The sequence below is a fragment of the Pseudomonas sp. genome (assembly GCF_040514055.1).
Classification (GTDB): domain Bacteria; phylum Pseudomonadota; class Gammaproteobacteria; order Pseudomonadales; family Pseudomonadaceae; genus Aquipseudomonas.
In genome coordinates this window covers 113,824-171,494 of record NZ_JBEVDL010000026.1, presented here as the reverse complement: position 1 = coordinate 171,494, position 57,671 = coordinate 113,824, and the positions used below count along the sequence as shown (strand labels likewise).

Annotated in this window: 43 protein-coding genes (2 of these 43 only partly in view); 15 read left to right on the top strand and 28 right to left on the bottom strand. The window is 63.5% G+C overall.

All coding sequences use genetic code 11. The features are described from left to right. The 3 genes in view from ABWY06_RS06815 to ABWY06_RS06805 are tightly spaced (at most 58 nt apart) and all read left to right on the top strand, a layout consistent with a single transcriptional unit that may run on beyond the window. Positions 1-156, top strand: the 3' end of a protein-coding gene (locus tag ABWY06_RS06815; RefSeq protein WP_353924804.1) for an efflux RND transporter permease subunit. Its footprint begins 2,952 nt before the window's first position; 156 of the gene's 3,108 nt are visible here — the last part of the coding sequence; its start codon lies beyond the left edge, outside the window; the stop codon is at positions 154-156. Next, a complete protein-coding gene (locus ABWY06_RS06810; RefSeq protein WP_353924803.1) occupies positions 153-1,619 on the top strand; it encodes an efflux transporter outer membrane subunit in 1,467 nt (488 codons plus the stop codon). The genes ABWY06_RS06815 and ABWY06_RS06810 overlap by 4 nt, the downstream gene beginning before the upstream one ends. Positions 1,620-1,677: 58 nt before the next feature. Beyond that, on the top strand, positions 1,678-2,064 hold the full coding sequence (locus ABWY06_RS06805) for a hypothetical protein (protein ID WP_353924802.1): 387 nt from the start codon (positions 1,678-1,680) through the stop codon (positions 2,062-2,064). Between the two features lie 90 nt (positions 2,065-2,154). Here the strand turns inward: ABWY06_RS06805 and ABWY06_RS06800 are convergent, their stop codons facing one another. The 10 genes from ABWY06_RS06800 to ABWY06_RS06755 all read right to left on the bottom strand — a co-directional run bounded on the left by ABWY06_RS06800 (position 2,155) and on the right by ABWY06_RS06755 (position 17,620). Further along, positions 2,155-3,159: a TRAP transporter substrate-binding protein gene (locus tag ABWY06_RS06800; protein ID WP_353924801.1), complete on the bottom strand. Its 1,005-nt coding sequence runs from the start codon at positions 3,157-3,159 to the stop codon at positions 2,155-2,157. Between the two features lie 70 nt (positions 3,160-3,229). Next, complete coding sequence (locus ABWY06_RS06795; protein WP_353924800.1) at positions 3,230-4,234, bottom strand: DctP family TRAP transporter solute-binding subunit; 1,005 nt, start codon at positions 4,232-4,234, stop codon at positions 3,230-3,232. A 297-nt stretch (positions 4,235-4,531) separates the two neighbouring features. Next, positions 4,532-5,827, bottom strand: coding sequence for a glycosyltransferase (locus ABWY06_RS06790; RefSeq protein WP_353924799.1), 1,296 nt, complete (start codon positions 5,825-5,827; stop codon positions 4,532-4,534). 145 nt (positions 5,828-5,972) lie between these two features. After that, positions 5,973-6,482, bottom strand: a complete 510-nt coding sequence (locus tag ABWY06_RS06785; protein ID WP_353924798.1) for a DUF1993 domain-containing protein — start codon at positions 6,480-6,482, stop codon at positions 5,973-5,975. A gap of 48 nt (positions 6,483-6,530) precedes the next feature. Beyond that, on the bottom strand, positions 6,531-8,570 hold the full coding sequence (locus ABWY06_RS06780) for a hybrid sensor histidine kinase/response regulator (protein ID WP_502948160.1): 2,040 nt from the start codon (positions 8,568-8,570) through the stop codon (positions 6,531-6,533). Further along, positions 8,567-10,054 carry an ATPase domain-containing protein gene (locus ABWY06_RS06775; protein WP_353924797.1) on the bottom strand — a complete coding sequence of 496 codons (1,488 nt, stop codon included), beginning with the start codon at positions 10,052-10,054 and terminating at the stop codon, positions 8,567-8,569. The genes ABWY06_RS06780 and ABWY06_RS06775 overlap by 4 nt, the downstream gene beginning before the upstream one ends. A 405-nt stretch (positions 10,055-10,459) precedes the next feature. Further along, a complete protein-coding gene (locus ABWY06_RS06770) occupies positions 10,460-11,860 on the bottom strand; it encodes an efflux transporter outer membrane subunit (RefSeq protein WP_353924796.1) in 1,401 nt (466 codons plus the stop codon). Continuing rightward, entirely contained in the window at positions 11,857-15,045 is a 3,189-nt protein-coding gene (locus ABWY06_RS06765; RefSeq protein ID WP_353924795.1) for an efflux RND transporter permease subunit, read from the bottom strand. Before ABWY06_RS06765 ends, ABWY06_RS06770 begins: the two co-directional genes overlap by 4 nt. Positions 15,046-15,057: 12 nt before the next feature. Continuing rightward, entirely contained in the window at positions 15,058-16,290 is a 1,233-nt protein-coding gene (mexE, locus tag ABWY06_RS06760; RefSeq protein WP_353924794.1) for a multidrug efflux RND transporter periplasmic adaptor subunit MexE, read from the bottom strand. Positions 16,291-16,702: 412 nt separating this feature from the next. Next, the gene (locus ABWY06_RS06755) at positions 16,703-17,620 is read right to left on the bottom strand and encodes a LysR family transcriptional regulator (RefSeq protein ID WP_353924793.1); all 918 of its coding nucleotides are present in this window, start codon (positions 17,618-17,620) and stop codon (positions 16,703-16,705) included. A gap of 166 nt (positions 17,621-17,786) precedes the next feature. Between ABWY06_RS06755 and ABWY06_RS06750 the strand changes: the two genes are divergently transcribed. Both ABWY06_RS06750 and ABWY06_RS06745 read left to right on the top strand, forming a co-directional pair. Further along, a complete protein-coding gene (locus ABWY06_RS06750; protein ID WP_353924792.1) occupies positions 17,787-18,800 on the top strand; it encodes a zinc-dependent alcohol dehydrogenase family protein in 1,014 nt (337 codons plus the stop codon). Between the two features lie 476 nt (positions 18,801-19,276). Next, entirely contained in the window at positions 19,277-21,178 is a 1,902-nt protein-coding gene (locus ABWY06_RS06745) for a S8 family serine peptidase (protein ID WP_353924791.1), read from the top strand. 106 nt (positions 21,179-21,284) lie between these two features. Here ABWY06_RS06745 and ABWY06_RS06740 read toward each other — a convergent pair whose 3' ends face one another. Continuing rightward, positions 21,285-23,456, bottom strand: a complete 2,172-nt coding sequence (locus tag ABWY06_RS06740) for a M14 family zinc carboxypeptidase (protein ID WP_353924790.1) — start codon at positions 23,454-23,456, stop codon at positions 21,285-21,287. Positions 23,457-23,871: 415 nt separating this feature from the next. On the opposite strand from ABWY06_RS06740, the gene ABWY06_RS06735 reads away from it, so the two are divergent. Continuing rightward, positions 23,872-24,378 carry a hypothetical protein gene (locus tag ABWY06_RS06735; RefSeq protein ID WP_353924789.1) on the top strand — a complete coding sequence of 169 codons (507 nt, stop codon included), beginning with the start codon at positions 23,872-23,874 and terminating at the stop codon, positions 24,376-24,378. 16 nt (positions 24,379-24,394) lie between these two features. On the opposite strand, the gene ABWY06_RS06730 is transcribed toward ABWY06_RS06735, so the two are convergent. Together ABWY06_RS06730 and ABWY06_RS06725 are read right to left on the bottom strand one after the other, a co-directional pair. Beyond that, positions 24,395-25,132 carry an adenine nucleotide alpha hydrolase family protein gene (locus ABWY06_RS06730; protein ID WP_353924788.1) on the bottom strand — a complete coding sequence of 246 codons (738 nt, stop codon included), beginning with the start codon at positions 25,130-25,132 and terminating at the stop codon, positions 24,395-24,397. Between the two features lie 17 nt (positions 25,133-25,149). Further along, positions 25,150-25,374: an argininosuccinate synthase domain-containing protein gene (locus ABWY06_RS06725; RefSeq protein ID WP_353924787.1), complete on the bottom strand. Its 225-nt coding sequence runs from the start codon at positions 25,372-25,374 to the stop codon at positions 25,150-25,152. Between ABWY06_RS06725 and ABWY06_RS06720 the strand changes: the two genes are divergently transcribed. After that, the gene (locus tag ABWY06_RS06720; protein ID WP_353924786.1) at positions 25,373-25,624 is read left to right on the top strand and encodes a hypothetical protein; all 252 of its coding nucleotides are present in this window, start codon (positions 25,373-25,375) and stop codon (positions 25,622-25,624) included. The genes ABWY06_RS06725 and ABWY06_RS06720 overlap by 2 nt on opposite strands. A gap of 23 nt (positions 25,625-25,647) precedes the next feature. Here ABWY06_RS06720 and ABWY06_RS06715 read toward each other — a convergent pair whose 3' ends face one another. From ABWY06_RS06715 to ABWY06_RS06690, 6 genes are all read right to left on the bottom strand, one after another. Continuing rightward, positions 25,648-25,983 (bottom strand): hypothetical protein, encoded by a 336-nt coding sequence (locus ABWY06_RS06715; protein WP_353924785.1) that lies wholly within the window; start codon positions 25,981-25,983, stop codon positions 25,648-25,650. A gap of 153 nt (positions 25,984-26,136) precedes the next feature. Beyond that, positions 26,137-26,997: a DUF3618 domain-containing protein gene (locus tag ABWY06_RS06710; protein ID WP_353924784.1), complete on the bottom strand. Its 861-nt coding sequence runs from the start codon at positions 26,995-26,997 to the stop codon at positions 26,137-26,139. After that, positions 26,994-27,413 carry a phage holin family protein gene (locus tag ABWY06_RS06705; RefSeq protein ID WP_353924783.1) on the bottom strand — a complete coding sequence of 140 codons (420 nt, stop codon included), beginning with the start codon at positions 27,411-27,413 and terminating at the stop codon, positions 26,994-26,996. The genes ABWY06_RS06710 and ABWY06_RS06705 overlap by 4 nt, the downstream gene beginning before the upstream one ends. 26 nt (positions 27,414-27,439) lie before the next feature. Next, positions 27,440-28,093: a hypothetical protein gene (locus ABWY06_RS06700; protein ID WP_353924782.1), complete on the bottom strand. Its 654-nt coding sequence runs from the start codon at positions 28,091-28,093 to the stop codon at positions 27,440-27,442. 398 nt (positions 28,094-28,491) lie between these two features. Next, positions 28,492-30,822 (bottom strand): helicase C-terminal domain-containing protein, encoded by a 2,331-nt coding sequence (locus ABWY06_RS06695; RefSeq protein WP_353924781.1) that lies wholly within the window; start codon positions 30,820-30,822, stop codon positions 28,492-28,494. Then, positions 30,822-32,465 (bottom strand): VRR-NUC domain-containing protein, encoded by a 1,644-nt coding sequence (locus ABWY06_RS06690; protein WP_353924780.1) that lies wholly within the window; start codon positions 32,463-32,465, stop codon positions 30,822-30,824. Before ABWY06_RS06690 ends, ABWY06_RS06695 begins: the two co-directional genes overlap by 1 nt. A 395-nt stretch (positions 32,466-32,860) precedes the next feature. Here ABWY06_RS06690 and ABWY06_RS06685 point away from each other — a divergent pair, with 395 nt between their 5' ends. The 8 genes from ABWY06_RS06685 to glgB all read left to right on the top strand — a co-directional run bounded on the left by ABWY06_RS06685 (position 32,861) and on the right by glgB (position 44,419). Next, complete coding sequence (locus ABWY06_RS06685; protein WP_353924779.1) at positions 32,861-33,313, top strand: PA2169 family four-helix-bundle protein; 453 nt, start codon at positions 32,861-32,863, stop codon at positions 33,311-33,313. Positions 33,314-33,828: 515 nt separating this feature from the next. Continuing rightward, on the top strand, positions 33,829-33,963 hold the full coding sequence (locus ABWY06_RS06680; RefSeq protein ID WP_353924778.1) for a PSPA7_2676 family Cys-rich small protein: 135 nt from the start codon (positions 33,829-33,831) through the stop codon (positions 33,961-33,963). A gap of 120 nt (positions 33,964-34,083) precedes the next feature. Further along, a complete protein-coding gene (locus ABWY06_RS06675) occupies positions 34,084-34,356 on the top strand; it encodes a hypothetical protein (RefSeq protein WP_353924777.1) in 273 nt (90 codons plus the stop codon). A gap of 135 nt (positions 34,357-34,491) precedes the next feature. After that, positions 34,492-35,355 (top strand): SDR family oxidoreductase, encoded by an 864-nt coding sequence (locus ABWY06_RS06670; RefSeq protein ID WP_353924776.1) that lies wholly within the window; start codon positions 34,492-34,494, stop codon positions 35,353-35,355. 12 nt (positions 35,356-35,367) lie between these two features. Then, complete coding sequence (ku, locus tag ABWY06_RS06665; protein ID WP_353924775.1) at positions 35,368-36,192, top strand: non-homologous end joining protein Ku; 825 nt, start codon at positions 35,368-35,370, stop codon at positions 36,190-36,192. Positions 36,193-36,766: 574 nt separating this feature from the next. After that, the gene (locus ABWY06_RS06660; protein WP_353924774.1) at positions 36,767-38,794 is read left to right on the top strand and encodes an alpha-1,4-glucan--maltose-1-phosphate maltosyltransferase; all 2,028 of its coding nucleotides are present in this window, start codon (positions 36,767-36,769) and stop codon (positions 38,792-38,794) included. Positions 38,795-38,834: 40 nt separating this feature from the next. Next, positions 38,835-42,197, top strand: a complete 3,363-nt coding sequence (treS, locus tag ABWY06_RS06655) for a maltose alpha-D-glucosyltransferase (protein ID WP_502948163.1) — start codon at positions 38,835-38,837, stop codon at positions 42,195-42,197. Further along, positions 42,194-44,419, top strand: coding sequence for a 1,4-alpha-glucan branching protein GlgB (gene glgB / locus ABWY06_RS06650; protein WP_353924773.1), 2,226 nt, complete (start codon positions 42,194-42,196; stop codon positions 44,417-44,419). Before treS ends, glgB begins: the two co-directional genes overlap by 4 nt. 301 nt (positions 44,420-44,720) lie before the next feature. Here glgB and ABWY06_RS06645 read toward each other — a convergent pair whose 3' ends face one another. From ABWY06_RS06645 to treZ, 9 genes are all read right to left on the bottom strand, one after another. Further along, positions 44,721-45,752, bottom strand: coding sequence for a lysylphosphatidylglycerol synthase domain-containing protein (locus ABWY06_RS06645; RefSeq protein ID WP_353924772.1), 1,032 nt, complete (start codon positions 45,750-45,752; stop codon positions 44,721-44,723). Then, complete coding sequence (gene clsB, locus ABWY06_RS06640; RefSeq protein ID WP_353924771.1) at positions 45,739-46,989, bottom strand: cardiolipin synthase ClsB; 1,251 nt, start codon at positions 46,987-46,989, stop codon at positions 45,739-45,741. Before clsB ends, ABWY06_RS06645 begins: the two co-directional genes overlap by 14 nt. Next, positions 46,986-47,768 carry an endonuclease/exonuclease/phosphatase family protein gene (locus ABWY06_RS06635; RefSeq protein WP_502948162.1) on the bottom strand — a complete coding sequence of 261 codons (783 nt, stop codon included), beginning with the start codon at positions 47,766-47,768 and terminating at the stop codon, positions 46,986-46,988. The genes clsB and ABWY06_RS06635 overlap by 4 nt, the downstream gene beginning before the upstream one ends. Positions 47,769-48,023: 255 nt before the next feature. Continuing rightward, positions 48,024-48,782: a PIG-L deacetylase family protein gene (locus ABWY06_RS06630; protein ID WP_353924769.1), complete on the bottom strand. Its 759-nt coding sequence runs from the start codon at positions 48,780-48,782 to the stop codon at positions 48,024-48,026. Positions 48,783-48,941: 159 nt separating this feature from the next. Continuing rightward, positions 48,942-51,110 (bottom strand): glycogen debranching protein GlgX, encoded by a 2,169-nt coding sequence (gene glgX / locus ABWY06_RS06625; protein ID WP_502948159.1) that lies wholly within the window; start codon positions 51,108-51,110, stop codon positions 48,942-48,944. A 45-nt stretch (positions 51,111-51,155) separates the two neighbouring features. Then, positions 51,156-51,452, bottom strand: a complete 297-nt coding sequence (locus tag ABWY06_RS06620; RefSeq protein WP_353924768.1) for a DUF2934 domain-containing protein — start codon at positions 51,450-51,452, stop codon at positions 51,156-51,158. Positions 51,453-51,463: 11 nt separating this feature from the next. Further along, on the bottom strand, positions 51,464-54,262 hold the full coding sequence (locus ABWY06_RS06615) for a malto-oligosyltrehalose synthase (protein WP_353924767.1): 2,799 nt from the start codon (positions 54,260-54,262) through the stop codon (positions 51,464-51,466). Next, entirely contained in the window at positions 54,259-56,340 is a 2,082-nt protein-coding gene (gene malQ / locus ABWY06_RS06610) for a 4-alpha-glucanotransferase (protein WP_353924766.1), read from the bottom strand. Before malQ ends, ABWY06_RS06615 begins: the two co-directional genes overlap by 4 nt. Next, on the bottom strand, positions 56,337-57,671 hold the 3' portion of the coding sequence (treZ, locus tag ABWY06_RS06605) for a malto-oligosyltrehalose trehalohydrolase (protein WP_353924765.1). The gene runs 435 nt beyond the window's last position; only the last 1,335 of its 1,770 coding nucleotides appear in the window; its start codon lies beyond the right edge, outside the window; the stop codon is at positions 56,337-56,339. Before treZ ends, malQ begins: the two co-directional genes overlap by 4 nt.

Here is a 57,671-nt window from a genome sequence, read left to right as displayed (position 1 = left end):
CCCTTGGGCCTGACCATAGTCGGCGGCTTGATCCTCAGTCAGTTATTGACGCTTTACACCACCCCGGTGGTCTACCTCTATCTCGACCGCGCCCGCCACCGGGTCAACCGCTGGCGCGGCGTGCGCACCGATGCCGCCCTGGAAACCCCCGTATGACGTCATTCGCCCTTCGTCCGCTGTGCCTGGCCCTGGCCACCCTGGTTCTGGGGGGCTGCGCCATCGGCCCTGATTACCAGCGTCCGGCGTCGGCACCCGCGGCCCAGTTCAAGCAGGCCGCCGGGTGGAAGGCGGCGGCACCGGCCGATACCCGGCTGCGCGGTGACTGGTGGACGCTCTACGACGACGCCGAACTGAACCAGCTGATGGCCCGGCTGGACGCCAATAACCAGAGCCTGGCCAGTGCCGAAGCCCAGTATCGCCAGGCGCGGTCACTGGCACGGGGCGCGCGGGCGGCGTTTTTCCCGCGTGTGGGCCTGGACAGCGGCATGACCCGGGCCCAGGGCGGCAGCGGCAACCTGAGCAGCAGCGAAGAGGCCAGCCTGGGCGAGTCGAGCAACAGCATTTCGAAAAGCTACGACGCCAGCCTGGGCGTGAGCTGGGAGCTGGATATCTGGGGCAAGCTGCGGCGGCAACTGGAGGCCGACAGCGCCAGCATGACCGCCAGCGCGGCCGACCTGGCCGCGGTGCGCCTCAGCCAGCAATCCGAACTGGCCCGGAGTTACCTGCAACTGCGGGTACTGGATGAGCAGAAGCGTTTGCTCGACGCCACGGTGGCGGCGTATCAGCAGGCATTTCGTATCGCGCAAAACCAGTACAAGGCCGGCATCGTGCCGCGCTCCGACGTGACCCAGGCGATGACCCAGCTCAAGGGCGCCGAGGCCGAGGCGATCGATCTGGAGTACCAGCGGGCCCAGCTGGAGCACGCCCTGGCCGTGCTGGTCGGGGTGGCGCCAGCGGCGTTCGAAGTGAGCGTTCGCGATCAGGTGCCGTCACTGCCGGCGGTGCCCTTGAGCCTACCGTCGAGTCTGCTCGAGCGGCGTCCGGATATCGCCGCGGCGGAGCGCCGGGTCATCGCGGCCAATGCCTCGATCGGCGTGGCCGAAGCGGCCTATTACCCGGACCTGACCCTCTCCGCCAGCGGTGGCTACCGCAGCGGCAGCCTGGACGACTGGATCAGCCTGCCCAACCGGTTTTGGTCGATCGGGCCGCAGTTCGCCATGACGTTGTTCGACGGCGGCCTGATCCGCTCCCAGGTCGAACAGTCCGAATTCCGTTATGACCAGACCGTGGCGGACTACCGGCAAACGGTGCTGGTGGGCTTTCGCGAGGTCGAGGATTACCTGGTGCAGCTGGCGGTCTACGAGCGCGAGGCGCTGGTGCAGCAGCAGGCGCTGGACGCGTCCCGTGAGTCGCTCAAGCTGATTCTCAACCAGTACAAGGCCGGTACCGTGGAATTCACCGATGTGGTCAGCGTGCAGGCCAGTGCGCTGTCCAACGAGCGTACCAGCCTGACCCTGCGAGGCAATCGCCTGACCGCCAGCGTGCAGCTGATCGCCGCCCTGGGTGGCGGCTGGGATCCGGCGGTCGAGGTGCCCCTGCAGCCCAAGGCCGAGGAGTGAACCTAGAGCAACGGTGAAAATGCTCTAGACTGCGCGAGCCAGGACTCAGGGAGAGGCTATGGGCAGGAAACGGATGTTTATCGCGCTGCTGGGTGCACAGCTGCTGCTGGGGTGCATGACGGCGCCAGCGGCGCTCGACGGACAGCGCCTCGCCCAATTGCAGCCGGGCGTCAGCACGTTGTCGCAAGTGGAAGCCTTGATTGGCCTGCTGCCGCGGCGAATCCTGGTATTGCCCTCGGGGGCCACCGAGGTGCACTGGCGAAACCAGGCGCCCCTTGGACCAGGAGGTGAACAGGAGGTCCGCGAAGCCGGCCTGCTGTTTGGCGCCAACGGACGCTTCGAACGCATCCTCAACCTGAAGAATATCCAGCTCTCGGATGAACAATGGCAACGCCTGAGCGCGGTCGGCGTCGAGCCTGTTTCCCCGCGACCAGCGTCGCGCTGACCTCGGAAAGTAGGGCGGTCTCGGCGTGTCGTCCAGCGCCAGCCCGCCGCGGATATCCTGCCCAGGGTGAGCAGGGCGGTATTGTCGACCTTACTCCTGCTGCTTGCGGTTGACCGTCTCGGCGGCCTTGAGCAGCTCGGCACCGATGCTGTCTTCAAATTGCTGCCAAACCGGGCGCATGCTGTCGCGCCAGGCACGGCGTTGTTCGGCGCTGAGGGCCACGACCTGGCTGGCGCCGCTGTCGATCACCCGTTTTCGGTCCTGGGCGTTGCGCGCGGCGGCGGCGTGATTCACCGAAAAGGTGACTTCGTCGATGATCGCTTCGAGTTCCGTGCGCACGCCATGGGGCAGGCCGAACCAGAAGCGCGGGTTGGTGACCAGCATGTAGTCGAGCACCCCGTGATGGGTTTCGGTAATCACCGGTTGCACGCTATACAGGTTCTGGCTGTAGATGTTCGACCAGGTGTTTTCCGCGCCCTGGACCCGGCCGTCCTTGAGCGCAGCGTACAGTTCGCTGAACGGCAGTTTCTGGGTGGTGGCGCCGACCTGGTCGAACTGGGCCTTCAGCACGTCCGAAGGCTGAATCCGGAAACTCAGGCCCGCGGCGTCGGCGGGTGCCGTCAGGGCGCGGGTGGCGGAAAGCTGCTTCATGCCATTGTGCCAATAGGCAAGCCCGAGGATGTTGTGTTTTTCCATCGAGCGCAGCAGCTGGCGGCCTTTGGCGCGCTTCTGGAAACGGTCGACGGCGGCCAGGTCGTCGAACAGAAACGGCAGGTCGAAAATCCGCAGCTGTTGGCTGTAGGTATCGAACTTGGCCAGGGACGGCGCGAGCATCTGCACCTTGCCGTCGAGCAGCGCCTGTAGTTCCTGCTCATCGCCGTACAGGCTGGAGTGGCCGTGCACCTCGACCTTGACCAGGCCGTTCAGGCGCTTTTCCACCAGTTCCTTGAACAGCAGCGCGCCCTGGCCCTTGGGCGTATCGTCGGCCACCACATGGGAAAAGTGGATAACGATGGGGGTGACGGGTTCGGCGGCCTGGGCGTGGTTGAGGAACAGCCCACCCAAGGTGATGAGCAGGAGGTGTTTCAATGACATGCAATAATCCGGGATCAGGTAAGTGGCCCAGGTCGCCAGCACCGTCCGTGCCAACTGACGACCCTGAGCGTTATTTATTCTTGCGGTTGACCATCTCCGCGGCCTTGAGCACATCGCTGCCGATCTCCTGCTCGAACTGTTTCCACACCGGTTGCATGGCCGCGCGCCAGGCTTGGCGCTGATCGTCGGTCAGGAGGATGAGTTCGCTGCTGCCGCTGGCGAGGATCTTCGCGCGATCGGCGGTGTTCTGCGCTTCGGCGGCATTATTCACCGAGAAGGTCACCTCGTCGACAATGGCCTCCAGCTCGACGCGGGTCTGGTGGGGGATGCCGTACCAGAAGCGCGCGTTGGTCACCAGCATGTAATCCAGCGCGCCGTGATTGGTCTCGGTGATAAAGGGCTGCACGCTGTTGAGCTTCTGGCTGAGGATATTCGACCAGGGGTTTTCCGCCCCTTGCACGCGGCCTTCCTGCAAGGCTTTGAAGGCTTCGGCGAACGGCATCTTTACCGCCGTGGCGCCGAGCTGCTTGAACTGCGCCTCCAGTACCGAGGAAGCCTGAATGCGGAAGTTCAGCCCGGCGGCGTCGCCCGGCAGGCGCAGGGCACGGGTCGAAGACAGCTGTTTCATGCCGTTATGCCAGTAGGCCAGGCCGACGATGTCCTGCTTTTCCATGGCGCGCAGCAACTGGCGGCCCTTGGCGCGTTTCTGAAAACGGTTGACCGCCTCCAGGTCGTCGAACAGAAAGGGCATGTCGAAGATCTGCAGCTGCTTGGTGTATTTCTCGAACTTGGCCAGGGATGGCGCGAGCATCTGCACCTCGTTATTGCGCAGCGCCTCCAGTTCGTTGGCGTCGCCGAACAGGGTGGAGTTGGGATAGACCTCGACCTTGACCGCGCCTGGCAGCCGTTCGGCGACCAGTTTCTGGAACAACAGGGCACCCTGGCCCTTGGGGGTGTCATCGGCGACCACATGGGACAGCTTGATCAGGATAGGGGCGTTACCCTCAGCGCTGAGCGCGGGGGTGGACAGCAGGGCAACAGCACAGGACGCCACGGCGGCGATCAACTTCAGCATGGAAAAGCCTTTTGTTATGGGGGCGTGAATAAGAGTCTAGCGCCGCTCGCCTGGCCCCTACGGGCGCCGGCAATACCACTCATCGGTGTTGAACAGACGCGCTCTTGCCGGCATCGTAAGCGAACAGGCAAAAAAGCCTTCAGCTAACGCAATGCCTGTGCCAAGCCTCCCGACTCGCGCCGGCCACGTTTTAGACGTAAAAATGGCGTCAGTTTTACATTGAATTGGCGGATTTACGCCATCGACAAGGGTGCTTTAGGCGGAAAGTCGCCGATCGATCACCGTGCGGGGCCTCGCTCAATCGCTGGCGTTCGACGCCTTGGCGGCGATCCACTGCGACAGGTAACGGGTACTTTTGTGCAGGTGATGACGCAGCATGCTGCCGACAAAATTGCTCAGGCGATTCTGCTCGCGCTGCGCCTGGGCTAGCCGCAGGCGCTCGATCAAGTCACTGCGTTGCGGGCCGGCGGCAAAACGCTGGGCGAGGATGTCCCGGCCGTCCAGCTGCGCGTGACGCCAGCGGTGCGGGTCCTGGTAGAGCGCGACTGCCGCGTCGGCGAAGGCCTCGGGTTCCTCGGCCACGGCGCCGCCCCAGCTCAGTTCGCCGCACATGCCTTCGCTGCCAATCCCGGTGGTCACGCTCGGCGTACCGCAGGCCATGGCGTCCGCCAGTTTGCCCTTGATGCCGGCGCCAAAGCGCAGCGGCGCCAGGCAGACGCGGGCGCTGGCCATCACCTGCCGAGCGTCGTCGGCCCAGCCCAGTACATGGAAGCCCTGTTGCGGGTTGTGCAGGGCGGTGGCCTTGGGCGGCGGATAGGCGCCGTAGATAAGCAGCTGTGCCTGGGGCAGGCGTTGACGGATCAGGGGCCAGAGCAGCTGTTTCAGGCAGAGCACCGCATCCCAGTTCGGCGCGTGGCGGAAGTTACCGATGCTGATAAAGCCGCTGCGTTGGGCGAAGGGCGGGCTGTCGGGGAGCGCTTCGATGCCCATCAGCGGGCAGTAATGCAGCAGGTTGGCCGGGAGCCCGAATTGCTGTTGCAGCAACGCCAATTCAACATCGGAAATCACCAGGCTCAGGTCCGAGCGGTAGATGGCGGCAATTTCCCGTTGCGCCATGTCGCTGGCCGCCATGGCGCCGTAGAGCTCGGCGGGCCGGCTTTTGAGGCTCAGTTGCGGGCGCAGGGGAATGACCGGTTCGCGCTGCGCGGCGCTCCATAGCCGCTGGCGCGCCTCGCGCAGGCTGTGCAGGTCGACCGTGTCCAGCACCCGCAGGGCGTCCGGGCAGGCCCGTTCGACTCGCCAGGCAAACTGCTCTTCGGTGAAGTACCGGTCGAACAGCACCAGGTCGGGCTGCAACTGCGTGACAAACTCATCGAAGCTGTCGCAATTGAGTCGGATCGAGCGTTCTTCCACCCCGAGCGCTGGCAGGTCCGTCCGATGCTCGGACAGCGCCGCGGCGCTGGCGAAGGTCACCCGCCACCCCTGGGCGCGGAACAATTCGATCAACTCCAGCATGCGGCTGCCTGCCGCCGAGGAACGGGGTTCGGGCCAGACATAACCGATGATCAGGACGTTGTGCAGGGGAGCGGGCATGGGCAGTACGCAAAGGCAATCGCGGGACGGGCGCACCCTGCGAGTGTAGAGGAGCGGGCGGTGCCCAGCCGCCACTCGGGTCGAGCGGTCACTGGGCCAGCGGACCGCCGGGTTATCAGTCAGCGCAGCGGTCGGGCATCCGGTGTCAGTAAGTGCCCATATAGTCGCGTTTGCCCACGTCCAGGCCGTTATGACGCAGCAGCGCATAGGCGGTGGTGACATGGAAGAAAAACTGCGGCAGGCCGTAGCTCAGCAAATAGGCCTGGCCGGTAAAACGCTTTTCCTTGGGCGTGCCGGGGCGGGTGATGATCTCGCGTTGTTCCTGGCCGTCGATCTGCGCCGAGCTAAGCTCGCCGATAAAGGCCAGGGACTTGGCCAGCAGGGCTTGCAGGTCGGCAAAGGTCTGCTCATTGTCCTCGAACTTGGGGACCTCCACTCCGGCCAGACGGGCACTGACGCCACGGGCGAAGTCGGCGGCGATTTGCACCTGGCGCACCAGCGGGAACATGTCCGGGAACAGGCGGCTGTGCAGCAGTGCATCCGGGGCGATCTGCTTGGCCGTGGCATGGGCTTCGGCCTTGTTCAGCAGGGCGCTCAAGCTGTTGAGCATCTGTTGGAAAACCGGAACGGAGGCGGCGTACAGGGAAATGGTCATGGGCGATCCTGGCTGGGTAAAAAAACAATTATACCGCCGTGCAGGCCATTACTCTTCGATCATTTCCCGAACCTTGCGGGTCAGGCTGTCCAGGGTAAAGGGTTTGCTGACCATCTGCATGCCCGACTCGAGAAAGCCCCCACGCACCGCGGCGTGTTCGGCGTAACCAGTGATAAACAGCACCTTGAGGTGAGGGCGGACCTGCTGGGCGATTTCCGCCAATTGCCGACCGTTCATGCCCGGCAGGCCTACGTCGCTGATCAGCAGGTCGATGCGCTGGCTGGCGTCGTTAAGGATCGGCAGCGCTTCGCTGGCCTCCGCAGCCTCGACGAAGTGGTAGCCCAACTCGCGCAGCACCTCGCTGACCAGCAGCCGCACCGCCTGATCGTCTTCGACCACCAGCACGGTTTCGCCGGACCGCGCATAGAGGGGCGCGACCGTGGGAATGCCAGACTCGCCGAGACGGGTGCCGCGAAAACGCGGCAGGAAGAGGCGCACCTGGGTGCCCTGGCCAACGCTGCTGTGGATGCCGACGTGGCCGTTGGACTGTTTGACAAAGCCATAGATCATCGACAAGCCAAGGCCGGTGCCCTGACCAATGGGCTTGGTGGTGAAAAACGGGTCGAAGGCCCGGGCGATCGTGGCCGGGTCCATGCCGATGCCGTTGTCGCTGACACTCAATACCACGTACTCGCCAGGCGCCAGGTCCTTCGGGGTGTCGGGGGCGTGCTCGTCGAACAGGCGGTTGGCGGTTTCCACCGTCAACAAGCCGCCAAGCGGCATGGCGTCGCGGGCATTGATGACCAGGTTGAGCAGGGCGCTTTCCAGTTGGTTGGGGTCTGCTTCAGCAGTCCACAGGTCGTCGCACAGACAGATCTTCATCACGATGCTTTCGCTGAGGGTACGCCGCAGCAGGTCCTGCATGGAGGTCACCAGCTTGTTCATGTCCACCGGCTTGGCATCCAGTGACTGTCGGCGTGAAAACGCCAGCAGGCGGTGGGTCAGGCCCGCCGCGCGGTTGGCGGACGTCACCCCCAGGTCGATCAGGCTGTCCAGGTCGTTCAGCCGACCACTGGCCACCCGCCGCCTGAGCAATTCCAGGCTGCCGATGATGCCGGTCAACATATTGTTGAAATCGTGGGCGATGCCTCCGGTCAACTGACCGACCGCTTCCATTTTCTGCGACTGGCGCAACGCCTCTTCGTTACGGCGCAGCTCTGTGGTGCGCTGTTCGACCTGGGCTTCCAGCGTTTCGTTGAGTTGACGCAACTCCGCTTCGGCCAGCTTGCGCGCGGTGATATTGGACGACACGCCGACCAGCGAGCTGACCCGGCCCTCGGCATCGCGCAGGGCACGGGCGCAGACATCCAGCCAATGCTCGCTGGCGTCGGGCCAGAGGCTGCGGTACTCGATCAGCAGGTCATCGCCTGACGCCAGGCTGTGCCGCAGCGACGCCTCCAGACGCGTGCGGTCCGCGGGATGGGCGCAATCGAGCAGGGCCTGGTAGCTGAACGGCTGCTCGCTCTGCAAACCGAAATGCGCCTTGCAACTGGCCGAGGTGGTCAGCCGTTGCTCCGGCATGTCCAGCTGCCAGGCCCCCAGTTTTCCGGCCTTGAGCGCATTCTGCAGGCGCTGCTCGCCGTCGCTCAGTTCTTCCAGGTGGGCGCGGGCCTGGTACTGCCGGCGGCGACCGCGAATGGCGGCACGAATGACACTGACCAAGGTGGTGGGATGGAAAGGCCGCTCCAGAAAGGTGACATTGCCCAGCAGCTCACCCAAGCGGGCCGCCACGGGGTTGCGCTCCGGGCCGCCGCCATGGTGGGTGAGCAACACGATGGGCAAATCCGACCACGCCGGTTGCCGCTCCAGCAGGTCGGCCAAGGGCTTGAGGTTGCTGGTCTGCAAGGCTTCGTCGGCGATCACCGCCAGCCCAGCGCCGCGCTCCACTTCCAGGCACAGCGCCGAGAGGTCGGCGGCAATCAGTGCGCTGTAGCCGGCCTCCTGCAGAATCATCAGGGCAATCTGTCCGTCGCGGCCGTTGGGCGCCAGAAGGATGGCGCGCTCGGAGAACGGCGCGCTGCTTTTCAAAAGACCTCATCCGAGAGCAAGGGATGGCCTTCCCCCGAGTAGGTGGGGACGCCCCGCAGCACGCCCTGGAAGGCGCTCAACGGCGCGCCGATACGCAATCCGGTGGGGCCGCCGATACGGTACTCGCGAATGGTCGATTCGTGGCTGCCGGTGCGTTTTTTGATCACCGAGATGGCTCGTCGCACCTCGCCCAGCGCTTCGAAATAACGCAGCAGGATGACCGAGTCGGCCAGGTAGGTGATATCGATGGGGGCCTTCATGTCCCCCACCAGCCCATGCTGGGCCACCGTCATAAAGGTGGTGGCGCCCTGGCGATTGAGGTATTGCAGCAGCTCGTGCATATGCAGGATCAAGGCGTTTTCTTCTGGCATGGCCGCCTGATAGCCATTAAGGCTGTCGATCACCACCGTCTTGATCTGTTGCCCGTCCACGCAGCCGCGCACGCGGTGGGAGAATTCCCCGGGTGAGAGCTCCGCGGCATCCACCTGCTCGATCAGCAAATTGCCGCTGTCGAGCAGTTCCTGCAAGTCGATGCCCAGGGTTTTCATGCGGGCGAACAGCAGGCCCAGCTCTTCGTCAAAGATAAACAGTGCGGCTTTCTCACCGCGGGCGATGGCGGCCACCACAAAAACCATGATCAGCAGCGACTTGCCGGTACCGGCCGGGCCCAGGATCAGTGTGCTGGAACCGCTGTCGATACCGCCACCGAGCAGCGCGTCGAATTCCGGGATATTGCTGGTCAGCGTCCGGCGGGTATAGGGCGTGCGGTGTTCGGCGGCGACCAGGCGCGGGAACACCACGATACCGTGCTGGCTGATGATGAAGTCGTGATAGCCCCCGCGGTACTTCTGCCCGCGAAATTTGACGATGCGCAGGCGGCGACGCTCGGCGCCGTAACCCGGGGTCATTTCCTCCAGGCGAATCACCCCATGGGCGACGCTGTGCACGGTCTTGTCCAGCGCTTCGGTGGTGAGGTCGTCGAGCAGCAGCACTGTGGTGCCGTAGCGGGTGAAGAAATGCTTGATCGCCAGGATCTGGCGCCGGTAACGCAACGAGCTCTGGGCCAACAGGCGAATTTCCGAGAGGCTGTCGAGTACCACCCGTTTCGGTTGAATGCGCTCGATGGCATCGAATATCTGCCGCGTGGTCTCGCCCAACTCCAGGTCGGACGAGTACAACAGGCTCTGCTGCTGATCGGCATTGAGCAGGCTTTCCGGAGGCGTCAGTTCGAAGATGACGATCTCCTCGGGCAGGGTCCAGCCGTGGGACAGGGCGCCCTCGCGCAACTCGCGTTCGGTTTCCGAGAGGGTGATATACAACGAGCGCTCGCCCTGGGCGGCACCCGCCAACAGAAACTGCAACGCGGCGGTGGTTTTCCCGGTCCCGGGTTCGCCTTCCAGCAGAAAGACGTGCTCGCGCGACAGGCCCCCGGACAGGATGTCATCCAATCCGTCGATACCGGTTTGTGCTTTTACTGTCGTCAAATCAGAAGTCTCGTATTGCCAAAAAAGGTGGCAAAGCGCTCGGATCGGTTGCGGCGATAGCGCAACAGGCGGCGTACATTACCGGGCAAGGCATGGGACTGTCGTAGAGGCGGGGATGCATGCAGGCTGATCGCCGACTTCTGCAACAGGATCATCAGGCACTTACCGAATAACTGACCGAATGACTGTTACGGGGTTCCAAAAAAAAAGACCTTGGCCCGGCGCCTTGCGCCTTTCGGACGCTGGCCGCGCCCGGTTCCAGGGGCTGCTGCCACGGCGACGCAGACGGCCTCGGCGCGTGGTTGCGCGGTTTTTTCCAGGCCAAAAAAAGCCCCGTGGTCCAGGAACGGAGGGTCACGGGGCGCAGTGTCGGCAGTGGGCCGACCAGGGGAAAATGGGGGACGGTCAGCCAGGCACTTGCCAGCCACCGCCCAAGGTTTTGTAGATCGCCACGATGCCTCGGTACAGTTGCACCTCGGCCTGTGCCTGGGCGTCCTCGGCGGCCAGGCGCTCGCGCTCGGCGTCGAGTAACACCAGGAAGTCCACCGTGCCTTCGCGGTAGCGGATGGCGGCTTGTTCGGCCGCGGCGCGACTGGCCGCGCTTTGGCGCTGAAGCGCCTGCAGCCGCTGCTGATCCTGAGCATAATCGTTGAAGGCGTTTTCCGATTCCTCCAGGGCCAGTAGCACCTGCTGGTCGTACCCCGCCAACGCCGCATCGGCCTCGGCGCTGGCACCGCGGATGCGCGCACGCACACTGCCCAAGTCCAGCGCCGCCCAGCTCAGGGTCGGGGCCAAGCCCCAGGCCTGGGTGGCAGAGGAACCGATGGCCGAGCCACGCCCGGCGGTGAAACCGAGAAAACCACTGAGGCTGACTCGCGGGAACAGGTCGGCGGTCGCCACGCCGATGTTTGCCGTGGCGGCGGCCAGCTGGCGTTCGGCGCCACGGATATCCGGGCGGCGGCGCAGCAGTTCGCCCGGGTCGCCGATCGGCAGGGCCTTGCTGATGGCCGGCAGGTCACGGGCCCGCAGGTCGATATCCAGCTCCGCTGGACGCTGGCCGAGTAGGGTGGCGATGCGCGTGCGCGCTCGATTTTCCTGGGCCTGCAACTGCGGCAAGGTGGCTTCGGTGGCGGCCAGACGGCCGTCGGCACGCAGTACATCCAGCTCGCTGCCGATGCCGGCGTCCTGCAGCCGCTCGGTCAGGCCACGGGACTCCTGCTGGTTCTTCAGGTTGCTGCGGGCGATGCGCTCGCGCAACTGAGCGCCGCGCAGTTCGCCGTAGGCATCCACCAGCTCGGCGATCAGGCTCACCTGCAACTGGTCGAGCTGGGCCTGGGCGACCTGCTCCTGGGCGTCGCTGGCTTCCAGCTGGCGTTGAATACGCCCGAACAGGTCTACTTCCCAGAGCATGTCCAGGCCCAGGTCGTAGCGCTCCTGACTGACCCGTTGTTCGGTGACGCCGGGCTGCTGGCCCTTGCCGTGCTCACTGGAGAGACGGCTGGTGACTGTCGGCAGGCGATCGTTGGCCAGGTCGTCGCGCACCGCCCGGGCCGCCCGCAGCCGGGCATAGGCCTGGCGCAGTTCACGGTTTTCCTGCAGCGAGCGCTGGACCAGCTGGTTGAGGACCGGGTCCTCGAACTGCTGCCACCAGCTGGTTTCGAAGCGGCTGCGGTCATGGCTCGACGCCTCGGCACTGAGCACCCGGACGGGGGCCGTCGCCGGTGCCTGGTAGTCCGGGCCCACCGCGCAGGCGGTCAAGGCCAGGTACAGCGGCGCCAGCGCGAGGAGGGGAGTTGTCAATTTCATGCGTGCACCTCACCCAGGGACTGACGTTTTTTCGCAGCGTTTATTTCACGCTTCTCGACGAACTTGCGAATCAGGACAAAGAACACCGGGGTCAGCAACAGGCCGAAGAAGGTCACCCCGAGCATGCCGCTGAACACCGCCACGCCCATGGCATGGCGCATCTCGGCACCGGCGCCACTGGAGAACACCAGGGGTAGCACACCCATGATAAAGGCGAAGCTGGTCATCAGGATCGGCCGCAACCGCAGCCGGCAGGCTTCCAGCACCGCACTGACCGGGTCCAGGCCTTCCTCCTGTTTCTCCTTGGCGAATTCGACGATCAGGATGGCGTTCTTGCACGCCAGTCCGACCAGTACGATCAAGCCGATCTGGGTAAAGATATTGTTGTCGCCGCCGGTCAGGATCACCCCGGCGATGGCCGACAACAGCGTCATGGGCACGATCAGGATCACCGCCAGCGGCAGGCTCCAGCTTTCGTACTGGGCGGCCAGCACCAGAAAGGCCAGCAGCACGCAGAGCGGAAAGACGAAGATCGCGCTGTTGCCGGCGAGGATCTGCTGGTAGGTCAGCTCGGTCCACTCGAAGCTCATGCCGTTGGGCAGTTCTTCCTTCAGCAGCTTGGCAATGGCCGCCTCGGCCTGGCCGGAACTGAACCCCGGGGCCGCCGCACCGTTGATTTCCGCGGTGAGAAAGCCGTTGTAATGCATCACCCGGTCCGGACCGGCGCTGGGAGTGACATTAAGGAAGGCCGACAGCGGCACCATTTCCCCGCGATTGTTGCGCACCTTGAGTTGGCCGATCTGTTCCGGTTCCAGGCGGAACTCCTGCTCGGCCTGCACATTGACCTGGTAGGTGCGCCCGAAGCGGTTGAAATCGTTGGCGTACAAGGAGCCCAGGTAGATCTGCATGGTGTCGAAGATGTCGCTGATGGCCACGCCATGGGTCTTGGCCTTGTCACGGTCGATGGCGGCGTCGATCTGCGGCACGTTGACTTGATAGCTGGTGAACACCGACATGGGGTCCAGTTCCGGCAATTGACGGGCCTTGGCCAGGACATTCTGGGTCTGCACGTACAGTTCCTCATACCCCAGGTTGCCACGGTCCTGGACCTGCAGGCGGAAGCCGCCGATGGTCCCCAAGCCCTGCACCGGTGGTGGCGGGAAAATGGCGATAAAGGCGTCCTGGATGGCGCCGAACTGGCCATTGAGCTCGGCGGCGATGGCCGCCGCGGACTGGTCATCCGCGGTACGTTCGTCGAAGGCCTTGAGGGTCACGAAGACGATGCCGCTGTTCGGGCTGTTGGTGAAGCCGTTGATCGACAGCCCGGGAAAGGCCACGGTATTGGCGACGCCCGGGTGCTTGCCGGCAATTTCCGACATGTGCTTGATCACCGCCTCGCTACGGTCGAGGGTCGCGGCATCCGGCAGCTGGGCGAACGCCACCAGGTACTGTTTGTCCTGGGAGGGCACAAAACCGCTGGGTGTGGTGGCGAAGCCCAGGTAGGTCAGCCCCATCAAGCCGGCGTATAGCACCAAGGCAATCGAGCTGCCGCGCAGCACGCGCTTGACGGTGCCGACATAACCCCGACTGGCGCGATCGAAGAAGCGGTTGAAGGGCTTGAACAGCCACCCGCCGAAGAGGCGGTCGAGTACCCGCGAAAAACGGTCCTTGGGGGCATGGTGGTCCTTGAGCAACACCGCGGCCAGGGCCGGGGAGAGGGTCAGGGAGTTGATCGCCGAGATCACCGTGGAAATGGCGATGGTCAGCGCGAACTGCTGGTAGAACTGCCCGGTGAGCCCGGAGATAAAGGCGGTGGGCACGAACACCGCGCACAGCACCAGGGCCGTGGCGACGATCGGCCCGGTCACTTCCTTCATCGCCTGCTTGGTCGCGTCGACCGGCGACTTGCCCAGGCCGATATTACGTTCGACGTTCTCTACCACCACGATGGCGTCGTCCACCACGATGCCGATCGCCAGCACCAGGCCGAACAGCGACAGGGCATTGAGCGAGAAGCCGAACATATGCATCACGGCGAAGGTGCCGATCAGCGAGACCGGGACCGCCGCCAGGGGAATGATCGAGGCGCGCCAGGTCTGCAGGAACAGGATGACCACCAGCACCACCAGCACCAGGGCCTCGAGCAGGGTGTGTACCACCGCCTCGATGGAGCCGCGGACGAAGATGGTCGGGTCATAGACGATTTCGTAGTCCACGCCCTGAGGGAAGCTCTGTTTCAGTTCGGCCATGCGGCCACGCACCGCATCGGAAATTTCGATGGCGTTGGAGCCGGGGCGCTGGAAGATCGGGATGGCCACGGCAGGCTTGTTGTTCAGCAGCGAGCGCAGGGCGTACTGGCTGGAGCCCAACTCGATGCGCGCGATGTCCTTCAGACGGGTGATTTCGCCCTGTTCACCGGCGCGGACGATGATGTTCTCGAACTCTTCCTCGGTAATCAGGCGGCCCTGGGTGTTGATCGACAGCTGGAAACTGTTGCCCCCCTCGCTGGGCGGCGCGCCCAGCGAACCGGCTGCGACCTGGCGGTTCTGCTCGCGGATGGCGGCGACCACGTCGCTGGCGGTCAGGTTGCGCGACGCCACTTTGCTGGGATCCAGCCACACGCGCAGCGAGTAGTTGCCCAGGCCGAACAGCTGCACGTCGCCGATGCCGTCCAGCTTCGCCAGCTCGTCCTTGATATTCAGGGCGGCGTAGTTGGACAGGTAAAGCATGTCGTAACGGTCATCCGGCGAGGTCAGGTGCACCACCATGGTCAGGTCGGGCGAGGCCTTGTCGACGGTCACGCCCAGGCGCTGCACCTCGGTGGGCAGGGTGGGCATGGTGCGGGTCACGCGGTTCTGCACCTGCACCTGGGCATTGTCCAGATCCGTGCCCAGGGCAAAGGTGATGGTCAGGGTCAGCTTGCCGTCGGCAGTGCCCTGGGATGACATGTAGAGCATGCCCTCCACACCGGTGATCGCCTGTTCCAGGGGCGAGGCGACGGTTTCGCCGATCACCTTGGGGTTGGCGCCCGGGAAGGACGCGCGGACCACCACGGTGGGCGGCACCACTTCCGGGTATTCGCTGATCGGCAACTGGAACAGCGAGATGGCGCCGCCGATCAGAATGATCAGCGACAGCACCGCGGCGAAGATCGGCCGCTGAATGAAAAATTGGGAGAAATTCATCGGTTCTGTTCCTTAACCGCGAGGGGCGCTGGTGCGAGTGTCGGCTTTCTGCACCACCCGCGGCGGATTGGCCTGCTCGACTGCCTTGCGTTCCTCGGCCAGGGCGGCCAGGGTCTTCGGGTCGGCCATGGGCACGTCCTCGGCTTTGACCGGCATGCCCGGTCGGACGCGCTGGAGCCCCTTGACCACAATGCGTTCGTTTTCCGCCAGGCCCTTGCGCACGATGCGCAAGCCTTGCAGCTTGGGACCCAGCTCGACGGCGCGGTAATCCACCTGGCCCTCGGCGTCGACCACCAGGACGAATTTTTTGCCCAGGTCGGTACCGACCGCCTCGTCGTTGATCAGTACCGCCGGGTAGGTCGCACTGCCGACCAGCTTCAGGCGTGCGTACAGGCCGGGGGTGAAGCGCCCGTCCTGGTTGTCGAACACCGCGCGGCCGCGGATGGTGCCGGTCTGCGGGTTGACCTGATTGTCGACGAAGTCCATCTGCCCCAGGTGCGGGTGGCCGTTTTCGTTGGACAAGCCGAGGTAGACCGGGCTGCTCTGGCCGCGCTGGCCCTGGCGGCTCAGCTCGCCGTATTTGAGGTAAACGCGCTCATCGGCGTCGAAATAGGCGTAGACCTTGTCGGTCGACACCAGGCGGGTCAGCAGGGTCTGGCCGGCATTGACCAGGTTACCGGCGGTGATTTCCGCGCGGCTGACCTGACCGTCGATGGGGGCGGTGACCCGGGTGAAGCTCAGGTCGAGGCGCGCGGCTTCCAACTGCGCCTGGATCGCTGCCACACCGGCGCGGGCTTCCTGGGCCGCGCTGGCGCGGGCGTCGGCCAGCTCGGCGGAGATGGCATTGCTGGCGCGCAGACGTTCGCCGCGGCGGGCCTCGTTCTCGGCGCGGCCCAAGGCGGCGCGCACCTGCTGCAGCTGCGCCTCCAGGCCACGCACCGTGGCCTCGAAGGGGCGTGGGTCGATCTGGAACAGCAAGTCGCCTTTTTTCACCCGCGAGCCTTCGGTAAAGGCCACCTTGTCGATAAAGCCGGACACCCGCGGCCGTACGTCCACCGCCTCCGGTGCCTCCAGGCGGCCGGTCAGCTCGTCCCATTCATTGATCGGTTGCCGCAGCACCTGGGCCACGCTGACCGGTGCCGCACCCGGCGGAGCACTGGCCTGGGGCTCGGGGCCGCAGCCGCCCAGCACCAGCACGGCGGCCAGGGCCAGGGGAAAACGCAAAGGGAAAAGGGACTGCTCCATGGGGGGACTCCGCAACTCAGCTGTAACGATGGGCGGAGTCTGCTGCGGCGCCTGGGGAACGGGCGAATCGAATGACACGAATATGGCTATCGATGCAACTGATGATAGTAGGGTACGGCATGGGTATCGCTGCGCTCCACCTGCGTGGCCCGCCCCATCCTACCTGTGACCTACCTGTGGCGGGCGCTGGCGAGAATCAGCATCAGCATATCGGGCTCTGTAGGATGGCGTTGAGCGCAGCGATACCCATCGCCGGGGGCGGTTGCGGGCGGGCGCGTCGAAAAAGGCGGCCCATCAATAGATGACGCGGTCACAGGCTGGGTGGATTGGCTGGGGAGCGGCGTGGGTATCGCTTAGCTCCACCTACGCGGCCCGCCCCATCCTATCTGTGACGGGCGCTGGCGCGGAGCCTCTAGGCCAGACTGTCCGGATCGCCGATAAACATCTGGATGCGCGAACGCAGCCAGCGCTCGGCAGGGTCATTGTCCTGGGCGCCGCGCCAGGCCATGGACAATTCGAAGGATTGGGTCTCGATGGGCAGATCTTCGGCACGTAGGCCACCGCCGGCGATCAGCACCTCGGCGGCATAGTCCGGGACCGTGGCGACGATATCGGTGCCGGCGAGCAAGGTCCCCAAGCCATTGAACTGGGGCACGGCCAGCACCACCTTGCGCGTCTTGTCGATCTTCGCCAGTTCGTCATCGATAAAGCCGCCCAGGTCGCCGGCGAACGAGACCAGGGCATGGGGGCGGGCGCAATAGTCGTCGAGGCTCAGGCGCCCGGGCACCGAGTCGGCCCGCAGCAGCCGGGGGCGACTGCGCCTGAGGGTCTTGCGCTTGGCATTGGCCGGCAGTTCCTCGGTATAACTGACCCCCACCGAGATCTCGCCGGAGGCCAACAGGCCATGCATCAGCAAGTAGTTGGCCCGGCGCACCACCAGCACCACGCCGGGCGCCTCGGCGCGGATACGCCGCAGCAAGGGCGGTAGCAGGGCGAACTCGACGTCATCCGACAGCCCGACGCGGAACACCGTTTGGGCGGTGGCCGGGTCGAAGGCCTGGGCCTTGCTGACGGCAGTGGAAATCGAGTCGAGTGCCGGTTGCAGCAGCAGAAAGATTTCCTGGGCGCGGGGCGTCGGCTCCATGCTGCGGCCGGTGCGGACGAACAGCGGGTCGTCGAACAGGCTGCGCAGGCGTGACAACGCCGCGCTGATCGCCGGCTGGCCGAGAAACAGCTTTTCCGCGGCGCGGGTCACGCTGCGCTCGTGGATCAGCGTCTCGAACACGATCAGCAAGTTGAGGTCGACACGGCGCAGGTCGTTACGGTTCATACGGCTTCTCTCGATCACCCTGGCGGCAGAGGCTGAAGGGCGCGCGTCTCGCCGTCAAGTCGGCGCATCACTGGCGTTTATGTCAACTATCGATGCCGGCGGGTGGTTTTGCACCCCGACCCCGGATAAAGTCCACGGCATAGGGATCCACCAGCGAGGTTCAGCGATGTCCCGCATGATTCGGTTTCACCAGTTCGGCCCGGCCGAGGTGCTCAAGTGTGAAGAAGTGCCCGTTGGCCAACCCGGCCCGGGTGAGGTGTTGCTGCAGGTCGAGGCCATCGGCCTTAGCTGGCACGACGTGCTGTGGCGGCAGAACCTGGCGCCCTGCCAGGCGAGCCTGCCGTCCGGGCTCGGCCATGAGATGGCGGGGCAGGTGCTGGCGGTCGGCGAGGGCGTCGACGATCTGGTGGTGGGTGACAAAGTGGCCAGCTTCCCGGCCCACAGTACCAGCCGTTACCCTGGCTACGCCGAGCAAATGCTGCTGCCGCGCACCTCCTTGACCCGCTACCCCGAGGTGCTTAGCCCCGTCGAGGCCAGCGGTTTCTTCACGCCATTGCTGATGGCCTATTTCGCTTATGTGGAACTGGCGCGACTGGTACCGGGACAGACGGTGCTGATCACCGATGGCAGCCGTTGCGCCGGGCCTTCGGCCATCCAACTGGGCAAGGCCCTGGGGGCGCGGGTGATCGCGGCGACCAAGGACGGCGAGGACCGTGAATATCTGATGGCCCTGGGTGCCGACAAGGTCATAGTCACCGAGGAGCAGGACCTGGTGCAGCAGATCGCCAAACTCACCGATGGGCGCGGCGTGGATGTGGTGCTCGATGGCCTCGGTGGGCCACAGATGTGCCTGCTCGGCGATGTACTGGCCACCCGTGGGCGCCTGGTGCTCTATGGTCTGCAGGGCGGCAACCAGACGCCGTTTCCGGCCTGCGCGGCGTTCCAGAAGAACATTCAGTTCTTCGTCCACTGCCTGGGCAACTTCACCGGTAAACCCGAACTGGGCATTCCCCAGGACCGCGCCGCCCTGGAGCGGGCGTTGCTGGCGATCAACCAACTGACCCGGGACGGTCTGCTGCGGCCCCAGGTTGACCGGGTGTTCCCGTTCGAGCAGTTCGTCGAAGCCCATCGCTATCTGGAAAACGGCCCCTGCCGTGGCCAGGTGGCGTTGCAGGTCTGACGGCCTGGTTTATCGAGCAGCAAGGCCCGGTGTTAAATCGGGCCCTGTTGACCATTGGCTGAGGTGGTCGGCGGGACACCAGTGCCGTACCCCTCGTCCCAGACCGCGCTTGATACATCCAGATGCCTCTTCGAGCCTTTCAGTCCGCGATGGCCTGATAAATTGGCGGATTACGGGCTTTTCGCTCGGTTTTGGTTGACTATTCGGCGCATGCTCCGCCGCTTTCGTGCGCGGCGTCAGCTGTGCCAAACAACGCCATCAATACAGATTGAATGTGCTGTTATAGGAGGCGCAAGTCTCTCTGTATCCAGCCGTAAAATCGGTATCGTTCATTCACCTGCATCTAAATAATGATGATCGGCTCAGTATCGCCGCACAAGGAGAGCAGAGCTGGTTCGCTGCCGGGGCGAGCCTGGCAAGTTGTACTCGAAAATATATTGGATCAATTTATCTATGGATGCGACGGAATGTTGGATATGCAAAAGCAAGTGACCTTTATCAGTTTGATGGCTGCGATCAGTATGGCTTGGGCGGCGCCCCAACCCACAGTCGAGGCGGTATTTCCTCAGGAGAAAGCCGCGGAACAAGGAAAGCTTTATACCTTCTTCTTAAAGTCGGAAGCCATGGGGACGGCGGGCCCTGTTACGAAAAAAATGCTCGCCGCCGAAGCGCCGGCGATCGCGGTAGCGGACGTCAAGGACCCGGCGGATATCCGCAGCTGGAATAAACCGGAAGTCCGCGCGCTGGTAAAATATATCGAAGGTCAGTTTGGCGTTAGTGCCGTGGGCATGTCGTCCTGGACGGTGCCGACGTTTACCGCGCGGGTCAGCAACACCCAATTGGCCGCACTCGAGAAAGCCCCGTTTTTTTCCGAAATCCGTGCAGTGGATCCAAAGGACTTAGGTGAGTTGAGTGGGCAGCAGTGGTTCGACACCAAGGCCGATAATTACATCGAAGATATATCATGGGGGAAGTCGGCCATCGGCGCTAACGATGGTTTGACAACCAGTAATCCGGTCTACGTGTTGGATACTTGGATGCTGCCGCACCCGGATCTGAATTTTACCAGTTTGGGGCCGGTTTCACAAACCGATAGAAATTCATTGGGTAAAGTTGGGGATAACTATCAACCCTATCATGCGACGCATATCGCCGGTATCTTGGCGGCAAAGAAAAATGGTATTTTAACCCAGGGTGTCAATCCCGGGGCGCCTGTAGTCAATATCCAAAAAAATATAAATGATAATTACACGGCTAGCGATATGATTCTTAAGGATGCCGAGGATAAAAATCTTTTTGCGGTTCTTAATTTCTCCACGAATAGCTATTCGGATAGTACTGAGTTCGGGAATTTCAATACATTTAATAAGACACAATACCAGACGGGTAGTGTTCAACATAAAATGCTCAAGCGGCTCAGTACCCGTTTTCTGGTTGCGCAATCTGCTGGAAATAATGGGGGGGATGCTTGCGCTAGCGCCTATTCAACCCCAGACAGTGCCACCTCTTATCCGAATTTCAATAGCGCCAATCCTGTTGATGGCATCATCGTGGTTGGAGGTATCGATTCAGATGGGCAAATGGCGAAGGCATTTGTTAATAGTTCCGTGCGGGTGCCGACCCCCGACGTGCCTTTAGGCGTGCCTATGGATGACTTTGTTGAGGGGCCAAACAGTCCTACCAAAACACCTTTGAGTAGCGCTAGTGGGACGTGTGTCGAGGCCTGGGCGCCGTCCACCCGCATTATTTCATCTTGGCTCGGCACCAAGACTACCGAATATCTTTCGGGTACTTCGATGGCCGCACCGCACGTTTCCGCCTTGGCTGCGCGTTATGGAAATGCCAGCACGACTCCAGTGGAACGAGAGTGGTGGATAAAAAGTAAATTGCGTGAGACCGGATATTACGATCGCAAGGGTTTTAAGATCAAAGTGCCGAATTTTACCCAGCCTCCTTTGGCTGCTCCGCTGAAAAAACTTGCTGTCGTGAAAATTTACAGTAGTGGCACAGGCAATCCGGCCAGCTTGACCGATGGCAAATACCTGAGTGGTGACTTTTGGCGAGCGGGTGGTCCTACCGGGTTTGTCATCTTTGATCTTGGTTCGACCAAACACGTCAGGGCGGTGCGGATGACACCGCTTAGTAGTGGTTGGCAGCCTGGGACTAGTGCCACCCACAGCATTGAAATGATGAGGACACGCCTGCAGGCTCCCATCAACGTGGCAACCTATACTGGCATGGTGGATGACCTGGAACCCATTTCACTCATCATTGACGGCGAGAAAGAGGCAAGTCACGGCCGTTTCGTGAAAATCAATACCACCTTTAACAGTGTCTCTTGGACCGCCTGGCGCGAAATCGAGATCTACGGCTACTGATCCACCGCTGATATAGAAAAACCCCAGTGCGGCATGGCCGACCTGGGGTTTTTTATGGACCTTGGCAAAGCGACCGGCGCGCGGTGGGCGCGCCGGCTTGCCTTTATCAGTTGATATTGACCGAGTAGTCCTCCACCTCGCCGTAGTTGAAAGTGCCGCAGGCGGTGGGTGCCGCGTTATAGCGCATGGCCACGCGCATGCGGGTTTTACCGGCCGCCACGCTGCTGGGGATATTCAGCGAGCCGGTCACCACCGAGCTGACAGCGCTGCCGGAGCTGAACACTTCCTCGCCGGCATCGCTGAAATCGCCGTCCTTGTTCAGGTCGATCCAGACTTTCCAGTATTCCTTGTAGGCACTGCCGGAAAAGGCCGGGGTCAGGCTCAGGCTATTGGCGCCACGAATCAGTGGGATCGTGTCGGCGCTGAAGTCCGAGTACTTGCTCGAGCCGGAGGTCTTGCTGAACGCGCCCACGCCGACCCGACCGATCCACTCGTCATTGGCGTTGCCGCTGGCCACCGCGCAGTAGTTCGCCGGGGTGCCACCGCCATCGCCGATCACCAGGAATGAGGCCGAGACCGCGCCCCAGGCACCCGAGGCGTCACGGCTGCGCACATAGACCAGGTGTTTGCCGGTGGCCAGGTCGGCGGTGTAGATACTGCCGCTCAGGCTTTCGGTCTTGGCGTTGAACGCGCCATCCTGGGCCAGCAGCGCCACAGGCACGGCACCGGCTTCCCACGGTGCCTTGTCGATGTAGTACTCGGCCGCGTCGATGTTCTGCGTTGCTTCGGTGCCGTTGCTGGCGTTGAAGCGAATGTCGGTGGCGCTGGCGCTCAGGCTGACCACGGTGCCGGCGGGAACGCCGGTGGTGGAGGCGGTGCCGCTCAGTGCCAGGCCGCTGACGTCCGGACCGGCCGGGGTGATATAAGGCGTACGCACCACCTTGGCGGCGTAGATTAGCGCCGGCAGGTTGTTTGGCCGGATGGTGTTCTGGTAAGTGCTGCAGCTCTGGAAGAACTGCGTGCCCAGCTCGAAGGTGTAGGCGGCCACCCCCAATTCGCCGTAGCTGACGCCGTCGCTGGTACCGTCGGTGGGGTAGAGGCCGAACGAACGTTGCGGGGTGTAGTTGTTGAAGAAGGCGAATTTGCGACCCAGGGTCTGCAGCGCCGTGCCGTTCGGCGCCGGCGTGTTGACGTCGCCCCAGGGCCAGAGCACCAGCTGGCTGTAACTGTGGATGTCGAGGTGGATACCGCTGGTGTCGGCGGGCGCCGCGTCGTTACGACCAGTGCCACGACGATCGGGCCACAGGCCGCGCACATAAGCTTCCAGGGCCTTGATCTCCGGCTCGGAGGCGGCGCTGGGGCCACGGTAGGTTTCGTCGCACTGCACGCCGCTGGAGCCTTCGCCGTTGGTACTGTTCCAGCCGAAGCTGAAGTTGCGGTTAAGGTCGGCGCCGCGGGTGTTGCTGTTGGCACCGCAGTAATTCTGGTTGGCGTTCTTGCGCCAGGACAAGCCGGTTTCCGCTTTCTTGCGGCCATCCGGGTTGGTCTGCAGCATGATATGCACTTCGTGGTGGTCGAGGATCCAGGTCGCATCGGCGACCGTGCCGTAACCGTCCACCAGGTAACGGGCGAAGTCCAGGGCCAGGGCCGCGGTGGTGTATTCACGGGCATGGATGGCGCTGTTGATAAACAGCTTGGGCTTGGCGCCACCGACGGTCTTGTTGGTCAGCTTGAGCACGCGGATATCGTGGCCGCCCAGGCCCTGGGTTTTTTCCCAGGAGTTGCCCACGTCTAGCCATTCGGCGATGTTCGGCTTGCTGGCGGCCATGCCGGCGGCCACGGCGAAGCTCTCCTCGACCGTTTCGTAGCAGGCATACCCGGGGATGCTGGCGATGCCCGCATCGGCGGCCAGTGCCTTGGTCTGCAGCTTGTTCTGGATACCGCTGAGAATGGCGTTGCGTTTTTCGATAAAGGCGGTGGCGGGGGCGAAGGTGAAACCGAAGGGTTCAAGCCGCTGCTTGTCCGCGTCGTTGAGCTCCACCACCAGGTAGCCGTCCTCGTAATGCGACTCGAGCAGCTGGCCGTGCAGGCTGATGGCGGCCTTGCGACCCACGTCAAGCGATGGGAAGTAGGCGTTGTACACGTCGGTCGAGGCTTTTTCCTGCTCCAGCAGGGTAAAGTTTTCTTCGGCGCTGCTGGTATTCGCGTACAGCGGTGCATGGGCAACCGCCAAGGCCAGCAAGGCCGCGACCGGTAATATTTTATGAGTAGCTTTCATTTATAATCCTTTATAACGGAAGTTATGCCTGGCGCTGCGCCCGAATAGGGCACAGTCGATTAAAGGCGAGCCCTTGTGGGGATACGCTGGGTAGTGCCGCAAATGAATGCCCCTCACTGCTAATTACTGGGCGATACCCAATAGTTCGAGGATGCTTATTGGCTATTGTCCACGAAGAGCAGAAAGAGATTGTTGAAAGTAGAGCTCGCTGTAAGGTCTGTCAAACAGCGGCTAGACTCAGGTCTATTGGCTGTTCGCGGGCCTGGGACGCGCAGCACGGTTGACCGCCTGATGTCCTGGTTCCCCCTTGGGGTGAGCTCCACTCGCCTGATTTAATTAACTTTTTATCGTGAATACGGCAAGCCAAACTTTAGTTTAGTCGCCATCGGGCGGCACCTTTCAGGAGTTCATTGCTATGTTGGTTGGTATAAAACAGTGCCAGGCGTTAACCCGCAGAGCGCCATTTTGGTGCGTTTTGGGCTTGGCCGTGGTGGGCGGATTAAGTGCCTGTCAGCCCTTGGCCTTGAAGGCCGACGGAACCGCGGCGGCCACTGAAGAAACTGCCACAGCTGAGCAGTTTCAAGCGCTTAGGGCGGTCAAGGGACACTTTAATGGCGGTACTTGGAATGACCGGGTAGACACCTGGAACGGGGAAAAACACCAAGTCATGCAGAAGTTGCAGGCACAGATTTTGCGCGGTGAAAAACAGGCGGCCGATGTCAGGGACTTATTCGGTGAACCCGAGCAGATTTGGCCGGAATCTGCCGATCAGTACGCACAACTGGTGCAACGGGCGCAGTGGCAGGGACGGCCGTCCGGAGAAATTTGGGCCTACTACTGGCGGGGGCAGCATGACCAACTGTTGGTCGCGCTCAAGGATGGCAAAGTCACGGCCGCCGGCTGGTTGCTGGCCTGGGAATAGGCTTACGCCAGACCCTTCACTGCAGCGGGCCGAGCACCTTGGCGCGAATCCGTTGGGGGAGTGACCAGATATAGGCAAACCCCAGCCCCGACGGGTGATGGAAACGGTCGGCGCTGTCGAGGGCGGTCAGGCCGTAGTCGAACAGGGCGCAGTACAGGTCGCGCCGTTCGATGCTCAAGCTGCCCTTGTACAGGCGCAAGCCGATGCTGCCGGTGACATGGCTTTGGGTGCTTTCGACAAAGGCATCCAGTGCCACCCGCAGCGGCGACCACCAGAGGCCGCCGTAGACCAGGTCGGCATAACGCAGGGCCAGTTCGGCCTTGCAATGCAGGCTGTTGCGATCGATGGTCAGGTCCTCCAGCTCGCGGTGCGCCAGGTGCAACTGGGCCCCCGCGGGGCTTTCGTAAAGGGCGCGGTTCTTGATGCCCGGCAGGCTGTTCTCCACCATGTCGACCCGACCGATGCCATGCCGGCCACCCACTGCGGTGAGGCGCTGCACCAGGTCGATAGGAGAAAGCGGCACACCACCCAGGCTGACCGGCACCCCGGCCCCAAACCCTATGGTCACGAACCCGGCCACATCCGGCGCGGCGCTGGGCGCGACGGTCAACTGGTAGGCGCTTTCCGGCAGCGGCTGGCGGAAGTCATCGATGCTGCCGCATTCGGTGCTGGTGCCCCAGAGGCTGCCATCCTTGCTGAAGGGGCTGTCTGGCGTGGCGCTGACCGGGATGCCAAACCGCCGGGCGTAGGCCAACTCGTCCTCCCGTGATTTCAGCTCCCATTCCCGCAGGGTGCCAGCACTTGCAACTCCGGGTCATGGGCCACCACGCCGGCATAAAAGCGCACCTGATCGTTGCCCTTGCCGGTGGAACCGTGGGCGACGGCGTGCGCACCCTGGGCGTGGGCGATGCGCACCAGGTGCTTGGCGATCAACGGGCGGCCGGGCTGGGCGGCGGCGGGGGATGCCGCGGCGGCTTTCGCTCCCTTTTCATCCATGGGCATCGGCTATGCGCTGAGCAGTGGCATTCAGGCGGCGCGCCTGGCCGCCACGGAGCTGACGGCGGATAAGTGCTCCGCTGACAGCCAACGCATGGCCTATTGCGCCGATGTGGAACGGCATGTCGCCGAGTTCCTGGCGCTGAAACAGGGGTATTACCGGGCGGAGACGCGTTTCGCCGGCAGTCCCTTCTGGTCACGCCGACAGGTACAGCTGGCACCGCAACCCCAGGTGCTGGAGCAGAGTTGAATGAGGACCTAAAAGCGCGGATGTTAAGGCCTGCCGCTTCCTTGCATCAGGAAGCGTTCGGAGCTGGCTTCTGAGGAGGAATAACCCTGGGGTTTTAGCATGCCCTTGAACCGGCGCCCCAGGCCGAACTCGTTCAACAAGCGATCCACCTCGGCTTCGGCCAAGACGGCGAGGCGGACAAAGGCCCGCAGGGTAGGTGCGTCGAGCAGCAACAGGGCCTCGCTGGCGTTCAAACGCGCCAGCAGGCGCTCGACCAGGTCGGGGTACTCGGGATGGGGGCCTTTGATCGCGATCACATAGGGACCGTAACAAAGGATCTGAATCTCGGTGTCGGACTTTTTCGATGAGGTGTATCGCATACTGCTGGCTCAGCGATGTCATTCTCGAAAGCTTAGTGCCCACCACTCCAGGCTGCAATGACGCAATTCGTAGACTGCGGCCCAGTGCCATTTGCCTGTCGCGATGCCGTTCGCCTGGCCCCTGTCAAGCGGCCAGGCGGGTTATCGGCGTTATCAGCTGGAGCTGGAGCTGGAGCCGGTTGCGCCGCCGGTGGAGGCGCTGTATTGCCCTGGCGCGTTGGCGGCGACGCCCGAACCGGTCGCGGATGTGGCGGTGGCTGAGGCTGTGCTGCCGTCACCGGTCATGACGTTTTTCACCAGCCCCTGGGCTTTTTCATACCCCTGTTCGGCCAGGTGTTTGGCCTTGCTGGCCAGGCGATCGCTGGTCGCGCCCAACAGCCGATCCTCCTGGGAAGTGCGCGGCAGCGCGGCACCGAGCAGGGCACCCACGGCAATCCCGACGGCACCCAGTGCCAAAGGTTGATCGTGGAGCAGATGATCGAAGCCCGTACGCGCCCGTTCGGCCTGATGACGGATGCTTTGCGCCGCGTGGCTGGCGGTGTCGCTCAGCCGCTCACGGGTGCTGCCCAGGGTATCGGTGACCTTGTGCACAACCCGCTGGCCCTTGGCCTTGAGCTCGGCGCTTTGCTGCTTCAAGTCATGGGCCCGTTGCGACAGGCCGCTGGACACGTCGGAGGCCAGGCTGCCGATCCGCTCCGAGGTATCGCTCAAGCTGTACGAGCTGTCGGGGTCGGAACGGCGATTCTGACCGGCGATCAGCCAGAGCACCCCCACTGAGGTTAACAGGGTCGGTACGGGGTTGGCCTTGATGGTGTGGCCCAGATTGCCGAGAAATTCGCCGCCGTTACCGCGGGCGAAACTCAGGGCGGTATCGACGATTTCGCCGGGCGACAGCTTGTTTTCCAAGGCGCTCATGATGTTGTTGATATTGGAGCGCTTCTGTTCGATTTCGCGTTCCAGGGTCTCGGGGCTTTTATGGGATTGGCTGGAAAAATCGGTATCTGATGTGCTCATGGCACTCTCCTGGTAATCATGTCTTTATCTTTGTTCAACGAGTGGAGGGTTCTTTCCGGGGTAAAGGACGAACGCTCCATGGTTTTCTCGCCGGCTTGAACCATGACGAAGCCAATGATCATCACCACTGCTCCCACGATAAAAGCGGCCAGCCAGGGCTGCATGTACAGGCTCAAGCCGTAGACGGCCGACAACAGCAGTACCAGGAACCCGGCCAACATCACCGCACCGCCCATGGCCATTTTCTCCACGCCGGCCTTGGTGGCGTTCAGCGCGTCGCTGATCTCGGATTTGGCCAGCGCCAGTTCCTGGGTGAACAGCGCCGGTACTTCACGGGTCAACTGGCGCAACAAACCGACCAGCGACGGCTCGGGTTCCTGATACAGCTGCTCGTCGGGTAAACCTTGGTTATTCATCGTCGACACTCCTGTGCAACGGCCTGCTAGAAGTCCTGGCGAAAACCGCTGGCGCTGCGCTGCTGGTCCGTGGCGGACGGAATGGCGGTTCTGCCACCGCCGGGCTGCTCGGCGGGGCTCGCCGCGGCCGTATGGGCTTGCCGTGCGGCATTGCTGGCTTTGACAAAACGGGTCAGGCCGAAGCCAATGGCGATGCTGCCGGCGATAAACAAGGTCGGGTTGTTACGGGCCAAGTCGCTGGCGTCGTGGATCAATTCGTCGACACTCTTGCCCCTTAGCTTGCCGGCGAAGTCCAACATGCCGTCGGCAACATCCGACACATAGTGGGACAGGCCCAGAGTATCGTTGGTCTTCAGGGCATCGGCCGCGGCGCGTGCGCTTTCCGCCAGCGTCTCGACCTGGCCCACCGCCGACTGGCGATATTGATCGAGTCCCGCCTGGCCCTGGGATGTTGCCTCCTTGGCCAAAGCAGTGGCTTTGTCCTGCAATTCGTTGAGGGTGGCGTTGGACGAAGGGCTGCTGTTCGAGCTGCTGCCCAGACCCGCCGAATTGGCAGCGCCGGCGCCGGGTTGGCCACTGGTATTCGCCGCCGTTTGGCCCGTGTTCCCGGATACGCCTGGGGTGGTGCTGCCAAGGTTGGCGCCCGATGGATTCGAGCTGCTCTGGTTGGGTGTATTCATCTGTCTTCACCTTCTGGATAGCGAATGTTGGGACTCGAAGCGCAACGGTGTTTTGCTCGGAACAGCCACACATCGAACAGCGCCTACTGAAAAAATGACGGGCGTGAAAAACAACAGTTCAAAAAAACTCGGTCAGCGGAAAAGGCGTTTTCGCGATGTGGTCAACGCAAAAAAACCTCTGCCGAGGGCTACGGTGACGACGCCAGGACAGGTGCATCGCGATGAGTTCGCCGACCGTTTGGCGCGATGCCTACCCGTCGGGCGATGACTCGAAACCGCCCTTGCAGACATGGCGGCGCCGGTGAGGGAGGGCGGCCGAGCGAGGGCGATGGACAGGGAGGGGCGTGGCTGCACAGCCGGCTCCAGGGCGTCGGCCGCCGGGGCCAAAAAAACAGCAACTAGAGCAGGCGCTGGGCCGACGGAAGGCAGTCTGGCGTGGGCGGCTGTGGTGACATTTCGACCGTGGGGCGCCACCAGCCGGGCAACAACTGACGCACCTCGTGGTGAGTGAAACGGTCGTCGATCAGATACACCACGCCCCGATCCGACTCCCCCCGAATGACCCGCCCGGCGGCCTGCACCACTTTCTGCAGGCCCGGGTAGAGGTAGGTGTAGGCATAACCGCGGCCAAAGCGTCTTTGGATCCGTTGCTGGATCTGTTCGTTGACCGGGTTGAGCTGCGGCAGGCCCAGGGTGGCGATAAATGCACCGATCAGCCGCCTGCCGGGCAAGTCGATACCCTCGGCGAATGCACCACCCAGAACGGCCAGGCCCAGGCCCTGGCCATCGGCGCGAAAACGTCGCAGAAACCCCTCGCGCTCGCCTTCACCCATGCCACGCTCCTGGGCCCACAGCGGCACTTGTGGATGCTGCGCCTGCAGCTGCTGCTGCACCTGTTGCAGGTACTCGAAGCTGCTGAAAAAGGCCAGGTAGTTGCCCGGCTGCTGCTGATACTGTCGGGCGATCAGCGCCGCGATGGGCGCCACCGAACGCGGCCGATCCCGGTAGCGGGTGGAAATATGGCCGACCAGGCGCACCGCCAACTGCTGGGCCTGGAAGGGCGATTGCACCTCGATCCAGGCGGTGCGTGCGGGCAGGCCGAGGAGGTCGCGGTAGAGCCGCTGCGGATTGAGGGTGGCGGAGAACAACAGGGTCGAGCGGGTCGCGGCGAAGCGCGGCTCGAGAAAGGGCGCCGGGACGATGTTGCGCACGCACAGCGATGAGCTCCGGGCGGTCCTGGAGGCTGTCGACGGGGTGCTCGTCGGCAGGCTGATGTCGAAGAGCGAATGATCGCCGAACGACTCGACCAGTCGGCAAAAGTGCAGGGCGTCGAAATAGAATCGCTGCAGCACAGGCTCCAGGTGCAGCGCCAGTTCATTGAGCTGCTCGCCAACGGCCGCGATCAGCAGCTGCAATGCCGAGACAAACCGCGCCGGCGGTTGCGGCAGTGCCTGGTAGGCCGCCACCTGCTCGCGGAGCAGTTCATTCCAGGCGCGGTTGAGGCGGTCCAGGGCTTTTTTCAGGGTGGCTGGGGCGACTCGCCGCACCTGACGCAAGGTCGCCTGGTCGAGCTCGGCGGTGTACATGCCGCGGGCGCGCTCGATCAGGTTGTGGGCCTCGTCCACCAGCACCGCCACCTGCCATTGATTGGCCTGGGTGAGTCCGAAGAGCAGGGCGCTGCCATCGAAAAAATAGTTGTAGTCCCCCACCAGCACATCGCACCAGCGCGCCAGTTCCTGGCCCAGATAATAAGGGCAGACCTGGTGCGCCCGGGCGACATCGCGCAGCTGCGCCTGGTCAAGGAAGGCGATCGCGAGCGCCGCCTGGCGTGCAGCCGGCAACCGGTCATAAAAGCCCCTGGCCAGCGGACAGGCGTCGCCATGACAGGCCTTGTCGGGGTGCTCGCAGGCCTTGTCCCGGGCCACCAGTTCGAGGGTCCGCAGCTGCCCTTGACCCGGGCGGGCGCCCAGCGCGGTCAGCGCCTGCAGCGCCAGGGCGCGGCCGGACGTCTTGGCGCTGAGAAAGAAGATCTTGTCCAGGCCCTGCCGGGGCGCCGCTTTGAGCAGTGGGAACAAGGTGCCGATGGTCTTGCCGATCCCGGTGGGAGCCTGGGCCAGCAGGCAACTGCCGGTGCTTACGGCCTTGTACGCCGCTTCGGCCAAGGCGCGTTGTCCGACACGAAAGGCCCCATGGGGGAATGCCAGGCCGGCCAGGTGCTGGTCACGCCGTTGCCGATGGGCCAGCTCCTGTCGGGCCCACGCCAGGAACACCTGGCACTGCTGCTCGAAGAACGCGCGTAGGGTCTCGGCGCGGTAAAGCTCAACGAGCAAGGTTTCCCGCTGGCTGGCCACCTCGAAATACACCAGGGCGACGCGCAACTCGGTGAAGCCGCGCTGGGCGCACAAGAGCCAGCCGTAGACTTTGGCTTGGGCCCAGTGCAGCTGCCGATGGTTGTCGGGCACACGGCTGAGGTCGCCGCGGTAGGTCTTGATTTCCTCCAGTTGATTGAGCGACGGCGCGAAGCCGTCGGCGCGACCGCGCACCTGCAATTGCTGGTAGTCGCCACTCAGCGAGACTTCCTTCTGGTAACCGCCACCCCGCCGGGCGGTGACCACCTGGTGCCCGGCAATGCCTTCCTGGGCGGTGGGCGACGGGGTGAAACGCAGGTCTAGGTCGCCGCATTTGGCGGTGAACTCACAGAGCGTGCGTACCGCCACTGGGTAGCTCATCAGGCATCTGCCTGCCAACGCACGTGACAGACCGTAACCGGCAGCCCATGGGCCGCGCAGTAGTCCAGCCAGCGGCGCTGGTTATCCTGCAGCCGATCCCCGGGGCCCTTGACCTCGATCATCCGGTACTGCCCGAGCTCCGGCCAGAACTGGATCAGGTCCGGCAAGCCGGAGCGGTTGTTGCCGATATTCAGCAGGATCCGGGCAAAGCAGCGTTTCAGATGGGGCGCCGGAATGCAGGCCAACGCCCGCTCCAGCAAGGCCTCGTCGAGTAAACCCCAGGCCACGAACGCTGACTGCAGGCCGAACTTGTCACGGTAGTTCTGCCGGATCGTCTGCCGATAGGCATCAGTGTCGAGTTGCTCGAAGCAGGCGTTGAAGGCCTCCGCGCGGCGCTGCTGGAAATCCGGGCTCAGCAGGTCCGCCGGGGCCCGCTGGAACGGATGGAAAAACGCACCGGGCAAGGGGCTGAACAGCACCTGCCAGCACCACAGGCCGAACAGCGAGTTGAGCAAGGCATTCTCGACGTAATGCACCGGTGCATCGGGACGGGTCAGGTGGTCACGGACCAGGTGTTCCACGTAGACCCCGTCTGGCGGCTTGGGCAGGCACAGCTGCAGTTGGCTGGCGACCGTCACGCCAGTCCGCCGTGCCGGGGGGCGACGCCCGAGCTTGCGCTGCAGGCGGGGCAACAAGCGCAGCAGCAACTGCTCTTCGGCTTCATTTTCCGGCGCGCCTAGGGCCGCTTCCGCCCAGTGGCTGGCGGCCTCGTTCAATTCCAGGCGTTCGAGAATGCGCAGGGCGCGCCAGCGCGAGCCCGGGTAGGCGCAGGCGGCGTAGCCTCGCAATGCGCTGGACAGGCGGGCGGCTTTTTCCTCGGATTGGGCGATGCGAAACAGCAGCTTGGCCCGCCGTTGCTCCAGCCAGGCATTCTCCGAGACGCAACCGGCCAGCTGCGGCAGCAGCGTGTCTGCGCAGGCGCCGGCCCGCAGTGCCTCGCGGCATTGGTTCAAGTGCAGGTACAGGTCCAGATCCTGGCGTGTGCGGAATGCCCGGGAAGAGGGTGGGCACTCAACGCGCTCATACTGGAAGATGCCCAGTTCAGCGAGCACGAACTCGGACCAGTCCTGCTGCAGGTTACCGAAGAACATCAGGCGCAGACGTTCCTCCAGCCCGCGCAACCGCAGATGATAGACCCGATCTTCAATGACCACGGGCCAGTCGCTGAGCGGCAACGGCACCGGGTAGTCGGGCAGCAGGGTGGCAAGGCTCTGGGCTTTACCGAGCGCCCGACCGAGCGGCTGCAACAAGGTGTCGAGCTCGCGCTTTCTCAACAGCCCGAACAGTTGCTCCAGGCTTAGCAGCGGACGGTCGTCCAGCCAGTTGAGCGCCAGCAGAGGGGCCGCGGCCAGCTGCGGATCGCCAATCTCCGCGTACTGCAGCTTGCTGGCCCGAAACAGTTCGCCCTTACGCATCAACATACGCACCAGCAGGGCCTGCGAGGCGAGGGGCAACAGTGGAAAGCCGTCGAAAAACTCGCGCTCCTCGTCGTTCAGCAAGTCCGCATAACGCTCGGCGATGCAGCTCAGCACCTGGTGGAAATTATCCAAGTAATAAAACGTTGGGTCGAGCGGCTTGGGCATACGGCGGCTGATCTACAGGAGGCCGGCGCCTGAGCCAACGGGTTAACACCCGGCGACTGACACCTCGGAGGGAGGGGTAGTTAACTGTACGGATATACAGATACCAGCGCCGCCTCCCCTTGGCAAATCCTGAAGACGAATGGTGTTGGTCGCCGTGACACCAGGCGGTGGGCTTGCTCACTCGGGGTGGGCGTCGGCGGGTGCCGGGCAACCGCTGCGGTACGTTGCATGACAGGCATTTTGCACGGCCATAAAAGGCGGTTCATGCAAAATGCGCAGTCAGACGTTGCGATTAAATCTATTAAGCTATTGAAAAATATAGAATAAAAAAATTCAATTCAGTTGGCATAAAGCCTGCTCCTCTACTGGGACCTTCCACACCCAGGAGCACTACCATGGAAAATCACGACGTTATCTCGGTACTCAACGACTTGATCGAAACCAGCAAGGATGGCGAGGAAGGCTTTCGGACCTGTGCCGAAGACGTCAAGCGGCCTGAGCTGAAATCGCTGTTTATCAATCGGGCCCAGGAGTGCGCCAGTGCTGCCCATGAGTTGCAGCAATTGGTGCGCTCCCTCGGGGGTGACCCGGAAACCAGCTCCAGCGTCGCTGGCGCCTTGCACCGTCGCTGGGTCGACCTGAAGTCTCTGGTCACCGGCAAGGACGAAGAAGCCATTCTGAACGAATGCGAGAGAGGCGAAGATGTGGCCTTGAAGGCCTACCGGGATGCTATCAGCAAGGATCTGCCACCCTCGGTGCGGGTGGTAGTGGAAAAACAATTGCAAGGTGTGCAGCGCAACCATGACCAGGTCAAGGCCTTGCGCAATACCGCCCGCGCGGCGAGCTAAGCCAGTCGGTATTTTGCTTATCCGAGTGCCCGCCTTTTTTGGCGGGCGTTTTGGTTGAGTGCAGCGCTCCAGGTCCGTTCGCCTTAACTTGGACAAGACTACGGGCGAATCCAGGCGCGTATATGAAATCGTTCAATGAACGGCGATAGTGCCTTATCAAACAGAAGTCGGTTCGTTTGCTATTCCAGAGTCGCGCCTAAACAGTGGGTCCGTTATAAAACCAAGGTCAAATTTAATAAAAAAATCTTATATGTTTCTACTGTGAGTGGATATAAAAGCGGCTGGCGACAGGGTGCTCGTCACGTGCCAAAGCCCTGCGTAGCGAGCCTTTGCGTCAGTTTTCGAGGGCGCGCCGCGTAAGCCGGTACGCTCGCAAGTCAACCCAACTGAACTATTGTCCCGGTCTGTCATTCTTAATATCAAACATGCACTAGTTTGAGCCAGGGCAGGCGGGTGGAGTTAATGGACCTTAACTATAGGGATGTCAGTAATTCTATAGCGACACGAGGTGCCCCATGAGAATGAGTTGCTTTTTATTCGGCTGCACTTGGACCGAAAAAAGCCTGTGTGTGCTCGGGCATGAGGCCATGCAGTGCACCCGCTGTGCCCGCTGCGGCACCTACCGGTATACGCCGATGGAGTCGGGCTGAGTAGGCCTGGTTGCGCGCAGCAGCGCGCAGGACCTGTCTGAGCTCAGTTGTCGCGTCCTACGCCCTCCACCTTAATGTCATGGCCGCTTCGCATAGCTGGAAGTGACCATAGGAATGATTATGAGCAGAAACGCCGAACAAATCTTCGATGAGTCGTTCCAGCGGACCGATTTCGAACCCAACAGCACCGGTTACAGCCAGGACTTCACCTTTCGCCTGGATGAAGACGAGCGTGCCGAACTGAAAAACGTGGTGACGCTGATCCGCGAAAAAGCCCAGCGCCAGAGTCCCTCCCATCAGGTGGTGATCGCCTCGCTGAACGACAAGGGACCCGGACTGATCGGTATCACCTTGCAGTTTTTACCCCTGGACAAACTGGTCGCGGGGGACTGAACCACCTGGCCCCTGGCACCCAGGTAGGGATGGCTGGGGGGCATATCCAACAATTTCACTCTGTGCCCAGTTTTCTGTGGCCACTGAACAACGCCTGGCCGATCGTTTGGGCGGCGTACGCATAGGAGAAGGATGATGAGCGATCACTCCGAACAGACCTTGCCACCCCAGCACCAAGACCGCCAGCCAGGCCTGGAAAGCCGGATGCAGCCGCCGCCGGTATACCGTAACGAGCACTACAAGGCCTCCGGCAAGTTGGAGGGCAAGGTGGCGGTGATTACCGGTGCCGACAGCGGCATCGGCCGGGCGGTGGCCATTGCCTATGCCCAGGAGGGGGCCAGGATCGTGCTGCTGTACCTGAACGAGCATGAGGATGCGGCGCAGACCCAGCGGGAAATCACCCTTTGTGGTCAGCCAAGCCTGCTGTTTGCCGGTGATATCGGTGACGAAGCTTTTTGCCGCTCGGTGGTCGACAGGACCCTGGCCCAGTGGGGCCAGTTGGACGTGCTGGTCAACAACGCCGGTGAGCAGCACCCTCAGGCGTGTTTGGAAGACATTAGCCTCGAGCAGTGGCAACGGACGTTCCAGACCAATATCGTCGGCATGTTCCTGATGACCAAGAGCGCACTGCCGCATATGTTCGAGGGCGCAGCCATCATCAACACCACCTCGATCACCGCTTACCGCGGCCACCCCACGCTGATCGACTATTCGGCCACCAAGGGGGCGATCACGGCCTTTACCCGCTCTCTCTCGACCAACTTGGCCGAGCGTGGCATTCGGGTCAACGCCGTGGCGCCGGGGCCGATCTGGACCCCCTTGATTGCCTCGACCTTCGATGCGCAGAAGGTTTCCACTTTCGGTTCCGATACGCCCCTGGGCCGCCCGGGACAACCCTGTGAGCTGGCGCCGGCCTATGTCTATCTGGCCTGCAACGATTCGTCCTATATGACCGGGCAGGTGCTACACCTGAACGGCGGCACCGTGATCAACGGCTAGGAGGGCCATCCCATGCCTCGGGTAGTCTGGAAAGGCGCGATCAGTTTTGGCCTGGTGCATATCCCGGTGGCGCTGGTACCGGCCACCCACAGCAGCGGCATTGACTTCGATTGGCTCGACAAGCGCAGCATGGACAAGGTCGGCTATAAGCGGGTGAACAAGGTCACCGGCAAGGAAGTCGCCTCGGCGGATATCGTCAAAGGCGTGGAATATGAGCGGGACCGCTACGTGGTGCTCAGTGAGGAGGAGATCTGCGCCGCCCACCCCGAGGCCACCCGCACCATCGATATCCTGGCCTTCGTCGAGGCCCGGCAGATTCCGTTCGTGTTCCTCGACACGCCCTATTACCTGACCCCGGATGCCCGTGGCGACAAGGTGTATGGGCTGCTGCGCGAGGCGCTGGAGAAAACCGCCAAGGTGGCCCTGGCCAATGTCGTCATGCACAGCAAGCAGCACCTGGCGGTAGTGATGCCGACGGGGCCGGCATTGGTCCTGCATACCCTGCGCTGGGCCGACGACGTGCGGGGTATCGACAGCCTGGAACTGTCGCCCGAGGCCATCGAACCGAAGCTGGCCGCCAAGGAACTGGAGATGGCCACCCGCTTGGTCAAGGATATGGTCGAGCCCTGGGCGCCCGAGCAGTACCACGACACCTTTCAGAAGCAGATCATGGCGCTGGTCGAGCGTAAGGCCAAGTCGGGTCGGTTGGAAAGCGTGGCGCCCGCGGACGCCGACCAAGCCAGCGCCGAGATTATCGACCTGACCGAGCTGCTCAAGCGCAGCCTGGCGCGTAAACCCGCGGCCGCCACCAAGCCCAGGACCAAAAAAAGCTCTTGAGCGCCCGTCCCGCGGTAGCGCGCTTTCTGCCATTGGCTGAACCCGACCCCCCCCCCAATTGTGCACAGAACCAGGTTGCCTGGCCGGCGTCTCTGCGAGTGGCTGCATTTGGGTAGTGGTGGCGGACGTCAACTCAGGGGCGCGCCGTCCGGTTCTTCCGTCGCTCTTTCCTTCAAGTACCTAGGAGCCCCATGCGGTGCCGCGGGGCTTGGCAGGGGATGATCAGCCCTTTACCTCCTCCACCAGACGTGCGCCCAAGGTGAAGGGGGGGCCGGCGTCCCGCGCCTCGCCTGGGATCCTTATCCGCGATAACGCGCGCGTAGAGCGAGGGTCAACACAGGTCCTGGTGGGCACGCGTGACGCGTCGCGGGGGAACCCGGCACGCGGCGCATTTCCTTGAACTTTTACTTGTCGCTCCGCTCGGAAAATACAGGGCCGCGGTTCAGCGCGGGTCCTGCCGAGTACCGTCCCACCCACTCTAGCGCGCCGGTTTCAGGTCATTCGCCAGGCGTGCCCCAGGACGGTCAAATCCACTTTTCTTGCTGCGTCCTTTGGGCGTTAGGAGTAATGCTTGATGGCATTTTCTGCCCTGGGCAATTCGACTTATCCAGACGCCGGCTCGCCCTCCGATCCGCTGACCCAGGCACTGTCCCAGCCCCGTATCGTTATCGAAGCCACGTCACCGGTGATTGATGAGGGGCGCTTCGCCACCAAGGCGCTGATCGGTCAAAGTCTGCAAGTGAACACCACCCTGTACGCCGACGGCCATGACCAACTGGGCGCCGAGTTGCTCTGGTGCGAGGCGGGTAGCCAGGCCTGGCAGGCACTGCCCTTGACGGCGTTGGGCAACGATCGCTGGCAGGCGCAGTTCACCCCGATGCGGCTGGGGCGGCACCGTTACGTGATCCAGGCCTGGTGGGATGTCTTCGGGACCTACCGCTATGAGCTGCAGAAAAAACACGCCGCCGGGGTCGATGTGACGCTGGAAATCCGCGAAGGTCAGTTGCACCTGCAAACCGCGTTGGCGAACCTCGCTCACGATGCCCCGTCCGGTGCGTTTCTGCGCGACCTGCAAGGGCAGCTGTCGAGCGTCAACGATCTGGATGAACAGGTGGGCTTGCTGCTGAGCCCGGCCCTGGCCCAGGTCATGGCCGAGCTGGATGCCCGCCCGCATCGGGTGCGCAGCCCCGAATACCCGGTGGAAGTGGAGCGCGAACGCGCCCAGTTCGCCAGTTGGTATGAATTGTTTCCCCGTTCGCAAACCTCCGATCCGAGCCGCCACGGCACCTTCGCCGATGTCGCCCAGCGCCTGGCCGACATCCGCGACATGGGCTTCGACGTGCTGTATTTCCCGCCCATCCACCCGATCGGTCGGGCACACCGCAAGGGCCCGAACAATTGCCTGGTGGCCGGCCCGGACGACCCGGGCAGCCCCTATGCGATCGGCAGCGAGGACGGTGGCCATGACGCCATCCATCCGCAATTGGGCAGCCGTGAGGATTTTCGCCAACTGGTGCGCCAGGCCCGTGAGCATGGCCTGGAAATCGCCCTGGATTTCGCCATCCAGTGCTCCCAGGACCATCCCTGGCTTAACGAGCACCCCGGCTGGTTCTCCTGGCGGCCGGACGGCAGCATCCGTTATGCGGAAAACCCGCCGAAAAAGTACCAGGACATCGTCAACGTCGATTTCTACGCCGAACAGGCGATGCCCGACCTGTGGCTGGCATTGCGTGACATCGTGCAGGGCTGGGTCGACGAAGGGGTAAAAATCTTCCGAGTCGACAACCCCCATACCAAGCCGTTGCCGTTCTGGGAATGGCTGATCGCCGATGTCCGCGGCCGTGATCCCGAGGTGATGTTTCTCGCCGAAGCCTTTACCCGCCCGGCCATGATGGCGCGGCTGGGCAAGGTCGGTTATTCCCAGAGTTACACCTACTTCACCTGGCGCAATACCAAGGCCGAGCTCAGTGAGTATTTCACCCTGCTCAACCAAGCGCCGTGGCGCGACTGCTACCGGCCGAATTTTTTCGTCAACACCCCGGATATCAACCCGTTTTTCCTGCATGACAGCGGGCGCGCGGGTTTTCTGATTCGCGCGGTACTGGCGACCATGGGCTCGGGGTTGTGGGGCATGTATTCGGGGTTCGAACTGTGCGAGGCGGCTGCCATCCCCGGCAAGGAAGAGTACCTGGACTCGGAGAAATACCAGATCCGTCCGCGTGACTACCGCGCCCCCGGCAATATCGTCGGCGAAATCGCGCTGCTGAACCGTATCCGCCGGCAGAACCCGGCGCTGCAGACCCACCTGGGTTTCGTTCCCTATAACGCCTGGAACGATCAGGTGTTGCTGTTCGGCAAACGCACCGCCGACCTTGGCAATTTCATCCTGGTGGCCGTCAACCTCGACCCGCACCACGCCCAGGATGCTGCGTTCGAATTGCCGCTCTGGGAGTTCGGCTTGCCGGACCACGGGGCGCTGGACGGCGAGGACCTGATGACCGGCCACCGCTGGACCTGGCACGGCAAGATTCAGCACCTGCACCTCGATACCGCCCAGCCATTTGGCATCTGGCGGATCAAACCGGCTTTGGAGCACTTCTGACATGGCGAGTACTGGCCGCAAGGCACCCGCACGAGAAACGATCCAACCCACCACGTCCGGTAAGGCCGGCGCGCATAAAAAAAATGGCGAACGACCCGCCGCCTTTATCGAGGACCCGCTCTGGTACAAGGACGCGGTCATCTACCAGGTGCATATCAAGTCGTTCTTCGACGCCAACAACGACGGGATTGGCGACTTTCCCGGGCTGATCGCCAAACTCGACTACATTGCCGAACTGGGGGTCAATACCCTTTGGTTGCTGCCGTTCTATCCCTCGCCACGGCGCGACGACGGCTACGACATCGCCGACTACCGCGGGGTGCACCCCGACTACGGAACCCTGGCGGACGTCCGGCGTTTTATCGCCGAGGCCCATAAACGGGGTCTGCGGGTCATCACCGAGCTGGTGATCAATCACACCTCCGACCAGCACCCCTGGTTTCAGCGGGCCCGCCAGGCCAAGCCGGGTTCCGCCGCGCGTAACTACTACGTCTGGTCCGACAGCGACCAGAAATACGACGGTACCCGCATCATCTTTCTCGACACCGAAAAGTCCAACTGGACCTGGGACCCGGTGGCCGGTCAGTACTTCTGGCACCGTTTCTACTCCCACCAGCCGGACCTGAATTTCGATAACCCCCAGGTGCTGGAAGAGGTGCTGGCGGTGATGCGCTACTGGCTGGACATGGGCATCGACGGCTTGCGCCTGGATGCCATTCCCTACCTGGTGGAACGTGACGGCACCAACAACGAGAACCTGCCGGAAACCCACCAGGTGCTGAAGAAGATCCGCGCGGAGATCGATGCCCACTACCCCGATCGCATGCTGCTCGCCGAAGCCAACCAGTGGCCGGAGGACACCCAGCTGTATTTCGGTGGTCATGCTGGCGGCGCAGGTGACGAGTGCCATATGGCCTTCCACTTTCCGTTGATGCCGCGCATGTATATGGCCCTGGCCCAGGAGGACCGTTTTCCGATCACCGATATCCTGCGTCAGACCCCGGATATCCCGGCCAACTGCCAGTGGGCGATTTTCCTGCGCAACCACGATGAACTGACCCTGGAAATGGTCACCGATCGCGAGCGCGACTACCTGTGGAACTACTACGCCGCCGATCGCCGCGCGCGGATCAACCTGGGCATTCGCCGCCGCCTGGCGCCGCTGCTCGAGCGCGATCGCCGGCGGATCGAGCTGCTCAACAGCCTGCTGTTGTCCATGCCGGGTACGCCGACCCTCTACTACGGCGATGAGATCGGCATGGGCGACAACATTTACCTCGGCGACCGGGATGGGGTGCGTACGCCGATGCAATGGTCGATCGACCGCAACGGTGGGTTCTCCCGCGCCGATCCGGCGCGCCTGGTGCTGCCGCCGATCCAGGACCCGCTCTACGGCTACCTGTCGGTGAACGTGGAAACCCAGCGTGAAGACCCCCATTCATTGCTGAACTGGACCAAACGCCTGTTGGCCGTGCGCAAACGCCAACAGGTGTTCGGTCGCGGCAGCCTGAAAATGCTGTCGCCGAGCAATCGGCGGGTATTGGCCTACCTGCGTGAATACGAAAGCGGCGGGCAGACCGAAACCATCCTCTGCGTGGCCAACGTGTCGCGTGCGGCCCAGGCCGCCGAACTGGACCTGGCGGCCTTTGCCGGCCTGGTGCCGGTGGAGATGGTCGGCGGCAGCGCCTTTCCACCCATATCCGCCTTGCCCTATCAGCTGACCTTGCCGCCCTATGGGTTCTACTGGTTCCAACTGGCGTCCGCCACGCAGATGCCCAGCTGGCATGTGCTGCCGCCGGAAAGCCTGCCGGAACTCCAGACCCTGGTGGTCAAGGCACGGCTCGAGGAACTGCTCGAACCACCGACCGCGCGGTTGATCAAGCAGGACCTGTTGCCCCTGTACCTGAGCAAACGCCGTTGGTTCGCCGGCAAGGACCGTGGCATCGAACAGATCGATGTCCACCAGACCCTGCGTTTCGAACACCCCGAGCAGCCGGTGCTGTTAAGCGAACTGTCGGTCGTTAGCGCTGGCGTCTCGCAGCGTTACCTGGTGCCGTTGGGGTTCGTCGGTGAGGACAGCAGCACGCCCTTGCAGCAGCAATTGGCCCTGGCCCGCGTGCGCCGTGGCCGCCATGTTGGCGTGCTGACCGATGCTTTTACCCTGCCGAGTTTTATCCAGGCCATGGTCCAAGGGTTGCAGGAAGGCCGGGTGATGCCGTACGGCGAGGGTCAGCTGCAGTTCGCTGCCACGCCACAATTGGCGGCATTGGCCCTGCCGGCACAGCCCGAAGTGCGCTACCCGGCGGCTGAGCAATCCAACAGTTCGGTCATAGTCGGTGGCAGCCTGATGTTGAAAATGCTGCGCCACCTGGTCAGCGGTGTGCACCCCGAGCTGGAGATGAGCGATTACCTGACCCGTCAGGGTTTTGCCCATATATCGCCGCTGCTGGGCTCGGTCAGCCAGATCGACGCGGACGGCACGCCCACCCTGCTGCTGCTGGCCCAGGGCTACCTGAACAACCAGGGTGATGCCTGGGCGTGGACTCAGAGCACCCTGGATAGGGCCATTCGCGACGAACTGGCCCAGGGCGTGTCGGCCCTGGAGAACCAGTACGGGGCCTTGTTCGATCTGGACAGTTTTGCCGCCATGCTCGGTCAGCGTCTGGGCGAGATGCATGGTGTGCTGGCCGCGCCCAGCGAGGATCCCGCTTTCAGCCCACACCCCAGCAGCGCGGCGGACGCCAAGGCAGTGGGGCGGGGCATCATGGCTCAGCTGGATGACGCCTTCGAGCGGTTGCAGGCGGTGCCCAGCGGTACTGTTGATTCAGCCGACGCCCGCTTGATCACCCGGCTGCTGGAGCAGCGCAAGGCGATCGGCCAGCGGATCGAGGCACTGGCCAAACGTACCCAGGGTGGCTTGCGGATCCGGGTACACGGCGATCTGCACCTGGGGCAGGTGCTGGTGGTCCAGGGCGACGCCTACCTGATCGATTTCGAAGGTGAACCGGCCCGGCCGCTGCAGGAACGGCGTAACAAACACAACCCGTTCAAGGATGTTGCCGGTCTGTTGCGCTCTTTCGACTACGCGGCGGCGATGGCCATGCGCAATGCCCAGAGTATCGACACCTCGGCCGAAGCCGACCAGGCCCGTCGGTTGATCGTCGAAACCTACCTGGAGAACTCCCGCGAGGCCTTTCTCAAAGCCTATCGCCTGGCGGCCACCGCGGTGCCGCATGCCTGGCAACAGGCCGATGGCGAAGCGGCGTCGCTGGAATTGTTCAGTATCGAAAAAGCCCTTTACGAAATCATCTATGAAGTGGAAAACCGCCCGGCCTGGCTCGGCGTACCACTCAACGGCCTGGCAGCCCTGCTGCAGGTGCCGAGCACCGGAGAGAACCCATGAACGGACGTCAGACCCTGACGGAGGCCCCCGCGTTACCGCGCGCCGATGCCGAGGCCTTGCTACGGGCCGAACACCCCGACCCCTTTGCCGTGTTGGGCCCCCATCGGGCGGGCGAGGGTGTAGTAATCCGCGCCTATCTGCCCGGTGCCCTGGCCGTGCGGCTGAGGCCTCGGGACGAGGGGACCAGCGAGGTACTCACGACCCTGGACCAGTCCGAGGACCTGCCCGGTTTGTTCGTCGGCTACCTGCCGCGGTCGATACCCTACCTGCTGGATATCCATTGGGCCGGCGGCCATCAGCTGAGCGAGGATCCCTACAGTTTCGGCCCGTTGCTGGGCGAGATGGACCTCTACCTGTTCGCCGAAGGCAACCACCGCCACCTCGGGCAGTGCCTGGGGGCACAGCTGCTGAGCGTGGACGGTGTACCAGGCGTGCGCTTCGCGGTATGGGCGCCCAATGCGCGGCGAGTCTCGGTGGTCGGTCCGTTCAACAATTGGGATGGGCGCCGTCACCCGATGCGCCAGCGTATCCCGTCCGGGGTCTGGGAGCTGTTCATTCCCCGCTTGCAGGCGGACGAGGCCTACCGCTACGAAATACTGGGGCCCGAGGGTGTGCTGCCGCTCAAGGCCGACCCGGTGGCCCTGGCCACCCAGGCGCCGCCGGAAACCGCCTCGGTGGTCGCTGAGCCGCAGCAGTTCGAGTGGCACGATGAACAGTGGCTGGAGCGTCGTCAGGCGTTGCACAGCCCGCGCGCGCCCTTGTCGATCTACGAACTGCACGCCGGCTCCTGGCGCCATGAAGGCGGCGATGAGGGGCGTGACTACAGTTGGCCGGAACTGGCCGAGCGCCTGATTCCCTATGTGCTGGAAATGGGGTTTACCCATATCGAGCTGATGCCAATCATGGAGCACCCCTTTGGCGGTTCCTGGGGCTATCAGCCGCTGTCGATGTTCGCCCCCAGTGCCCGGTATGGGTCGCCGCGGGATTTCGCCGGTTTCGTCGACGCCTGCCATGTGGCCGGTATCGGGGTAATCCTCGATTGGGTACCGGCGCATTTCCCCACCGATCTGCATGGCTTGGGCATGTTCGATGGCACCGCCCTGTACGAGTATGCCCACCCGTTCGAAGGCTTCCACCAGGACTGGGATACCCTGATCTACAACCTAGGGCGCACCGAGGTGCACGGCTTTATGCTGGCCTCCGGCGTGCATTGGCTCAAGCAGTTCCATATCGATGGATTGCGTGTCGATGCGGTCGCTTCGATGTTGTACCGCGACTATTCGCGCAAGCAAGGCGAATGGATCCCCAATCGCCACGGCGGTCGGGAAAACCTCGAGGCCATCGATTTCTTGCGTCACCTCAACGACGTGGTCGCCCAGGAAGCCCCAGGCGCTCTGGTCATCGCCGAGGAATCGACAGCTTGGCCGGGCGTCAGCCGCCCTACCCAGGAGGGTGGTCTGGGGTTTTCCTACAAATGGAACATGGGCTGGATGCACGACAGCCTGGCCTATATGAGCCAGGATCCGATCAATCGGCGCCATCACCATGACCAGATGACCTTCGGCCTGGTGTACGCCTATTCGGAGCGGTTTGTCCTGCCGATCTCCCACGACGAAGTGGTGCACGGCAAAGGCTCGCTGATCGACAAGATGCCCGGCGACCGCTGGCAGAAATTCGCCAACCTGCGCGCCTACCTGGCCTTTATGTGGGCCCATCCGGGCAAGAAGCTGCTGTTTATGGGCTGCGAGTTCGGCCAGTGGCGGGAATGGAACCACGACGGTGAGCTGGATTGGTACCTGCTCAACCAGCCGGAACATGAAGGCCTGCGGCAACTGGTAGGCGACCTCAACCGGCTTTACCGCAGCCAACCGGCGTTGCACGAGCTCGATTGTGAACCCGCGGGCTTCCAATGGCTGATCGGCGACGACGCCGCCAACAGCGTATTCGCCTGGTTGCGCCGGGATGAAGCGGGGCAACCCTTGCTGGTGGTCGCCAACTTCACGCCGGTACCGCGCGAACAGTATCGCGTGGGCGTGCCCGCGGCCGGTCACTGGCAGGAACTGCTCAACACCGATGCCCAGGGTTATGGCGGGTCGAATCTGGGTAACCTGGGGACGGTTATCAGTGAGCCCCTGGCGGCCCACGGCGAGGCGGATTCGTTGTCGTTGATGCTGCCGCCCCTGTCGGTGCTGATCCTGCGACCGGTGCCTGACGAGGGCTAATCGAGCCGTCCCCTCTTGCCGCAAGGGCAGATGGGAACCAAGCGGGGTCGGGTGGCGTGGCGATGGATATTTCCATGTAATTGATGGGTATCGCTGCGCTCCACCTCATCCTACGAAGACCTGTTCCATCGCGTGGGCCCCCAGATGGCCCGATGCGGCGCGTAGGAACGATCACCGCACGTCAAGTGACGTAGGGCGGTCTCGGCGCGCCGTCCAGCGACAGCTCGCCAATGGGCAGTTACGACGTGTCGTACCGCGGTAGCCCGCTGGCGTAAAGGAGCGACGTTGCTTGGGGTGAGGGCTAGCCGGGGCTGTTATGACCGGTGGCAGGATGTTGGTTTTCGTCGGGCCTCTGGGTTTTCTCGGTGTTGCGTTGTTTGAGCTGCTTGGCCTTGGCCTCCAGCGTCAGGTACAGCACAGTCGCGATCAGCAGCGGCACCAGAAAGTAGATGATGCGATAGCCGATCAGGGCCGCCAGCAAGCTGCCCTTGCTGATCTCATCCTGCAGCAGGGTGACGAAGACGGTTTCCAGCACGCCCAGTCCAGCCGGAATATGGGTGATGACCCCGGCGATGCTGCTGATCAACAGGGCGCCAAGCACCAGCGGAAAACCCACGCGCTGGCCCAGCAGCAAGTAGACGATCAGTGCCATCAGGGTCCAGTTGGTCGCGCCCAGTAGCGCCTGTAACGATGCCAAGCGGAAGGAGGGCAGGGTAAAGGCATGGCCCCGCAGGTGCCAGGTGCGTTTTTTCGCCACCTTGCACAGCACCAGGTAGCCTAGGGCGATGGCCAGCAGCAGCGCGCCCAGGGCTTGCAGGCCCAGGGTGCCGAGTTTCCAGCTGGCCGGCAGCTCCACCTGCCGGGACACGAACAGGCCGCCGGCCAGCAGCATATAGCCTAGCCAGTTGGTGACCAGGCTCAGGCTGAGGATCTTGGTGATCTCGGCGTTTTCCAGGCCCAGCCGCGAGTACAACCGATAGCGAAAGGCAATACCACCGACCCAGGATCCCAGGTTGAGGTTGAACGCGTAGCAGACGAAGGTCACGGGCATGATCTGGCGCAGCGGCAACTGATGCCCGGTGTAGCGCCGCCCCAACACGTCGAAGCCGCTGTAGACCAGGTAACTGGCGGCGCAGGCCAGGGCTGCCCAGGCCAGGGTGCTGGCGGGGTAGGCACGCAGGGTCTGGAGGATTTCCTGCCAGTCGAGTTTTTTCGCCAGTACCACCAGCATCACCAGCACCAGGATGAAAAAGGCGATGGTCAGCAGGCGTTTGGCAATTGGCCAGATACCCGGCGGCCGGGGGCTGTGGCGGGAAACTTCAGGGCTGCTCATTGGCGCTCTCGTGGCTCAGGGGCGAATGATCCCGCGCGGACGGCTCGTCCTGCAGCAGGGCCAGACGCGGACGATGGGCCGGCAGCCACCCGGCCATGGCGGGGAAGGTGCGTAGAAAGTGAAAGCACAGGAAGGCCAGGGGGGCACGCCAGAAATAGCCGCGCACCATGCGCTCCAGGCCAATGGCGGTGCAGTGGTGATGAACCAGTTGGTCGAGGCGCTGGCTCAGCTCCTGGTTGAAGGCCCGATCGCGGATCAGCAGATTGGCCTCCAGGTTCAGCGCGAGGCTCAAGGGGTCCAGGTTGCTGGAACCGACGGTGGCCCATTCGTCGTCGACCAGGGCCACCTTGCCATGCAACGGGCGCTGGCAGTATTCGCTGATCTGCACCCCGTCGCGCAGCAGGTAGTTGTACAGCATCCGCGCCAGCACCTTGACGATCGGCATGTCCGGCTGGCCTTGTAGGATCAAGCGCACCTCGACGCCCCGGCGGGCGGCATTGCGCAGTTCGCGCAGCAAGCGGTAGCCCGGGAAGAAATAGGCGTTGGCGATCACCACCCGCTGGCGCGCCGTGCGGATGGCCTCCAGGTAATGCTGCTCGATATCGTTGCGGTGGTGCTGATTATCGCGGGTGACGAACAGCGCTTGTGCGGTCCCTTCGGCGGTTCTGCTCGATACCGCGCCTGGCGCTTTACGGCGGCCCCAGGGCCACCGTCGCTGCGGCGCTTCGGACGGCGCGATGGCGGCCAGGGCAAAACGATGGATGTCCTCGACCACCGGCCCGCGAATTTCAATGGCGTAGTCCTGCTTGGCGTCGGGACCGTAATCGCCCAAATGATCGGCGGAAAAATTGATGCCGCCGATAAAGGCCAGGTGGCCGTCGACCACCAGGATCTTGCGGTGCAGGCGACGGAAGATATTCAGACGCATGCCGACCAGCTTCGAGCCGGGATCGAACATGCGAAAACGCACCCCGACTGCGGTCAGGGCACCGATAAAGGCCGGTGTCAGTTCGGAGGAGCCGAAGCCGTCGACCGTGATCTCCACCCGTACACCGCGCTTCGCCGCGTCGATCAGGGCCTGGTGCAGGCGATTGCCGACCTTGTCCTCGAACAGGATAAAGGTCTCCAGCAGAATTTCTTCCCGGGCTTGCTCGAGGGCAGCCCATACCCGCGGGTAAAATTCTTCGCCGTTCTCCAGCAGTTCAACGCGATTACCGTCTTTCCAGTCGGTCGTCATAGATGCACCTCCACCGCCAGGGGGGCATGGTCGGACAGGTGCGACCAGGGCCGGGTGGAAAGCATGCGCGGCTCGTGGGTGCTGGCGTTGCGCACGTAGATGCGGTCCAGGCGTAGCAGCGGCCAGCGTGCCGGAAAACTCTTGGCGACGATGCCGTATTCACGCTCGAAGGCTTCGTGCAAGCCGGTGCAGCGCTCCAGGGTCTGGTTGGCGCGCAGGCGCCAGTCGTTGAAATCGCCCGCCACCACCACCGGCGCCTCGGCCGGCAGCGAGTCCAGCAGGTCGCAGAGCAGGCCCAATTGTTGGGTCCGATGCTGCTCACGCAGCCCCAGGTGCACGCAGATGGCATGCACCTGATGCACCTGGCCGGGCACCTGCAGCACGCAGTGCAGCAGCCCGCGTCGTTCGGGGCCACTGATCGATACGTCGAGGTTTTGATGCTGCACGATAGGAAATTTCGACAGCAGTGCATTGCCGTGGTCGCCATCGGGGTAGACGGCATTCTGCCCATAGGCGAAATCGTGCCAGATATCATCGGCCAGAAATTCGTAATGGGAGGTGCTGGGCCAGTTGTCGTAGCGGTCGGCATGGCCCTGGTGGGTGCCATGGACTTCCTGCAGAAAGACGATGTCGGCGGACACGCTGCGCACCGCCTCCCGTAGCTCCGGCAGGATAAAACGCCGGTTGAAAAAGGTGAAACCCTTGTGGGTATTGATCGTCAGCACTTTTAATCGGTGCACGGGATTCAAGGCTTCGGCCAGTCGTACATCGCCGAGCAGGGGGGCCGGGCAGGTCGAATTCACGCTAAGGCTCCTTTCCATTTTCTGCTTCGGGCGATGCCGAAGCGCGGTGGCGGTGTCCTGGCAGCGGACCGCGTGGAAACGGCGCAAGGAACGACCGCCACGGGTCGGTTCTGTTCCCTGGAGGCCGTGCCACGCAGCGCCAGCGGCTGGACAGCCCATACTTCTAGTCCGACTGGAGGTGGCCAATAGCGTTCATTTTTTTGCCGGAACGGAGCGACCTCCAGGGCCCGGTCATAACAACACCAGCTCGAAGGGTTGCAGCAGCCGCTCCAGCACGTGGGGCGCCAGGATCGGCGCCAGCCCGGCCTCGCGGTCCCCTGCCAACTGGCTGACGAAGGCCTGTACCGCGTGACGCTTGCGCGCCTGGCTCCAGATATCCAGCTGAACCTTGCAGGCGCGGTTCCAGGGAAATTCCCGGTCCTCGGGTGTCAGCCAATTCCAGGCCCAGATGGGGAGCTCATGGACCACCGCACCGACCCGCGCCGCGGCCGTGGCTACGGCGCGTCCGACCGCTTCGTGGTCCGGGTGGCCATCCTGGCGCCAGGTGGTGAACACCACGTCGCCCGGGCGCAGGTAACGTTGCACAAAGGCGGCCAGCGAACTTTCCCGGCGGCTCACCTGGGAATCCGGAAAACCGCCGCGGATCCATTTCAAGCGCGTCATGCACAGCCCCAGGCGCCGCAGCGCCGCGGCGCTTTCCTGGGGGCGGATGACGCTCAGGCGCGCCGCCGACCAGCGTGACGAACCCGGGTGGCTGGCGCTGCCGTCGGTGACCGAAATCAATTGCAAGGGGCGTCCCGCCTGGGACAACAATTGCATCAGGCCGCCACACCCCAGCACTTCATCGTCCGGGTGTGGCGCGACTATCACCGCGCGTGCATACGTGGGTACCAGCCGCTGCGGCGTAATGACAGGCAGACGTGCCAGCCGGCTGGAGTGTTTCCAGGCCGCCAGCGGGGTACCCAAATCCTCAATGGGGAAGGCATTCACAGGCTCCACTCCTTAGGTCTCGCCAAGGGCGAGGTCGCCGCGCCGCACTGGCCTACAGGGTCGCCAGCCCGGCAGCGGCGTGTTCCCAGAACCACGCTGGGCGGTTCACTCTCATTGGACCGCCCTAGCCGCCGTGAGTGCGTCCAGGGCCAACGGGATTTAGCTGGCGGCGTCCTTGAGCAGTTCGAAAAGCAGCAGCGAGCGACCGGTGACGGTGTATTCGCTGTCGAACTCAAACGGATCGCGGCCCGTGGAGTCGACCTGGTTGGTGTCGATCAGGCAGATCCATCCGCGGCCTTCCGGTACCGGCGGCAAGCGGAAATTCACCCCCTCGTGATGGGCATTGACCACCATCAGCAGGCTGGTGTCCGACCCCGCCCGGCGGATACCGGTGGGCTGCGCACGACCGTCCATCAGCATGCCCAGGCAACGCGCCTGGCCATCCTCCCAATGCTCGACGGTCATTTCCTCGCCGGTTGGGTGCAGCCAGGTGACATCCTTGACGCCCAGTTCCTCGTTATAGGCGCCGACGAGAAAACGACCACGCCGCAGGATTGGGTAGTTGCGCCGCAGCGCGATCAGGCGCCGGACGAAACGCTGCAGGGCGGTGCCGTCCTCGCTCCAGCGCCAGTCCACCCAACCGATTTCGCTGTCCTGGCAATAGGCGTTGTTGTTGCCGTGCTGGGTACGACCGAATTCATCGCCGGCCACCAGCATCGGCGTGCCTTGAGCCAGCAGCAAGGTGCCAAAGAAATTGCGCATTTGCCGCTGGCGCAGTTGCAGAATTTCCGGGTCGTCGGTCGGACCCTCCACGCCATGGTTCCAGGACAGGTTGTTGTTGCTGCCGTCCTGATTGTCTTCGTCATTGGCTTCATTGTGCTTGTCGTTGTACGCAACCAGGTCGTGCAAGGTAAAACCGTCATGGGCAGTGATAAAGTTGACCGAGGCGAAGGCACGTCGGCCACGGGAATTGAACATGTCCCCCGAGGCCGTCAGGCGGCTGGCGAATTCCGCCAACTGGCCCTCGTCACCGCGCCAGAAGGCCCGGCTGGTGTCGCGAAAGCGGTCGTTCCATTCCATCCAGCCCGGTGGAAAATTGCCTACCTGATAGCCGCCCGGGCCGCAATCCCAAGGTTCGGCGATCAGCTTGACCTGGCTCAGCACCGGATCCTGCTGGCAGGCCACGAGGAAACTGTGGCGCTCGTCGTAGCCCTCGGGCCGGCGTGCCAGGATGGTGGCCAGGTCGAAGCGGAAGCCATCCACGTGCATTTCGCTGGCCCAATATCGCAGCGAATCGGTGACCATTTGCAGCACCCGCGGGTGGCTCAGGTCGAGGGTGTTGCCGGTGCCCGAATCGTTGATGTAGAAGCGCTTTTCCTCGGGCATCAAGCGGTAGTAGGACACGTTGTCGATGCCGCGCATGGAGAGCGTCGGGCCACGCTCATTGCCCTCGGCGGTGTGGTTGTAGACCACGTCGAGTATCACTTCCAGCTCGGCGGCGTGCAGGTGTGCCACCATCTCCTTGAACTCACCGATTTTGCCGCTGGCCATGTAGCGCGGCTGGGGTGCGAAAAAGGCGATGCTGTTATAGCCCCAGTAGTTGCGCATGCCTTTTTGCAGCAGGTGCTGATCGTCGGCAAAGGCATGGATCGGCAGCAGCTCGACCGAGGTCACGCCCAGCGTGCGAATATAGTCCACCACCTCCTTGACCTTGAGGCCGCCAAAGGTGCCACGCAGGGCCTCCGGCACCGCCGGGTGGCGCATGGTGTACCCGCGTACATGGGTTTCGTAGAGGATGGTACGGTCCCAGGGCACTTGCACCGGGCGGTCATGGCCCCAGGTGAAGGCCGGATCGATCACCTTGCACTTGGGTACGTAGGCGGCGCTGTCACGCTCGTCGAAACTCAGGTCGTCGTCCGGGTGACCGATGGTGTAACCGAACAAGGCCTCGGACCAGCGCAGTTCGCCGACCAGCTGTTTGGCATAGGGGTCGATCAGCAATTTGTTCGGATTGAAACGGTGTCCCGCGTCAGGCGCGTAAGGCCCATAGACCCGGTAGCCGTAAATCAGGCCGGGATGGGCATCGGGCAGGTAGCCGTGCCAGATCTCGTCGGTGTATTCGGGCAGTTCGATACGCTCGATTTCCTCCAGCCCCTGATCATCGAACAGGCACAGCTCGACCTTGGTGGCATGGGCGGAAAACAGCGCGAAATTGACACCCAGGCCGTCCCAGGTGGCGCCCAGGGGAAAGGGCAGCCCTTCACGGATACGCGAGCGCACCATGAGTTGCGGTGCGGGGGATGTAGCCGGTGTGTGGCGGTGTGTCATGAGAACTCCTTGAGCCTGGAACTGAGCAGGGCATCGACCGTGCTGTCACGGGGTGGATTGATCCAGGGGGGGCGTCTTGGCGGTTTTTTTGCTGGGTTTGAGCAGGGCGGGGGGTTCATTCCCGGGCTTGCTCGCGGTGGTTGGCGCAGGCGCCTGCACGACCTCGGCGGTCTTGACTTTGCGCGCCCGTTTGACCGCTGGCGCGGCGCTGGCCGCCGCTTCTGCGGCTTCGGCCAGTTTTATCGCCATCTGCCAGTGGCGTTGCTCCTGGCCCTCCGGGCAGCCTTCGGACTCCCAGATCTGGTAGGCGAAATCGCGGATTCGTTGTTCATCGACAGTCATGGCAAATACTCCTAGGGAAAAGGGGCCGCGGAAGTCAGAACGCCCAGGGGCACCTCGGCCAAGGCCTGGCTCAGCGTGATACGCCCCTGCAGGGGTGTGACTTCGCGGGTCGAAAAAAGTCCGCTCAGCGGTTGCACCGGCCAGGACTCGGGCAACAGCACCTGGGTATCGCCCCAATGGGCCGCCGGGATCCGCGGTTCGGCCTGGTGGCCCAGCAGGGCCGCGGACAGGCGCGGCAACAGCAGCACTACCTGCTGCTGGCCGTGCACCCGGGCGAATGCCAGCACCCGCTCGGCGTGCTCGCCCACCACTTGCAAGGGCAGGTAACGGCCCTGGGCAAAAAGCGCGGGCAGGCGTCGGCGCAGGTCCAGCAGGCGCTGGATCAGGCGTTGTTTGATGCGCCCGTCTCGCCAGTGAGCCAATAGCGTTGCCAAGTCGTCCGTTTCGCTCAATGCCGTGCGGCGCCGGGCATAGTCCACCGCTTGGCGATTGTCCGGGTCGACCAGGCTGAAGTCCCAGAACTCGGTGCCCTGGTACAGGTCCGGCACCCCGGGACTGGTCAGACGCAGGGCGCATTGCACCAGGCTGTTGAGGGCGCCGGCAGGGGCGATGGCGTCGGCAGCGGCGGCGATCCGACGGCGCAGGTCCGCCCCCTGGGGTTTCAGCAGCAGGGCCTGGACCAACTGTCGGCAGGCACTCTCGTACCCTTCGTGCGGGGCGTTCCAGCTGCTGTGTAGCTTGGCTTCGCGCAGGGCTTTCTCCTGCCAGCGCAACACCCGCTCGCTGTAGGCCTGCAGGCCAGGGCTGTCGTCCGCGGCCAGGCTCAGCGGCCAGCTGCCCAGCAGTGTCTGCAACAGCATCAGGCGGTCTCCGGGGCAGGGCGTCGGACCCTCCGGTAGCGCCTGCTGCAGTACGGCGCTGTCCCTCAGCCAGCCGGTACAGAGCTCGGCATACCAGGGGTGGCGCTCGCTCAGCACCGCCAGGCGTGCCCGTATGTCTTCTCCGCGTTTATGGTCATGGGTCGCGGTGGTCAGCAAATTGTTTGGAAAGCGCCGCGAGCGCTCCAGGTTGCATTGGTGAAACTGCGCGGGGGACTGGCTCAGGTGTTGCGGGTCGAACCCCATGTCATTGCGCGACAGCAGCACTGCCGAGCGGTAGAACGCGGTGTCTTCCACGGCCTTGGCGGCGGCCGGTGACGTCAGCTGCTGGAAGCGGGCGATGGCATATTTACGCGCACTGCGCGCCCGTCCTGGCGCCATGCTGTGCAAGGCCTCGCCACCCAACCAGCGTTGCAAGTGCTCCAGTAACGGCCAGTCGACCTCGGGCAGGTGCTGCCGGGCACCTTGTAGCGCTTGCTGGAAAAAAGGCTCGTCATCGGGCGAGCGGCCATAGGCGGAAATATAGGTGCGGTACACCGGAAAGTGCACGATCAAGGCCATCAAGGCCCGGCGAATCGCGCCCAGGGTCAGGTCACGGGTACGCAGGTCGCCGCGCGCCACCCGCAGCAAGGCCTGGGCGACGCTTTCGAAATCCCCGGCCAGGCTGCCGCTGAGCACCAGCTGACGCGCCTCGCGTACCTCCTCGAGAAAGTCCGCCGGCCGCCCGCTGAGTGAATGCCAAAGGGCCTTGAGCGGTGCCTCGGCCTTAGGGTCATGCTGCAGCAGGGACACCTGGTTCATAAACTCGTAGCCGGTGGTGCCATCCACCTGCCAGTCCTGATGCAGCTGTTCGTCGGGGCCGAGGATTTTCTCGACGTAGATCGGAAAGTGCTCGAGCCGGCAGTCCGCCGGGCGGGCCTTGAGCAGCCCATCGACCCGCCGCCGCAGCTTGCGACAATAGCCGCGGGGGTCGGCCAGGCCGTCGATATGATCGATGCGCAGGACGTCGATCAGGCCGCGCTCGATCAGTTCGAAGACTTTGCCATGGGTCGCCTCGAACACCTCCGGGCGTTCGACGCGCAAGCCGCCCAGCTCGTTGATATCAAAAAAACGCCGCCAGTTAATGTCATCGGCGGCGGTGCGCCAGCTGGCCAGGCGGTAGTGCTGGCGCTCGAACAGCTGATGCAGCCGGTTAAAACCGTCTGCTTGACGCCCATCGTAGTGCTCCAACGCCTGCTCAATGGCACCGGCCACGGCTGTCGAACTGGCCAGTCGGGCCAATTCAGCTTGTAACTCGAGGGCCTGGCGCTGGGCCTCGCGGCCGTTGCCGAGGCCGGCGAAGCGGCTCGCCAGCGCGACCAGCGCGGGATCGCCACTGGCCTGCAACAGCTCGGCGTAGCTGGGAGGGCTGATGGGAAAGTGGTGTTCGAAATGCTCGGCGTGAAAACGGCCGCGGGCCGCGACGAAACGCAGGGGGATTTCCCCGGCCTCGAGCACCTCGGCGTAGTCGCTGCGCAGAAACGGGATCAGCAGCTGGCCGGTCAGCAGGGGGTCGGGGGATTGCCACTGGATATCGAAGAACTTGGCGTAGGGACTGTGGCGGCCCCACTCCAGCACGCTCAACCACCAGGGATTGGCCGAGCCGCCCACGGCCATATGGTTGGAGACGATATCCAGGATCAAACCCATGCCACGACGGCGCAGCGCCTGCACCAGTTCGAGCAAGGCCGGCTCGCCGCCCAGTTCGGGGTTGACGCGGGTGGGGTCGACCACGTCGTAGCCGTGCATGGAGCCGGTCCGGGCAGTGAGCAACGGCGAGGCATAGAGATGGCTGATGCCCAGGTCGGCGAAGTAGTCCACCAGGGGCAGGGCATCGGCAAGGGTGAAGCCGCGGTGGAACTGCAGCCGCAGGGTAGCTCGGAGGGGCGTCATGCGTGTCCTTCAGGGTCGGGTAGGGCTGCCTGGCGGGCCTGGCGCAACAGCGCCAGACGCCTTTGCACGGCCTTGGTCTCAAGCAGCTCAGGGCTGCTGCGGGTCCAGCGCCGGCGCCAGTTGGGGTGGCTGTCGATGGTGCCCGGCACATTGGCTTGCTCTTCGGCGCCCAGCAGGTCTTCCAGTGGCGCCAGGATCAGCGGGGCCGGGGTATGACCGACGAAGGCCTGGCAGGCATCGAGCGCCGCTTCGGTGTCCAGCAGGGTGTCGGGCGACTGGCCTTGGTCGGCCAGCAAGGCCTGACGCAAGGCCTCACGGTTGTGTTCGCGTGCCAGGGCGTCGCTTTCGCGGTGCTCCTCGGGCGTCAGGCCGAGACGGGTCTGCCACTCCAGGTCGCGGCCTCGCCACCAGCCGGCCATGGTTGGCAGGTCGTGGGTGGCGGTGGTGGCCAGGGCGGACTCCGGCCAGCTGCGGGCCGGCTTGAACTGGCCCTGATGGTCCTGTTCGAACTGCAGCACGCGCATGCCGAGAATGCGCCGGTCCTCGAGCAGCTCGCGAAACCCGTCGGGCACAGTCCCCAGGTCCTCGCCCACCACCACGGCGCGATGCCGCCAGGACTCCAGGGCCAGCAGGTGCAACAGGTCCTGTAACGGGTAATGCAGGTAGGCGCCCTGGTGCGGCTCGGCCCCAGTGGGGATCAGCCACAGGCGCATCAGGCCCATGACGTGGTCGATTCGCACGCCACCGGCATGGGCGAAGTTGGCCCGCAGCATCTCGATAAAGGCGCGAAAGCCGTTACGGCGCAGGCCTTCCGGGGAGAACGCCGAAACCCCCCACCCTTGGCCGCGACGGTTGAGGATGTCCGGTGGAGCGCCCACGCTGAGCGAACCGAGCAATTCATCCTGGCGGCTCCAGGCTTGGCTGCCGCCGCCGTCGGCCCCGACCGCCAGATCGGCGATCAGACCGATGCCCATTCCGGCGTCCCGCGCGGCTTGTTGGGCCTGGGCCAGGCCGCAGTCGATCAACCACTGGGCAAAGGCGTGGTAGGCGATTTCGTTGACCTGCTGTTCGGCGAACCGGGCCACTTCGGCGCTGGCGGGATCACGGTAGGGCTGCGGCCAGCTTTGCCAACCGCGTGGTCCGCTGTCGCGGGCGAACATCGCATGCAGGGCTTCGAAGCGACAGTGATTTTCCAGGGCCTCGCCACCGCGCTGGCGAAATGCCTGGAACTGCGCCCGCAGCGCGGCGGGTGCCGCTGCAAACCCCTGATAGAGCTGGCGTAACACCTGCTGTTTGGCCTGGGTGGCGGCCGGCCAGTCGATCAGCTCGAGGTCCTCCAGGCGCGTCAACTCGGCCTGCAGGCCGGTCGCGGCAATGGCCGCACGCAGCGGCTCATCGCCCAGTACCGTGCCTGGCGCACAATGCAAGGGATTCAAAAACAGCCGGCTGGACGGCGAGTAGGGGCTGAAGCGCTGGGGGTCGGCGCTGAACATGGCATGCACGGGGCTGATGGCCACTGCGTCGGCGCCCTGGACAGCGGCGCTGCGCACCAGCTGTTGCAAGGCGAGAGTATCGCCGAGGCCACCGTCACCCTCGCGGCGCAGGGCATAGAGCTGGGCACTCAGGCCCCAGCGCCGCGGATGAGCCTGGCCGGTCACGTCCTGCAGTGCGTAGCACTGGGCTGGGGCGACCGCCAGGGTCAGGGCCGACGCTCCGATCTGCAAGCGGTGGTAGCCCATAGGCAACTGGCCGGGCAGGTGGGCCAGGTGATCCAGTTGGCCGTGCCGGGTCGTACCGTCTTCCAGCTGGACCTGGTAGGCGGCGCCCGCGGGGAAATAGCCATCCAGATTCAGGGGCTGAAACTGCTCCGCGGTCAGCAGCGGTGGCAGGTGGGTGGCTTGGGTCAGCTCGTGCAGGGCGTCGGCGATCGCTTCACGGCTGTGACAGGGATGGCCCAGCCCCTCCAGAACGTTGACCAATACATCGGGCGCTACGGTTTGTGGACGACCGTTGGCATCGACCCAGTCAACCGCCAGACCGGCCGCCAGGGCCAGGGCATTCAGGGTGGGTTCGCTCATGCAGGATCCTCGAGGTAAAACAATGCGCTGCGGGCGGGCAGGCTGCCCTTGGCCAATTGCGGGGCCAATGCCGCGCGGCTTTCGAACAGCAGCCGGCCCAGGGGCCTGCCCGGTTTGACCGGCAGCGCCTGGTCCGCCAGGTTGAGCCAGAGTGTCAACAGGGTTTCATCACCCAGGCGCCAGCGCGCCCTGACGGCGGCCTCGCCGAGCACCTTGCAGGCCAGCGCCTGGGTACCGGGCAGACGCGCTGTCAGCTCGGCATGGCGCAACGACAGCAGGGTCTGGTAGTAGGCCAGCCAGTCCCGCTGCTCGTCGTCAGGTCCGACTTCGAGCCGCGGCACGGAATGGGTAAAGGTGTCCAGGGCGTTGGGGTCGGGTATGCGGTCGCGGCTGGCGGGGTCGCTGAACTGGGGGAAATCGGCGAATTCGTTACGCCGTCCGCTGCTTACCGCCTCGGCCAGCTCGTCATGAAAGTCGGTAAAAAACTGGAAAGGCTGCCGGCAGCCCCATTCTTCGCCCATAAACAGCAGCGGGACCATGGGCGACAGCAGCAGCAAGGCGGTGGCCGCCCGTAGCGCCTCCGGATGACACAGCTCAATCAGCCGCTCACCCAGGGCGCGGTTGCCGATCTGGTCATGATTCTGCAGAAACAGCACAAAGGCGCTGGGCGGCAGGTGCGCACTGGGCTCACCACGGGCCTGGCCATGGCGGTTGGCCTGTCCCTGGTAAATAAACCCCTGGGCCAGGCAGCGGGCCAGTTTCTCGGTGGGCTGCTGGGCGAAGTCCTGGTAATAGGCGTGGTGTTCGCCGGTCAGCAGCACGTGCAGCACGTTGTGGCCGTCATCGTTCCATTGCGCGGTATAGCCGTTGCTCAGGAGGTTGGCAGCGTTGTGTTCATTCTCCAGCACCAGGTGTATATGACGCCCCGGTTCCGTTCGGGCGCGGACCTGTGCCGCCAACTCGATCAGAAAATAGCTCTCGGAAATGGCGTGCACGGCATCTAGGCGCAAGCCGTCGAAGCGATACTCGAACAGCCACATCAGGGCATTGTCGATAAAGAAATTGCGCACCTGACTGCGGCGGAAATCGATGGCTTGGCCCCAGGGTGTGTGTTGATCCTGGCGAAAAAACCCGCTGGCGTACTGGCCCAGGTAATTACCTTCAGGTCCGAAGTGGTTGTAGACCACGTCGAGAAACACCTGCAGGCCCAGGCCATGGGCGCAGTCGATCAGCGCCTTGAGCTGCTCGGGCGTACCGTAGGAACTCTGCGGGGCAAAGGGCAGGCTACCGTCATAGCCCCAATTGCGGGTCCCGGGAAAGGCATTGATCGG

Bases quoted from the DNA above. Each gene is read 5' to 3' on its own strand.
- ABWY06_RS06750 (WP_353924792.1), top strand. From the start codon at position 17,787: ATGTCCCGCATGATTCGGTTTCACCAGTTCGGCCCGGCCGAGGTGCTC.
- ABWY06_RS06720 (WP_353924786.1), top strand. From the start codon at position 25,373: ATGGGCATCGGCTATGCGCTGAGCAGTGGCATTCAGGCGGCGCGCCTG.
- malQ (WP_353924766.1), bottom strand. From the start codon at position 56,340: ATGAGCGAACCCACCCTGAATGCCCTGGCCCTGGCGGCCGGTCTGGCG.
- ABWY06_RS06685 (WP_353924779.1), top strand. From the start codon at position 32,861: ATGGAAAATCACGACGTTATCTCGGTACTCAACGACTTGATCGAAACC.
- ABWY06_RS06660 (WP_353924774.1), top strand. From the start codon at position 36,767: ATGGCATTTTCTGCCCTGGGCAATTCGACTTATCCAGACGCCGGCTCG.
- glgX (WP_502948159.1), bottom strand. From the start codon at position 51,110: ATGACACACCGCCACACACCGGCTACATCCCCCGCACCGCAACTCATG.
- ABWY06_RS06805 (WP_353924802.1), top strand. From the start codon at position 1,678: ATGGGCAGGAAACGGATGTTTATCGCGCTGCTGGGTGCACAGCTGCTG.
- ABWY06_RS06745 (WP_353924791.1), top strand. From the start codon at position 19,277: ATGCAAAAGCAAGTGACCTTTATCAGTTTGATGGCTGCGATCAGTATG.
- ku (WP_353924775.1), top strand. From the start codon at position 35,368: ATGCCTCGGGTAGTCTGGAAAGGCGCGATCAGTTTTGGCCTGGTGCAT.
- ABWY06_RS06755 (WP_353924793.1), bottom strand. From the start codon at position 17,620: ATGAACCGTAACGACCTGCGCCGTGTCGACCTCAACTTGCTGATCGTG.
- ABWY06_RS06790 (WP_353924799.1), bottom strand. From the start codon at position 5,827: ATGCCCGCTCCCCTGCACAACGTCCTGATCATCGGTTATGTCTGGCCC.
- ABWY06_RS06670 (WP_353924776.1), top strand. From the start codon at position 34,492: ATGAGCGATCACTCCGAACAGACCTTGCCACCCCAGCACCAAGACCGC.
- ABWY06_RS06680 (WP_353924778.1), top strand. From the start codon at position 33,829: ATGAGAATGAGTTGCTTTTTATTCGGCTGCACTTGGACCGAAAAAAGC.
- ABWY06_RS06735 (WP_353924789.1), top strand. From the start codon at position 23,872: ATGTTGGTTGGTATAAAACAGTGCCAGGCGTTAACCCGCAGAGCGCCA.
- ABWY06_RS06740 (WP_353924790.1), bottom strand. From the start codon at position 23,456: ATGAAAGCTACTCATAAAATATTACCGGTCGCGGCCTTGCTGGCCTTG.
- ABWY06_RS06770 (WP_353924796.1), bottom strand. From the start codon at position 11,860: ATGAAATTGACAACTCCCCTCCTCGCGCTGGCGCCGCTGTACCTGGCC.
- mexE (WP_353924794.1), bottom strand. From the start codon at position 16,290: ATGGAGCAGTCCCTTTTCCCTTTGCGTTTTCCCCTGGCCCTGGCCGCC.
- ABWY06_RS06675 (WP_353924777.1), top strand. From the start codon at position 34,084: ATGAGCAGAAACGCCGAACAAATCTTCGATGAGTCGTTCCAGCGGACC.
- ABWY06_RS06615 (WP_353924767.1), bottom strand. From the start codon at position 54,262: ATGACGCCCCTCCGAGCTACCCTGCGGCTGCAGTTCCACCGCGGCTTC.
- ABWY06_RS06800 (WP_353924801.1), bottom strand. From the start codon at position 3,159: ATGTCATTGAAACACCTCCTGCTCATCACCTTGGGTGGGCTGTTCCTC.
- ABWY06_RS06690 (WP_353924780.1), bottom strand. From the start codon at position 32,465: ATGCCCAAGCCGCTCGACCCAACGTTTTATTACTTGGATAATTTCCAC.
- ABWY06_RS06620 (WP_353924768.1), bottom strand. From the start codon at position 51,452: ATGACTGTCGATGAACAACGAATCCGCGATTTCGCCTACCAGATCTGG.
- ABWY06_RS06715 (WP_353924785.1), bottom strand. From the start codon at position 25,983: ATGCGATACACCTCATCGAAAAAGTCCGACACCGAGATTCAGATCCTT.
- ABWY06_RS06810 (WP_353924803.1), top strand. From the start codon at position 153: ATGACGTCATTCGCCCTTCGTCCGCTGTGCCTGGCCCTGGCCACCCTG.
- ABWY06_RS06795 (WP_353924800.1), bottom strand. From the start codon at position 4,234: ATGCTGAAGTTGATCGCCGCCGTGGCGTCCTGTGCTGTTGCCCTGCTG.
- glgB (WP_353924773.1), top strand. From the start codon at position 42,194: ATGAACGGACGTCAGACCCTGACGGAGGCCCCCGCGTTACCGCGCGCC.
- ABWY06_RS06645 (WP_353924772.1), bottom strand. From the start codon at position 45,752: ATGAGCAGCCCTGAAGTTTCCCGCCACAGCCCCCGGCCGCCGGGTATC.
- ABWY06_RS06710 (WP_353924784.1), bottom strand. From the start codon at position 26,997: ATGAGCACATCAGATACCGATTTTTCCAGCCAATCCCATAAAAGCCCC.
- clsB (WP_353924771.1), bottom strand. From the start codon at position 46,989: ATGACGACCGACTGGAAAGACGGTAATCGCGTTGAACTGCTGGAGAAC.
- ABWY06_RS06700 (WP_353924782.1), bottom strand. From the start codon at position 28,093: ATGAATACACCCAACCAGAGCAGCTCGAATCCATCGGGCGCCAACCTT.
- ABWY06_RS06785 (WP_353924798.1), bottom strand. From the start codon at position 6,482: ATGACCATTTCCCTGTACGCCGCCTCCGTTCCGGTTTTCCAACAGATG.
- ABWY06_RS06765 (WP_353924795.1), bottom strand. From the start codon at position 15,045: ATGAATTTCTCCCAATTTTTCATTCAGCGGCCGATCTTCGCCGCGGTG.
- ABWY06_RS06695 (WP_353924781.1), bottom strand. From the start codon at position 30,822: ATGAGCTACCCAGTGGCGGTACGCACGCTCTGTGAGTTCACCGCCAAA.
- ABWY06_RS06725 (WP_353924787.1), bottom strand. From the start codon at position 25,374: ATGGATGAAAAGGGAGCGAAAGCCGCCGCGGCATCCCCCGCCGCCGCC.
- ABWY06_RS06705 (WP_353924783.1), bottom strand. From the start codon at position 27,413: ATGAATAACCAAGGTTTACCCGACGAGCAGCTGTATCAGGAACCCGAG.